Genomic DNA, 51,346 nt, shown 5'->3' with positions numbered 1-51,346 from the left:
TGCTGGTAAATTACGTTTAACTCGGCATTGATTATACCACCTAACTTATTGTTAATCAAGATGATATATCGTTTTTTTGTGATGCTTTTCTTAACTTAATGACATTGGGTTGCAAACCTGAACCCGCAAATGTAGTTTCCAGTGCCATTACGTTCCCAAACATGAATTTGGAAACGAGTTGGCTTAGGTCGTTTAATAGATTACGCTGAATAGTTACTATTGCAGCATTCATAACCATTTTATTCTTTGTCGTACCAATGTTTTTATATAGGATTGCAAAGATGAGAAAAAAGCCTACCGAAAATAAAACAGACGCCGAACTCCGCAGAAAAGCATTAGAAAAACTCAAACCTGATACAATACCCGTCGGGAACCTTTCGGAAGCGGAAGTCCGTAAACTTGCCCATGAATTACAGATATATCAGATCGAGCTTGAAATGCAGGCGGAAGAACTTCGCAAATCCCAAACCCTGCTCGAAGAATCCAGGCAAAAGTACTTAAACCTGTACGACTTCGCCCCTGTGGGATATTTTACCCTTAATGAAAAAGGATTTATCCAGGAGATAAACTTTGCAGGGGCTTCCATGCTTGGTGCAGAGCGGCATTTGCTGATAAACAAACCTCTCTCAAAATACATCGCAAGGGAGGACGCTGATCTCTTTTACCTGCATCGGAAAAGAGCGTCTGAAACGGGAAACAAAGAGATCTGTGAACTGAGGATGCTTAAAGGAGACCAACCGTTTTATGCGCAGCTCGAAAGCCGTGCTATTCCGGATTCCAAAAACAACATTAACCAGTATCTTATTGTCATAACCGACATTTCCGCGCGTGTACAGGCGCAGATAAAGCTGAAAGAAATAAATGAGACACTTGAGCAACAAATAACTGAACGTACAAAAGAACTCTTGCAGTCAAAGAAATTAGAATCAATAGGCATTATGACAACAGGCATAGCGCACGGGTTTAACAATATCCTTGCAATCATAGACGGAAAGATACAGATGTTGATGCGGGAAAATAAAGGCAGAGAAAAATTACTTGATGAATTACGTTTCATTCGCAAATCTGTCAAGAATGGGGCTGAAATTGTAATTAATATGAATAAATTTGCCCGGGCGAGGGAAGATAGTGACAGGTTCGTAGCAATTGATTTACGGCAAGAGATAAAAAGCACGATTAATCATACGCGTCCAATATGGAAGGAGTGTGCAGAAAGAAAAGGAATCGCCTATACCATAAATTTGGATGGCGTTAAACACGTTTCATGCATTAAGGGCAATCCTTTGGAATTGCAGGAAGTAATGATTAACATCATCAATAACGCCTTTGAAGCCATGCCGGGGGGAGGAACGCTTTCATTTTCTACAAGGGAAGAAAACGGAAGCGTCGTTTTGGAGATTTCTGATACGGGCACTGGCATGGACGAAGAAACGCAGACAAAAATCTTTGACCCCTTTTTTACCACTAAGGAACGTGACACCGGATTGGGAATGAGTATTGTTTATGGGACTGTCAAGCGGCACGGGGGCAAAATAATTGTGCAAAGTCAAAGGGGAAGAGGCAGTACCTTTATCCTAAGTTTTCCCGCCGTGAAGGAGTCGCCTGGTATTACGAAGAGTGATCATGAACCGGGCAAAGCGTTGCCAGGGAAAAAGGGCGGGGGAAACCGCATACTTATCGTAGATAATGAGGCAACTCTTGGAAAAGTATTGAGCAGATTCCTTACGGGAGAAGGCTATAAGGTTGTTTTTGTTGATAATGGCGCCGGGGCGTTGGACCTTCTAAAAAAGGATGAATTTGATCTCGTGTTATGCGACCTGGGCATGCCAAGTATATCAGGGTGGGATATTATGAATGTAATAGCTGGTATGACTAAGAAACCAAAGATCGGCATAATAACAGGATTCCTGAACACTTCGGATACCTTTCCGGGCAAGGATACGAAATCGGATTTTGTTATAAACAAGCCCTTCGAATTAGATGATGTGTTGCGCTCAATTAATGATTCATTAAGAGATTGATATTGCAATCCTTGTATACAAGAATGGATGCGCCAATGCTATGGATTTTAGTTTGACAACGGATATGGCAAACCATAAAAAGCCGACATTATCTGTAATATGCTAGACTATAAATAAAATTAATATAGGAGGTGACCATGTCTAAACAGGAAAAACGGATACTTGCGGATGCTTTAGAATTACCGCCTGTGGAACGTGCAGAGCTTGTTGAACAACTTTTGTCTAGCTTTGAATTTCCTTCCCGGGAAAAAGTTGATGCTTTATGGGCAAAAGAGGCCGAAAGCCGTATTGATGCATTTGAGCGCAGAGAAATAGGTACTATTCCCGCAAAGGAAGTATTTGAAAAAATAGAAAAAACAATGGAAATGTAACATTCTGTAACACTTTAGCTTTTTGAAAAATTCCAATAATCGCAGTGTAGGGGCGAAGCATTTGCCGTAAATTGTCATAAATGCCTTCAAACCCAAAGGGGGCAAATGCTTCGCCCCTACTTTTTCAAAAAACTAAGGTGTTACTACGTTTTGGATTTGTTTTGAATTTTATGCCTTGTTAATTCGGATTTGTTTCGTATTTCGTACTTCGAATTTCGTATTTTTTATTTCTTGGTCTCAGACGTTTGTACAACGGAAAATCCACAATGGGGGAAATACCAGTGCGAGTTTTTTTAACAGGCGTGGGTTGTGTAGGCAAGACGACGACCGGCAGGGCTTTGGCAGATCTTCTGTGTGTGAAGTTTTTTGATGTGGACGATGAAATCGAGACCTTCTTTGAGATAAGTATCGAGCGACTACAGGCAAGATTCCTTGGAAATATTCGACAATAGGGTACGATGAAAAGCCTTTGTTGGATTTCGCAGACCAACCCAACGTAACTGCCCCTCCGGGACGAAAGGCGTTAGTACCTTATCGGTAATTTTTTCGCATTTTTTGACAAAATCGGGAATGCTCCCGTTGGCGGTAGAAATTATTATAAAAACCCCAACTTACCGAGAAGTTACGTTTCTTTTACTTTTTTTCAGGAGGATATTAAAATGTCAGAACTTGCATTAAAAAAGTGCGTACCCTGTCAGGGAGGGGTGCCGCCTTTAAAGGGCAGTGCACTTAAGGAATTGCAGAAACACCTGCGTGGATGGGACGTTATTGAAGAGCATCATTTATACAAGATTTTTAAATTTCCTGATTTCAAAACTGCGCTTACCTTTACAAACAAAGTGGGGGAAATTGCTGAAGAAGAGGGGCATCATCCACAAATATGCCTGACGTGGGGAAAGGTGGAAATCAAGATTTATACACATAAGATACAAGGACTTACCGAGAGCGATTTTATCCTTGCCGCGAAGATAGATACCATAAAATAACCTTGAGTCAACCATTGCTCCAACCAATCCAATACCTTAACGGCATAGGGCCTAAACGAAGCAAAATTATCAGGCGATTAGGCATAAAAACGGTCCATGATTTACTCTATTACTTCCCCCGCGACTACAATGATTTTTCTAAAATACAGAAGATTGCTGAAGCTAAGACAGGCGACAGCATTACCATCCAAGTCACTATTAACGGCATACAAAACAGGGTTGCCCGAATGGGGAAGACCATTCTTGAAGTCTTTGTGAGCGATGAAACAGGCGCAATAGCGGCCACCTGGTTTAATCAACCGTTTCTTGTAAATAAATTTCGCATTGGAGATCGCCTGTTCCTGCACGGGAAGGTTAATTCGTTTAAATATCTCCAATTGCTCAGCCCGGAATATGAGATCATTCGCGATGGGCAGGCGGGCGTGAATGAATGGGGCATTATTCCCGTTTACCCTCTTACCGAACATATAAGCCAGTCCCAATTACGAAAAATTATCCACTCTGCAATACAAGAATATGTGGATTTGCTTGAGGACTCCTTGCCTCCGCCCCTCATAAAAAAATACAATTTTCTTCCCGTAGCGGATGCCATAAGACATATTCATTCCCCCCCTTCAATGGAGCTTTTAAACCGCGCCAAAAACCGGCTGGTTTATGAGGAAATGTTTTCCCTTGAGATGGCAATGGCGCTCAGGCGTTACCGTATTAAAGGGGAGCCTGGAATCCCCTTTAAAGCAGGGGCGAATGTGGACGCCCACATTCGGAATATTATCCCCTTTACCCTCACGAAAGCGCAGGAAAGGGTAATTTATGAAATCAGGGAAGATATGAAAAGTGACAAACCCATGAACAGATTGCTTCAGGGGGATGTTGGTTCCGGCAAAACGGTTGTTGCTTTATATGCAGCCTTGATTGCGGTAGCAAACGGATATCAGGTGGCCTTTATGGCGCCCACGGAACTACTGGCGCAACAGCATTTTCGCACGCTGCAAAAATTCTTATCAGGATCGCAGGTCAGGGTCTGTTTATTAACCGGCAGCGGCAATGCAGCACATAAAAAAAATGTCATTGCCCAGGTAAGCGATGGCGGGATAGATTTAATTGTCGGGACGCATGCAATCATAGAAGAATCCGTCTCGTTTAAAAAACTGGGGCTGGCGGTGATCGATGAGCAGCACAAATTTGGCGTTCTGCAGCGCCTCAAACTACGGAAAAAGGGCGCAAGCCCTGACGTGCTTATTATGACGGCGACGCCAATCCCCCGCACGTTGTCGCTAACCCTGTTTGGCGACATGGATATTTCAATGCTGGACGAAATGCCTCCGGGACGTATTCCGGTAAAGACATTTTGGGTTTCAGAAAATAAGGAAAAAGCCGCTTACGATTTCATCCGGGGTGAAATATCAAAAGGAAAGCAGGTATTTGTCGTCTATCCGCTTGTGGAACACTCGGAAAAACTGGATTTAAAATCAGCCATCGCTGAAGCAGAGCGGCTGCGGAACGAAATATTTCCCGAATGCAAAGTAGGACTGCTTCACGGCAAGATGAAACCCGCGGAAAAAGAGCAGGCAATGGCCGATTTCAAAGAAAGGCGGTATGATATTTTAGTTTCCACAATAATTATTGAGGTGGGCATTGACGTCCCCAATGCCACTATAATGGTAATTGAACATGCGGAACGGTTCGGCCTGGCGCAATTGCACCAATTGCGCGGAAGAATAGGGAGAGGCGGGAAACAATCATACTGCCTGCTTTTTGGTACGCCAAAAACAGCCCTGTCGCGTGACCGGCTCAGAACAATGGTAAATACGTCTGACGGGTTTAAAATAGCGGAAATGGATTTCAGGCTGAGAGGCCCCGGAGAGTTTTTTGGCACGCGGCAGCACGGTTTGCCGGAATTAAAGATAAGCAATATCTTTCATGACTTCTCCCTGCTACAAAAGGCCCGGAAAGATGCGTTTGAAATTGTTTGCCGCGACCCTTCTCTTTCTGCGGAAGAACATCAAAAAATAAAGACGAAGGTCGTGGAAATGTTTAAAGACCGGTTAGATTATTTACTATAGTACCTTGGCGGCAGTCGGGGCAGTCTACAGTCTACAGTCGGCAGATTGAGGATTGCGGACTGCTGACTGAGGACTGAGGACTGAGGACTGAGGATTGAGGATTGATAACTGAGGACTGTTCTCGCTGACCTCTGACCTCTGACCTCTGACCTCTGACTTCCGGCCTCCGACCTCAGACCTCAGACCGTCAAATCCATTCCCTTCGACAACGCAGGGTAAAATTATAATTGCCATACGTATCAATATTTATTATCTTCTAGCAGATATGAAAAAGTATATTTATATTGGCATTCCATGCGTATTGGTAATCATAGTAACCGTAATTTACCTGCTTAAAAAAGAAGAAACCGTCAGGTTTGAGACGGCTAAAATTGTTAAGGGCGATATTCAAAAATATGTGGTTGCCACAGGCACAATAAATCCTGTAAGAACAGTGATCATCGGCAGCCAGGTCTCAGGCCTTATTTCGAAGCTGTACGCAGATTTTAATTCCGAGGTGAAAACGGGCCAGACCGTGGCGCAGATAGACCCGACGCCCTTCGAACATCAGGTCAGGAAGGCGGAAGCCGCCCTTGCAACCGCGCTTGCAAAACTAAAAAGATCGAATGCCGTTTTAAGAAATAGCCAGAGGAAATATCATCGCGCGAAAAAATTATACTCAAAACAGGTCATTTCCATTGATGAATTTGATGAGTCCCGAACCTCTTACGAGACAAGCCTTGCGGACGCTGAACTTGCGAAGGCTGAAATAATGCAGGCGGAGGCGTCTCTTGCAATAGCAAAAACCGATCTGGGGTACACGGTAATTATTTCTCCTCTTGACGGCATAGTGATTTCAAGGGAAGTGGACGTTGGCCAGACGGTGGCCTCCAGTTTTCAGACGCCCACATTATTTACCATAGCCAAAGACCTCGTCAGTATGCAGGTGAATACAAGCGTTGATGAGGCGGATATCGGCATGGTTGAGGTGGAGCAACGTGCAAAATTTAATGTTGACGCCTTTCCTGAAGACGTTTTTGATGGCAAGGTAACAGAAATTCGTATGTCGCCTATTATTTTTCAAAATGTCGTAACCTACGATACCATTGTCAGCATAGACAACTCTTCCCTAAAACTCAAGCCGGGAATGACTGCAAATACTTCCATTTTAGTGGCAGAAGCAAAAAACGTATTAAGCATTCCAAATGCCGCGTTACGTTTCACTCCGTCAAAAACCATAAGGGATAAAATCGGTAAACCGGAAGGAAGCGAAAGCGAATATGATGGGAAAAATTATTCACCTATCTGGATACTGAAACACGGAAAACCGGCAATGGTCATGGTAAAAACCGGAATAAGCGATTACGATTTTACGGAGATTGTTGAGGGGGAAGTAAAAGAGGGAGATGAAGTTATCATTGCGGAAATAACCGGTAAATCCGCCGCGAAAAGCCCCCAACAGATTCCCTGGACCAGGGTGGGAGGAGGCCGGCGCTAGGCCTTATCGGTAATTTCTTTGCATTTTTTATTTCATTATTGTTTGGTTCTGGCTATGCCAGCTTATGATATATGCAGGAAATAATACAATTAGATTCCATTTATAAAATATACGAAATGGGGGAGATTGCCTTTACTGCTTTAAACAACGTTTCTCTCTCCATTAAAAAGGGAGAGTTTGTTTCCATTATGGGGGCTTCTGGTTCGGGAAAATCCACATTGATGAATATACTCGGATGTCTGGACATCCCTACGAAGGGAAGATACTTTTTTGAGGGGGTAGATGTTTCACGTTTTTCAAAGAATGAACTGGCGGAGATCCGGAACAAAAAACTCGGTTTTGTATTTCAGAATTTCAACCTTCTTGGAAGAACAACTGTATTGGAGAACATAGAACTCCCGCTTATTTACGCGAAAAAACTAACGAAAAGCTCCGAACATAAAATCTATGAAACAATCCGGATACTGGGTCTTGAAGGACTCCATAAAAATTATCCCAGCCAGCTTTCCGGCGGCCAGCAGCAACGCGTAGCGATTGCAAGGGCAATTATCAACAACCCTTCTCTGCTTCTCGCGGATGAGCCTACCGGCAATCTTGATAGCGCTACCAGCAAAGAGGTAATGAACGTCCTTTGCAAACTGAACCGTGAAATGAATCTTACCATTGTGCTCGTAACACATGAAGAAGATATCGCAGGACACACACACAGAATAATAATGCTGAAAGACGGCAGGGTATTGAGAGATTCAGAGACGCACTCTTCCTCGTCCGTTTCTTCCATGTCCTCTATGTAACTAAGGATGTATAAGCCCTTATAATACATAAAAATTGTAACACTTTGGTTTTTAAAAAAAACGTATTACCGATAAGCTCCGTCGGAGGAGCAACCTGTTTGTAGATAGGATACCATAACAGATCGTAGAGACAGGTTTGAAACCTGTCTCTACAATTAGGAGCGGCCTGTCTTCCCGTCAATCATATACAGGCCGCTCCTATGGAGCTATTTACCTGTTGAATTTTATTGCGCTACAAACAGATCGCCCCTAAGGGGGCTACATTGTTTTTTATGTCCCCTTGTATTTTTCAAATAACTAAGGTATTAAGAATTATTTTATTAAAAACAACCTCCTTTTTCCTCCTTTATTAAGGGGGACTTTTGCGGCCGTTTGCTTAACTTAATGACATTGGGTTGCAAACCTGAACCCGCGAATGTAGTTTCCAGCGCCATTACGTTCCCAAACATGAACATGAATTTGGAAACGAGTTGTGCTTCGGTAGTTTAATAGATTACGCTGAATAGTTACTAAAAAACACGAAATTCTAAGTACGAAATACGAAATGCTAAATGCTAAATTTCAATCCTCCCCCTTGCACTCCCAGCGTGGGACATTCTTCCCTTTGGAGGGGGTAAGGGGGAGGATTTTGAAATTTAGCATTTCGTACTTCACCATTAAATATTTTGCCAAAAAATGCAAAGAAATTACTGATAAGGTACTAATTTGCTGCCCCTCTCTTGCAAATGCTCCGATTATGTCCGTTCTTCAATGCGGATTCCTTCTGCGTTCACAGTGACGGACAATTACCATTTTACAAATATCATAAAGTTCTTTTGAGTGATACAGCGCTTTCTGGTAGAATTACTTACAAGAATTAACGGTATAAAAAATAGTAATAGTTCACGTGGCGTGGAGAACAGCCCCCTAAAATAAACAAGCACGAAGCACGAAACAAATTCTAATGACAAAATGATTTGAAATTCTAAACAAGCGCAGCTTTTGTATTTCGTGCGTTGTATCAAACCGGCTGAACTGAGAGACGTAACAAAAATGGCGTCTGACCATAAATCTTTATCTGTTTATAGCGTGTTCTTTTGAATAATAAATCATAGGAGTGTACATGTTCAAAGACTTAAAAAAAATGAAGTTTAAAATGCCGAAAAAGTTTTCTATTTGGCACATTATTATTGCTTTTGGGTTTCTCATACTTATCCAAATGTATTTAATGAACCCTGGGGTAAGGAATATCTCGTACAGCGAATTTAAGAAATTAGTGCGCGAAGATATGATACTGGAATGTCATATATCACATACTGCTATTCAAGGCAAATTAAAAGAATATGAACGCGGCACTAACAAATACGCAATCTTTATTACGGCACGGATAGATGATCCTGAACTGGTAAGCGAATTAGAAAAAATGGGGGTGAAATACGAAGGACAGTACGAAAGCCCCTGGTTGAAAACATTTTTCTTTTCATGGATAGTCCCCTTATTAATACTGTTTTTGATCTGGCGCTTTGTATTTAAAAGATTCGGGCCTGCCAGCAGCATTATGACTTTCGGGAAGAGCAGGGGGCGCCTTTACGTCCAGGAAGACTTAAATGTTACATTTGACGACGTAGCAGGCATAGATGAGGCAAAAGAGGAATTGCAGGAAATTATAGAATTCCTGAAAACCCCTGAAAAATTTCGTGCCATAGGCGGCAAGATACCAAAAGGGGTGTTGCTTGTCGGCGCTCCGGGAACAGGAAAGACCCTGTTGGCAAAAGCCGTGGCAGGGGAAGCGGGCGTGCCTTTCTTCAACATGAGCGGCTCTGAATTCGTTGAAATGTTTGTTGGCGTAGGCGCCGCAAGGGTGAGAGATTTGTTTAATCAGGCAGACCAAAAAGCGCCGTGCATTATCTTTATTGACGAACTTGACGCCCTTGGCAAGGCCAGGGGGCAAAGCCCCATGGGGGGGCATGACGAGCGCGAGCAAACATTAAATCAGTTGCTGGTGGAAATGGATGGTTTTGATTCCAATAAAGGTGTAATTATCATGGGGGCGACAAATCGCCCTGAAACGCTGGATACAGCCCTTTTAAGGCCAGGCAGATTTGACCGGCAAGTTGTAGTTGACAGGCCGGATTTGCACGGACGCGAAGCAATACTCAATGTGCATTCTGCAGACGTAAAGATGGAAAAAGACGTGGACTTACACTCTGTTGCCGCAATGACGCCTGGATTTGTCGGGGCAGACCTGGCAAACCTTATCAACGAAGCCGCATTGCTTGCCGCAAGAAGAAACAAGAAAGCTGCAGGCATGCCTGAATTTGAAGAGGCAATTGACCGGATTATGACAGGGCTCGAAAAGAAGAAGCGCCTTATGAACCTGAAAGAGAAGGAAATCGTTGCTTACCATGAATCCGGCCATGCCCTTGTAGCGTGCTCGGTTCCAAACGCGGACCCTGTCCGGAAAATATCTATGATTCCAAGGGGTATAGGCGCCCTTGGTTATACCTTGCAGAAACCTACGGAAGACCGCTATTTGATGACAAGGGCAGAACTTCTCGACAGAATAGCAATATTGCTCGGAGGCAGATCAGCGGAAAAGATTATTTTTAATGAAATATCAACCGGCGCCCAGAATGACCTGAAAAAAGCGACAGAAATCGCCCGAATGATGATTAAGGAATACGGCATGAGCGAAAAAATGGGACTGGTTGCTTTTGATCAAGGCGACAGGCAATCGCTTTACGGTCTCTCCTTTGAAAAAGAATACAGCGAAGAAACAGCGCGGGAAATAGATTTAGAAATAAAAAGAATCATGGACGAATCGTTCCAGCGGGTAGAAACAATACTGCTTGAAAAAAAGATGATTTTGCAGAGAATGGCAGAAAAACTCATCGAAGAAGAGGTCATAGAAGGAGATGACCTGAAAAAATTCCTGGAAGAACTCAATAAAACCACAGGAGAAAATACTCCAACGGAAAAAGAATAATCATACGCCCCTGCCCCCAGTACGAGGTACGATTTACGATTTACCATTTTTAAATCGTACTTCGTACCTCGTAAATCGTACATCTTATTTCGTACATCTAAAAACGGTAGAGTTTTATAAAACATGCATCTTATGCCTAACGACAATTTACTTCCCTATCTTCCCGATCCCGGGAAATTTCCAGCGGACAAAATCATAGGGATTACGTCCACCATTCCCATAGAGATCGTCTTTGCCGCAGGATATGTACCTATCGATCTTAACAATATATTCATTTGCGATATTGCGCCAAATAAAATGATTGAGGATGCGGAGCTGGCTGGTTTGCCCAGAAACACATGCGCATGGATCAAAGGCATGTATTCCGCTGTGAAAAAATACTCAATTCGAAAGATTATCAGCGTGATTCAGGGTGATTGCAGCAATAATCAGGCGCTTATGGAGGTTTTTTTGTCGGAGGGCATAAAAACCATTCCTTTCGCTTACCCCCACAGCAAAGCGGATACATCCTTTCTGCGTGATCAAATGGAGTCGCTTGCCGCAAACCTGGGAGTTTCTTACGGGAGAGCGGAAGAAACAAAGAAGCGTCTGGATTCGGTTAGAAGCATAATCCATGAAATTGACCGGCTTACGTGGATGGAGAATCTTGTCACAGGCGATGAAAACCACCTGTGGACAGTATCAACGAGCGACTTCATGGGAGATTTTGAGACATTTGGCGAACTTGCAGGGAAATTCCTTAAATCGGTATCCGGACGGGAGCCAATCAAACATGTAATAAGGCTCGGAGTTGTCGGGATACCTCCCATTTGTGAAGATTTGTACCCCTTTCTTTCCTCCCTTGGCGCACAGGTAGTATTTAACGAAATTCAGCGTCAGTTCAGTATGCCATACCAGTCAGATACTCTTGTGGAGCAGTACAGCCGCTATACCTATCCATACGATATTTTTTCGCGTTTAGAGGATATTCAAGAGGCGGTAAAACAGAGGAGAATCCATGGCGTCATTCATTATGTGCAAAGTTTTTGCCACCGGCATATTCAGGACAAGATCATTAGGAAAAATATACGACTGCCGATCCTTACCCTCGATTGTGACCGTCCCGGCCCATTGGATGGGTCGATGAGAACCCGTATTGAGGCGTTTATTGAAATGATAAAAAGTTGTAGCACTCTTTAGCCGGAGGGACGATTTCCGATTTACGAAGTACGATTTAAAAGGGAGCCTTCCCGATTTTTTGTAAATATAGTCAAAAAAATAAGGTTTTCGGAAGATGAATAATAAAATTTATTGCAAGGGTAGTACAGGCATTCCTGCCTGTATTCCGCACAGGCAGGAATGCCTGTGCCACCCATCTATTGATACCTGGATTGTATATTAAATTTTAGAAAAATAGATACTTCCAGGCGGGTTCAGGTTTGTAACCTGAACCTATGAGTTTATGCGTACAATGGGGTCATGTACTTAACTGTGGCAAAAACCCTGTTTGGTATCTGGGATTTATTTGTCATTTTCCTGCTAATAGAAGGCTGGATTGGAAGCATAAAACGTTTGGTTCAGGTTACAAACCTGAACCCGCGCAGGCAAGATGCCTGTGCCACCATTACGTTCCCGAACAGCAGTTTGTGGGGGGAGTATTTCCAGTTCTTTGCAAATATTCGCACCTGACTGCCGTCTGGCAGGTATTGTATCACAAGGATTTTGCTTGATTAACCCTGACATGGTTTGGAATCCTGTCAGGGTTGTTTCTTCCTAACCACGTTAACAGTTACAAAAAACCGGGAATGCTCCCTCTAAAATCCCAAATCCCAAATCGTACTTCGTACGTACGTATTTCTTACAACGTAAAGAGCCGCATAATATCATTGCGTGTGGCGTAGATAACCAGTGAAATAATCATGGCGAAACCAATATACTGGGCAATCGATAGCGTTTTCTGGCTGACCGGAGAACCCTTGATTTTTTCAATTAACAGGAATAATAAATGTCCGCCATCCAGCACTGGCACCGGTAAAATATTCAAAAGCGCAAGTTGAAGGCTTAAAATCCCTAAAAAATATACCAATTTCCCCATGCCGACTTTTGCGGATTCATATGACGCCTGGGCAATAAGGATAAATCCACCGACGTTTTTGGTTGAAAGTCTTTGGGAAAAGAACCCCCTTAGCGTAAGATACAGTCTTTGTACATTTATAACTGCTTTTTTTACGCCTACTACGCATGACCCAAGCAGCCCATATTGTTTAAGTTCTGTTTTTTCTCTGAATTTCACACCAATGCTTCCTGCCGCTGTTTCACCATTTTTTTGAGGCGCTATGGCAGATGTTAATTTTTCAGTTCCCCGCATCCACCCAATGGTGATGGGTTTTCCCTGTCCCGATACTACCGCCTGAAGGAGTTCGCTCCAGTGATGCAGTTCTTTTTCATTCAGGGAAATAATTTTATCGCCGGGTTGCAATCCTATCTTTTCCGCAGGAAATCCCGGAACAACGGAATCGATTGTCAGTCCATAAAATGGGGTAATGCTTTTTAAAAATTCTTCTTTTGCGCCAGCATCTTCTAACGGTACAGAAACTAATATAATTTTGTTGTTTCTCTTTACGGTCAGGATGCATGTTTTATCTTCGTATTCCATGAATGCGTTCTTAAAACCGGTAAAGCCTATAATCGGAATGGAATTAACCTCAATTATTTCATCACCCTTCATCAATCCTGCTTTACTGGCAATACTGTTATATTTCACGCCGTCTATAATGGAAGAAGCGCCGGACAAGCCAAGCATCCACCGTGATATTTTAGATGGAGTTGCTTTTACCTCTATTTCTTCGCCGTTTCGTGACAGGGTAAGGGTTATTTCTTTGCCTGCGCTCTGTGATTCTACTTCACGAAATTCCGATTCAGAGATTATCCGTTTGCCGTTTACTGCCACAATGAGGTCTTTTACCTGTATTCCGGCATCCCTTGCAGGCGACTCATTATTTTCAAAGGCAAATATTTTATCAATCTCCAGGCTGGTCGCGGGCATGATTCCGATGCGCTGAAGGCCATGCTCCTGGTCATACATCGGTATTACCTCTGTATGGAAAACATCGTTACCCCTCTTCACCTTAATGGGAATGCCGGTAGTGGTGTTGCTCAACGCGACGACAGTAAAAATGTCTTCGAAGTCAGGGTCATCAATGCCCCCGATTTCTGTAATTTTATCGCCTCTCTGTATCCCTGCCTGCCAGGCGGGCTGGCCGGGAATAACATCTCCTACTTCGGAAGTAATAAAAGGCACCCCTATCTGAAATGCGACAATAAAGGCAACGAATGCCAAAAGAGCGTTTAACGCAACGCCGGCGACTAATACCGATGCACGTTGTCCTATACTTTTGGAGGAAAATTCATAGGAAGCGCCGGTTTTCTCCTCGTCAGGGTTTTCTCCTGCCAATTTTACGTATCCGCCAAGCGGGAAAAGGGACAACCGATACTCGGTTTCACCCCATTGTTTTTTCAATATGGCAGGGCCAAATCCCAGCGAGAAGGCAAGGACACGGGCGCCAATTTTTTTTGCCATGAGAAAATGTCCCAGCTCATGGATAAAAATAAGCAGTCCGATGCCTGCAATAACGAGAAGTACGTTTGTTGAAACATTTAAGTAAGGCATTTTTTAATCTCCTGTCTTGCCCATGCGTCTGCCGCCAGAATCTCTTCCAGGCAAGGGTCTTTGATAAAATGGTGATAATTTATAACCTTTTCCACAAAGGAGGCTATTTCGGTGAAGCGAATTTTCTTTTCAAGAAAGGCCTGCACGGCGACTTCATTTGCGGCGTTTAGCGTAGCGCCAATAGTGCCGCCCTCTCTGACCGCAAGATAGCCGAGCTTTAATGCGGGAAATTTTTCCCTATCCGGCTTTTTAAAGGTAAGATTTTCTATGCGCGGCAAGTCCAGCGGTTCAGCATTAAGATTCGCCCTTTCAGGGAACGTTAAGGCGTATTGAATCGGGACCTTCATATCCGGCATGCCCATTTGGGCAATGACGGAGCCGTCACAAAATTCCACCATAGAATGTATAATCGATTGCGGATGTACTACCACATCAATTTGGTCAGCCCCCAGATTAAACAGCCACTTTGCTTCAATAATTTCAAGGGCCTTGTTCATTAACGTCGCAGAATCGATGGTGATTTTCTGTCCCATGCGCCATGTCGGATGCTTAAGCGCCTGAGCAGGCGTTACATCTGCAAGTGTATCGGCTGGAAAATCATAAAAAGGGCCGCCCGAAGCGGTAATGATAATACGCCTGATTTCGTTTTGCCTGCCGGACTGGAGGGCTTGGAATATTGCGCTGTGTTCACTATCCACCGGCAGTATCTGATTCTTTTTTGCCAACGGAATGACAATATTCCCTGCCATAACAAGGGCTTCTTTGTTGGCAAGGGCAAGGATTTTCCCCGCTTGTACGGTTGCTATAGCGGCGGATAATCCGATTGCGCCAACTACCGCTGAAACCACGATATCCGCTTCGCTCTTTAAAACAATTTCTTTGAGGCAATTGATTCCGCTGATTACTTCTATCTGCCTGTCCGAAAGGCATTGTTTCAGTTTTCCGGCTAATTGGGGGTCGCTCAACGCTACGTGCGATGGATTAAACTCTTCCGCCTGCCGGGCAAGGAATTCCCACTGCGAATGGCTGGAAAGCCCGGTTACCCTGAAGGAGTCTTTTAAGTTGCGCACAACGTGTAGGGCATTTTTTCCGATAGAACCTGTAGAACCAAGGATAGCAACGTTTTTCATCATTATTTCATAAGGGAAATTTCTTCCAAAAGCTCATCCACCATCCGATCTTCCGGTATTTTCCTTACCTTTTCTCCCTTTTTGAAAAGAAACCCAAATCCCTTGCCTCCGGCAATACCGATATCGACCTCCCTAGCCTCTCCAGGCCCATTTACGATACACCCCATAATGGCTATCTGAAGATGTTTTTTATCGTTTGGCAGGCGGTGTCTTACCTGTTCAACAATTTTAACAAGGTCGATTTCGCACCTGCCGCACGTTGGACAGGAAATAAGATCCGCACGCCGCCGTTTGTAAAGCCCGAGCGCTTCGAGGATGTCAAAGCCTGCCTCTACTTCAAGTTCCGATGCGCCGGTATAGGAAACCCGTAACGTATCGCCAATGCCCTCTGAAAGTAATCCGCCGATACCGATTGCGGATTTAATGGTTGCCAGACTTGGAGGGCCGGCAGCGGTAACGCCCAAATGTAATGGATAATCGCATTGTGTTGCAATTGAACGGTATGCTTCCAGGGTTGAAGGCACGTCAGACGCCTTTAATGACAATACAATATCCTTGAAACCAAGCGATTCAAAGTGCTCGCAATACTGCAAAACGGTTTTGACCATTAAAGCCGTCAGCTCCTCATGTATCCCTACGTCCCGTATTGAACCGGAATTAACGCCTATGCGGATAGGGATACCCTTATCCTTTGCGGCTTTTATTATTTCTTCCAGTTTTTTCCGGTCTTTCATATTGCCGGGGTTGATGCGTATCTTGTCAACTCCCTGTGAAATGGCTTCAAGGGCAAGGTGATGTCCAAAGTGTATATCTGCAACAAGGGGTATGTTTATCTGCCGTTTAATAGCGCCAAGACATTTTGCAGTAACAATTGTGGGAACGGCTACCCGTACGATATTGCAACCGGCAGCTTCCAGCTCTTTAATCTGTTTAACGGTCGCATCAATATCCTCCGTGTGGGTCTTCGTCATTGTTTGCACGGAAATCGGGCTGTTTCCCCCCATCAATACTCCGCCAACATTGACTGTTCGCGTATTGCGTCTTTTAATCATAAATATAGTGAATCTAAGAAAATAAAAATAAACAATGATATGGTCTCAACGTTACAGAAAAAGTTCACAAAATTTTTTGGAATGCAGGATATTTGAAAAACCGGGGACAATGAAGGTAACGTGTCAATTTTGTAAGTTTCAGTAAATACGTGACTTAATATAAAGCAAAGAAGAAATTATAGTAGGTATATGCCGATTTTGTCAAATATTAAATTATACTTCAAGAGGTCTTTTTTCATAAGAAACCCGATAAGAGGGATACTGAAAAGCCTAGCGACTTTGTTGGCACTGGTCGGGCGGAGGGCACAAATCGTTTCCAAATTCATGTTTGGGAATGTAATGGCACTGGAAACTACATTCGCGGGTTGCAAACCTGAACCCGCCGGAAAAACTAAAGTGTTACAAGTAAAATGTTTTTGTCCTTGTATTTCGGAATTTGTTTCGTATTTCGAATTTTAATCTTCTTTGCATGGATGCCCATTATGCCGCATCCACACGTATTTGACACTCATGCATACGCCAAGAGGTTAAAAGCTGTTGGCTTTACAAAAGAACAGGGAAAGTCCTCCCTTGAGGGTTGTAGAAAGTCCTCCCTCTGGGGGGATTTAGGGGGGTTCTTAATTATAATGTAGGCAGTAATATATAATAATATAATGTAAGCTTGAGGCGCGGCCAGTCCGCAGTCTTCAGTCCACAGTCCACAGTCCTCAATCGGCAATCTGCAATTTGCCGACTTCTGACCTCTGACCTCTGATTTTTTAATTTGTGCAATCATAATCTGTGAAATCGGTGAAATCTGTGGTTTCGTCTGTAATATTTCATACGTATCAGTCCCAGCCTTCCAACGTTAACCCGTTAAAACGCTGTGTGTTACTCTTTTGTAAAGTTTGTGAAAATTTGATTTTTTAGTTGACTGTCATCTGATTGCGTGCTATATTCTGCGACACCGGGCTTTAGCTATGCAGGGTATACTGATAGGATTTACGATGTACGAAGTACGATTTAAAAATCATAAATTAATAAAAAAGAAACCACAGATTACACAGACTAAAAAAATCGTAAATCGTAAATCGTAAATGCCTTGTCTTGTCTAATAGTTGAATACACAATCGTGCGTTATTATTTAGGAAAGGAGGGTGAATATAAGGAAGAAAGTAGTTGGTTTTTCTGCCAAGGCCTGCGCTATCGCGGCAAGGTAACGCGCAGAGAAACGCACGTGCAGTTTTCCCATCTCTTATCATAATTCGCATTCCTGAAAAGGAGGTGGTGTGATTTCAGAAGGGGGTCGTTCCACATTGGGAGTTAAAAAAATATCATGAAGTAATGTAGGGGCAGTCATTGTGGCTGCAAATGTATGGGCGGTATTTTATTAGAAGCATATTCATGTTGGTCTTAGTAAAAGGAGATGTGTAGGATATGAAAAGACCTGGATTAAATGTAAAAGGCAATTTTTTAAGCATGGCAGGCGTTTTGTTTTTGATGCTGGCCCTTGTTATGGGCGTAGCGTCAAGCGCAAAAGCCGCCACGGGGAGTTTTGACCGTGATCACTATTTGCCGCAATTGGGCACCAGTGATTATGACCGTGCGTGGATCATGGTAGAGGATTCCACGGCTACGGGGACTACTATTAGTGTTACCATTCAGGCTTTAACCTCTGGCGAATCGGCTACGTATACGCTGGTTGGGGGGTCGAGCACGGCATTTACCACGCATAACGGGCAAGCGACTCTGCCTCACGCCACTGCAATAGGTTCTTCTACCGGTTATGTTGAAGATTTCTCCGGAAATCATAATTATCCGGCGTTGGCCAGCGGCTTTGGGGCATTAAAGTTGATAACCGGAGGTTTGGGATCTTCTGAGCCTGGTAATGCTGCAAATGGTACAAATGGTGTTTTGAAGGTGAATAGCAGCGATACGCTGGCTCTTGTTTATAGCGGGGCAACCTTGGATACGGCAAGCGTAAGTATAGTCGGGGCGAATGACTCAACCATCGGGATTACTACGGCTTCGCCTTGGGGTACTTCTCTGGGGACTGGAGAGGACATAGCAGATGCATCTGCCAATGTTAAAATAACAATCGTGGATCCAAATGTTAATTTAAACCCGAACCTGAAAGAGGTGATTGGATTGCAGGATGGGTTTACTTCAGGTCTTACTGGTACTGGGAGTTCGCGTGTTAGAGTACAGGTTATTGATCAGGATAGTGCGACTGGCGATGCCTTATCTGGAGCTACTGCAAGCAGCATAATATTAGTTGAGACGGGCAAGAATACTGGCTCATTTGTAGCGACCGGTAAGGTTTACGGCTCATCTTCAGTTTCGGCAAGGGGGAATTTGCAGATTGGTACAGCTACTACCAGCGAGTATACTGGCGCCGATATTACATTATCGGATACTGTCCGCAGTGCATCTGTAACATTTAAGATTATCGAAGTTACTAAATCGGGAACGTTGGCGCTTGTTGAAAATGGGACCAGCACTACTTACGGTACATGGACGCTTCAGTATGGGAGCAGTACATGGTCGGACGTGGGGTACGGGTCTACGACGTATAGTGCCTCTAGGGTAGTTGCAGGTACTGGCAGTTCCAATTTGGTATCGATATACGGCGATGCAGCAACAGCTGTTTCTAACGCTGCAGCTTCGACATATGTAAAGTTGATTGATGGGAGCGATTATTGTCTGGTTTCAATATCAGCATTTAATGGTGATACTGGCGGCACATCGACAACCGCGCGTATTGGTGAAGGCGGTGCAGGTTCTACGTCTGTTAATTTAGATACCTTTTTCATTGCAGGTGCCAGGAGTGGTGATTCGGTTAAGGTTTCCTATTTAGATGCTCTGACATCAGATACGGGAACGTCTGGTACTGTTACCAGTTCGACGGCTTTTGGCGCTACCGGGGAAACCGGATCGGTGGCGGTTGATAAGACCTCTGTTGATATTAACGATTTCTTTGCGATTACTGTTGTGGATGGGAATCTGAATACGAGCTCTACATCCAGAGGGTCGGTTGCATTTGGCGAATGGGATGGGACGACCACCAGCTCGCGCGGCGACAGGCTGAAGGTGGCTAATTATTCAAGCAGCAGTAACAATCATATAATCAGTTTGCAACATCAGGACGGTTCGAAGGTAGGTACTCAGTCGGTAAGGATTTCAACCACAGATGGTTCTTTGATATGGGTTGTTCCTAATTCTTTGAGTCATGCTGATTATGGATTTAAGAATCCGCTGGAAGCAGGATCATCATCTTTTAAGCTTGGTACGCAGGCGACAAGCGCCTTACCGCTTATAGCCCTTACTAAGGGCAATTCGGCGAGCGCTCAAAGCACGCTCTCGGGTGGGGCAACTGTCAACTCTTTTGTTGCTACTGCGGATGCTGTTTCTGGTACTGTAGAGATTTCTCCCGATGGAACACACTGGATTGCCGTTCCAATCACTGAGACGGGTATAAATTCCAGCACGTTTGTTGGCACTATAGGGTTTGATTTTGTGGCTGCCAGGGTTACTACCAATAGTAGCACGGCAAACAGCACATCAATTTTTAGTGATTATACAGGAACATCTTCGATTACATTTGCATCTCCGATGGATGCCACAGCTCTTGCCCGTACCATTGGGACTGGTTCTGTAGTGAGGATATCAGATGGTATTTACAAAGAGTTCCGTGAAGTTACAGGAGTGGCTGGTGCAACGTTGTCTGTGACTAAAATGCAAAACACCGGTTTCTACACACCATGGAAGACGTGGGTACAGGTGGTAGGTAATGATATGGATCCAAACCGTGCAGATACGGTTTCGGGAACACAATTGTTCCGGGTTGGCGGCTATTTTGGAGCAACGTACCGTGCGCGGTATAACGATGCGCTGAATTCCAGTGGTGAATATGCCTCTGGTGATACTCTCGCGGTAACTGCCGATAATGTAACTTTTACCACGTATACAGCAGACCTTTCAGTATCGCCGTCTGGTACTGCAGGCCTAACTCAGTCAATTGTTGTTACATTGGTTGATGGTGATCTTAATACGAGCACTTCTGTTGCGCAGTCAACATACACATCAGGTGATGCAACGTTGCCGGTTGGTTTAAACGAAGTGGGGCTTGGTTTCCCTTCAGGTACATCCACAGGTAACACTTCAGCGGCCAGCTCTGATCTGGCTAAGAAGAACGGTGGTGCGGCAAAGGTTGTCTTTGCAAGTAACGCGTCCAACGTAACGAGTACGGATATCAGTAACGCTACCACTTCCAATACAACCCATTTCCGGCTCAATGAGACTGCTGTAAATTCAGGTACGTTTGTAGGTACGTTCTCCCTTACATCGAGTGGCATTACTGACCAAACAACACCGCAATTAAAGGTGGCAGCCGGCGATACAGTGACTATTTTCTACAACGATTCGCCGAGCGCTTCCAACGAGAACAACCTGCAGAATCTTACCACGGTAAGTATCGCTACCGCAGCAGGAGAAGGGGTTCTTTCTCTGAGTAAAAATGAGGCATTTTTGAGTGGTGATTCGATTGTAGTTACTCTGGATGATATAGATTTGAATACAAATTCTGCTACAACTCAGAGTGCAGATGTTTTCGTAACATCTTCATCCGGCGCGGGAAGTATTACCGTTTCTCTCGCAGAGACAACGGCATCTTCCGGACAGTTTAAAGGAACTTTCAAGACGGGTAATGCGACCGACAGTACCACAACCCCAAAGACTATAAGGGCTGTGGCAGATGGTACGCTGACGGTTACCTACCAGGAAGAATCTCCGGCACGTGATGTTACTGCACAGGTAAGTACGAAGAATTTTGGTGCAGTGATTGATATTACCGATGATACTGTTGCCTTAGAAGGCAATGCAGTCGTTTCACTTTATGATCCGGAGTCGAATACATCCATTGATACCGCGAACATCGTGGGTACTCTACGGGTGACATCCACTACAGACTCAACAGGTGTAATCCTTCAGTTGACAGAAACGGGTAATGATACCGGTTCGTTCCTGGGTACAATCCTGGTAAGTTCCAGCAGCTCTCTGCAGAATAGCCGTATACAGGCAGCAACTGGAGATACGATAACGGCAACGTTCACCGATAGTCCGAATGCGTCTGGCGGTACTTCTGTTGTAACCGATACGGCCACGGTTGGTGAGGTTGCAACACCTTTGCCTTCTCCGACGCCTGGGATAACTCCAACGCCTGGAATAACTCCGACACCTGGAATAACGCCTGAAGTGTCACCATCGCCAACTGTGACTCCGCCTGGAACCGGTTCGGTAGCAGGGTTTGTAACGGATGCGGATACAGGGGAGGTAATAGAAGGTGCGCTGGTACGTAATCAGAGTGGGGTATACACTGCTACGACAGATGCGGATGGGTTCTACTCGATTGACAATGTTGAAGCTGGAAATCGTACCTTTACCGCTTCCGCTCTCGGTTACACTACCTCAGCCCCTGCTTCTATAGTAGTAACCGCAGGCGAGACTACAAACCTCGACTTCGCATTGGTTGTTTCTGGTACGGGAACACCTGTGCCAACTGTGACGCCTCCGGTAACTGCGACATTGGTAGTTGCGGTTACGGATGAAGATGAAGATGGCAATCCAGTAGCATTAGCAGGAGCTACGGTGACTGTTGATGGACAATCCGGAGTTACTGATGCTAGTGGTGGAGCTACCTTTACCCTTGAAGCCGGTGATTACACGGTTTCTGTAAGTGCAACTGACTATCTCACGTCGGTTACAACGGTAACAGTGACGCCTCCGGTAACGATCCACGAAGTAACCTTAGAAAAGAAAGTATGTCCGGAACCAGACGCGGCAGTTGCTTCAAACGCTACTGTAACACCGGATAGTCTGAGTCTTGCAAAAGGTGTAAGCGAGGACGTTATTGTGCTGGTGACAGATGATGAGGAATGCCCTGCACAAGGCGTGAAGGTAAAGAGGAAGCTTTCTTCGGCTAACAAGAAGAAGATTAAGGTAACGCCTGCCAGCACAACAACAGATACAAGTGGCCAGGCAACGTTTACCATCAAGGCAAAGAAGAACAAAGGAAATGCTAACGTGAAGTTTGGCGTAAAAGGCGTGAAAGTGACACCTAAAGTAAAAGTCTCTCTCACAAAGTAAAAAAAACGCCTATGTTAGTTAAGTAGTTAAGTAGTTAAGTAGTTTAAAAGGGGTGTTATGTCGAAAGATATAACACCCCTTTTTTTTTAATCTCAATGTTCAATTCTAAATACACGGAAGCTTGCAATGATAAGCTCTTAACCACGGAACACACGGAACACACGGAAGTTTGTAATGACAAGCTTTTGTCAATGCGAGGGCCCTGGCTTGTCATTGCGAGGGCTTTTTCCGAAGCAATCTCTTTCATAACACCAGTTTTTAATGCTCGTTTTTAAAAAGCATAACGGCCCTTCGGAGTGAGAGATAAAGCCAGAGTGAAAATCTCACTTTCACTTTATCTCTCACTCCGAAGGGCTGTTTAACAGTGTCCAAATGCAGTTTTTAGGTTGTATTAACTATGCAGGGATGTATAATTGTGGGCAACTCAGAAATCCAGTAATTATTCAGCATAATTTCTTTATGGTATCGTTGCTGGTTGTATTACCGTTGGTATAGCGGTAGCAAGGTTTTTGTGGTAGGAAACTTCCCTGACCGGCAGGAAATATTTATAGATTAATCACAAATGGAAAGACATTTTGACCAACAATTAGGGGTTCTCCGGAAGAATCTTATACAGATGGCCGCTGTCGTTGAGATGGCTATTTCAAATGCCGTTAAGTCTTTAAAAGAAAGAGACAGCGACCTGGCGCACTCTGTGATAACGCACGATGAGCAGGTGGATGATTTAGAACTGGAGATAGATAAGCAGTGCGTTGACCTGCTGGCTTTGCAGCAGCCAATGGCAGTTGACCTCCGGTTTATTACCTCAGCGATGAAGATTACCAATAATCTTGAGAGGATGGGCGATCTTGCGGTAAACATAGCGGAGCGGGTTGTTCCGCTGAATCAGGAGCCGCAGTTGAAACCCCTCATAGACATCCCAATGATGGCAACTATTGCGCAAACTATGGTGAAAGACAGCATTGATGCGTTTGTGAATAAAGATACCTCCCTTGCGCAGTCGGTGTACCAGCGCGATTCCACGGTTGACGCCCTCAATGACCAGATATTTCGCGAATTACTGACGTATATGATGGAAGACCCTGGGAATATTACACGGGCAGTGCACCTGATGTTTATTTCGCGGCATCTGGAAAGGATCGCCGACCATGCCACCAATATAGCGGAAGAAGTGGTGTATATCGTAAAGGCAAAGGTCGTTAAACACCGGAAGCATGGGTTAAGTGCGTTATGAGGGGTTTTCAGGTTTCACGGTTGAAAACATTTGAACCGCGAATGGGCGCTAATATTGAGGAATGATTTGTGGAAATAAAATTCTCACGGCACGCTAAAAGAAGGGCAAGATTATATAAAATATCAGAGTCAACAATTATAAAGATTTTAGAAGGTAAAGAATTATCTCAAGGAAGGCATGAGATTATAGAAAGTGCAGAAGGATTTAAGTATCCACTGAAAATTACAATTGTCGTAGAGAAGAGTATAATAACAGTAATAACAAACTATCCTTTGAAGAATGGGAGGAAAAAATGAAAGTGTATTACGACAATGAAGCAGATGCTTTGTATTTGAGGCTGGGGGATGAAACGCCGGATGGGGTTATAGAAATTTCAGAAGGAGTTAATGTGGATACAACTTCGGAGGGAAAAATTGTGGGTATAGAAATGCTGGATGCTTCTAAAAAAATAGATTTAAGGACAGTGCTCTCTTACTCACTTGAATTTGACGAAGATTTAATAACACTAAAGACGTAACAACAAGGCAAAGGGGAACCACAGATTACGCAGACTAAAAAAATCGTCACAAGTTTACAATTGACCAAAGACCAAAAGGAGGAGTATGTTACTACCTCAGGCAGGCTTGCAATCTGAACCCGCCATGAATGAGTTGGGGCTAAAAAACATAGGTGTTTGATAATTTTAGAAAATAATTATTCGCATTTATCGGTCAAATCTGTATTCCGATTGTTTCTTGTGAGAGCGATAGAATGAAGAGGGAAGATATTATAAGTTTTATTTCTGAACACAAAGCTGAATTTGAACAAAGGTTTGGCGTTAAAAAGATAGGTCTCTTTGGCAGTTACGCAAGAGACGAGGGCAGGGAGGGGAGCGATATTGATATTGTGGTTGAACTTAAAAAGCCAGACCTGTTTTGTCTGATAGGCATCAAGCAGGCTGTCGAGGAATCTCTTGGCAGCAGGGTTGATATTGTTCGTCTCCGGGATAAAATGAACAAGACATTGAGGCGCAGGATAGAACGAGATGTCGTCTATGTTTGATAAGGAACTTGATCCCGCAGATTTGTAAGGACACGCCATGGCGTGTCCCTACAAATTGTTGCTCATTTGCCTCTATTTTTTTACATTGAACATTGAACATTAATTTTCAAAAAGGTGCGAACGGGGCTTTTCGCGGTGTTTTTTCAAAAATCTAAAGTGTTACAAGCCGTTGGGTTTCGTTACCCGACACAACCTCAAGGACTACGGGACTGTAGCCATAAACCATGAGCCATGGACATCCACTACTATAACCATGTCTAAATCAAATGTATTCTCTCTGCTGCTTGTCGTTATTGCCTTCTGCGTATTTCTCAATGCCATTCCCAATGGTTTTGTCTATGACGATATCGGCGTTATCGAAGAGAATTATTTCATAAAATCATTCAGGAACCTTCCAAAAATATTCAGCAAAGAGTATTTCACCCTTTCCCATGAGCTAAGTTATCGCCCGGTTGTTACCCTGAGTTATTTTCTGGATTATGCGGTCTGGGGACTCAATCCCTTCGGCTATCACCTGTCCAACGTCGCAATACATGCGTTCAACGTCCTTCTCTTCTGTATATTGCTGAATTATCTGGTGAAGTCGCGGTCGATTGCATTCTTTTCCGCATTAATATTTTCGATTCATCCATGCGGAACCGAAGCGGTAAACGCTATTAGTTACCGGGAAGATTTATTTGTTGCCGGCTTCTCTTTCCTGTCGTGCATATTCCTTATAAAATCACTAAAAATCTGTTCAAAAGATAAACCATTGCCGGCAGACGACAGCTTCTATTTGAAAAAGGGTTTTTTTTTAATAATCGGACTGCTCTTTTATCTGCTTGCCTTGTTTTCCAAGGAAAGCGCAATAGTACTGCCGGTATTTATTGTTTTGTACTGGTTGCTCTGCGGAATACCATATCTGAAAAGGTATTATGTAAAAATACTTTTGGGATACGCGCTCGTGACGTTTTTTTTCATTTTTGTGCGTTTCTTCCTGTTGAAAAACCCAAGGCTTGTTTCGGTTGCGTATTACGAAAAGAGTTTTTGGATAAGCGGTATGACGATGGTCAAGGTGGTGGCATATTATGTAAAACAAATGTTTTTACCCATACATTTGAATGCCGATTATAAAGCAATTCCAGTACGCATGCCATCAGACCTGTCATTTCTCATAAGCGTTTTTCTTCTTGTGGTGGTGGGGGTGGTAATTTTCAAAATAATAAAACACTCCCGCTTACAGGGACTGTTTGCGCTGTGTTTTTTTGTTGCCTTATTGCCCGTGATGAATATTATTCCCATTGGGCATATTATGGCGGAGAGATATTTATATCTTCCGGTTGCAGGGTTTTGCGGAGTGACAGGCTGCGTTACAGGCCGCTGGTTTTCCCGTAACATCCCGGTAGTAATTGTCCTTGCAGCAGTAGTGGTTATTTCGTTTACCATAAGAACCGTGCTAAGGAACAATGACTGGCTGGACGAATACACCTTTTGGACAAAGATTGCGAAAGAGCAGCCGGGCAATCATGATGCGCATAACAATCTTGGGGTATTTTATTACAAACAGGGCGACCTTGACCGTGCAATCGGGGAGTTGGAGAAGGCTGTTCTCCTGAAGAATGATTATCCGGAGGGACACAATAGTCTGGGCACCATGTATATTGATAAAGGGCTTACCGACAAGGCGATTTCCGAGTTTTCTCTGGCTATACACTATGATCCGGCGTCTTCCTATGCCTACTATAATATGGGGAATGCCTATTTTGACAAAAATGCATTGGATGAGTGCATTGTTTTTTTTAACAAGGCGATTCAGCTCAACATGCATAAGCCGCAGGTATTTAACAATCTTGGCAGCGCTTATCTGAAAAAGGGGAATCTTGACGCCGCTATTGCGCAGTACCGGAAGGCACTGTCCATTTACCCTGATTATGCCGAAGCGCATAGTAATCTGGGCTTCATTTATACAGAGACAAATCGTTTTGAAGAGGCGCTGAACGAATTAAAAAAAGCCTTGAGGTTGAATCCTGACCACGCCAATGCGCACAATAATCTGGGGGCATTGTATTGCCGGCAAGGGTTATGGGATTTGGCGGAGAGGGAATTTTTGAGTTCGATCAGGGCAAACCCCCGGAATATTGGAGCACGTAAGAATCTGGGGATCATTTATTTTCAACGTGGGAAAATGCAGGAGGCAAGGGAACAGATCCTGCATGTCCTGAAGGATGATATCAACCATGTAAATGAGCCGGGATTTTTTTCCATCGCAGAGCAGTTAGGGCTTATTAAGAAGTAAATCGTAAATATAAAATCTAAAATCTTACCTCGTGTATTTCCTCTTGGATGCCAAGCCTTTTTATGATTGTTTCGAGTGATTCTTTTCCCTGCGTGGCCAATATTTCCAGGGCGCCTTTTTGTGCCGTAGTACGAAGATTTCCTTCTAACAGTCTTTTTACTTTTCCGGCAACAATCTTTGCGGGGTCGATTAAATGAAGGCAGGGCCTTAGCAGCGTAAAATATTCATTTAAAAAAGGAAGGTGTGTGCTTGAAAGGGTAATGGCGTCGACCATGTTATCCGTCTCATTCAACAGTGAAAGCTCTTCGGATATGATCTGGCGGCTTTTCTCCTTATTTGACAAAAAATCCCCCGTTTCCACAAGCTCTACCATCCGGGAGGCATTCCATTTTATGATTTTTACCGATGCCGGCATCTTAAGCGAATGTATGTACTCGTCCAGTTCAGAACTCATTACCGTGTTTTGCGTTGCCAAAATGGCGATGTGCCCTGTTTTGGAAACACTTACGGCCTCATTGACCGGAGGAAATACGCCGATAACGTCAACCGCCCCTTTTTTCAATTCATGAAGCACCTGAATGGAAGGCGTATTGGAGGCAAGCACAATAAGTTTTGGGGTGAAATTTTCCGAAAGATACTCAACGGTGTTTTGAATAATGCGTAACAATTCATCATGTGTTTTTTTCCCATAAGGAAAATGTTTTTTATCTGCGAGATAGATATAATTCTCGCTGGGCAAAGCATTTCTGATTTCCTTTATTATGGAAAGGCTTCCCACCCCTGAATCAAATATTGCTATTGGGTCGTCGATAGTCATAAGTCATAAATGGATATTTTTAAATAAACAGTCATTGGTCATTAGTCATTGGTAAAATGCTGACTGCTGACTGCTGACTGCCGATTGTAGAGAATCGGGGCAATTAAATATTTTGCCAAAAAATGCAAAGAAATTACTGATAATGTACTATTGAAGTATACCTTCATGAAAACGGTTGTGCAAAAAAAAATTTAAATCAGCACAAACCAGAACATATGGCGTATTTCAGCCATTTATTTTGTCTGAAAAGGTATTTGCAAAGGCATAATATGTTGAATAATAAATACTTGCGATAGTGTTTGTTTTGTTGGCACTGAAAATGCGCTAGATAATAAGTTCAGAAAATTGTATTAATTGATATGCTTAAAAAATAAGTTGCGAATAATAGAAGGCTGGATTGAAAGTATAAAATGTTTGGTTCAGGTTACAAGTGAACCTGCGAAGTAGGGACATGGCATGCCATGTCCCTACGGCATAATTATAAAGACGCACGGCCGTGCGTCTATGCAACGGTTGCCAATTTCATTTGTTTTTTATATCTTAGTGCAGAAAGGGGAGGAGAATCTGAATGAAGATGTCCGTGACGGCAAAGATAATCGTATTGTTTGTATTGGCGGGAGTCATACCCTTAATAGCCATAGGGGTATTAAGCTATATAAATTCCAGCCGTGCATTGGAACGGCAGGCGTTTAACCAGTTGCAGGGGGTGCGCGAGATCAAGAAGGCGCAGGTACAGCAGTTTTTCCGTGAGCGGGAAGGCGATATGGGCGTGCTTGTTGATATGGTAGGCACTCTGAGAAAAGAGGCCTTTGATAAACTTGTTGCAATTCGTGAGGTAAAAAAAGCCGAGGTAGAAAGGTATTTTCAGACGATAAGTGATCAGGTCGTGTCTTTTTCGGAAGATAAAATGATCGTTGATGCTATGCGCCAGTTTAAAGAGCATTTCCGGCATGTTCGCACTGAAAATACGTTGAGCAGTGAAACCTTTGCGGATATGAAGAATAAACTGCTTTCATATTACACCGGAGAATTTGCCTCGCAATATAAAGACATTAACCATGGAAAATCGCCTAATGTGAATAGCTATTTTTCGATGTTGGGTGACGATTCCATAGCGCTGCAATATTTTTATATTCACGATAATAAACATCCCCTCGGTTCAAAACACCAGCTCGACCTGGCAAGTGACCAGTCTCAATACAGTAAATTGCACCAGAAGATACATCCCCTGTTGAGAAACTATCTGGAGAGGTTTGGGTATTACGATATATTCCTTGCAGATGCAGAGACGGGCACTATCGTCTATTCGGTTTTCAAGGAGTTGGACTACGGTACTTCGCTTATTGACGGCCCTTATGCCCAAACAAACTTTGGAGAGGCGTTTCGAAGGGCAAATGCAGCGGCAAACAATGATGCGGTGGTACTGGTGGACTATGCTTCGTATACCCCCTCATACGAGGCGCCGGCGAGTTTCATAGCTTCCCCCATATTTGATGGCGACAAAAAAATAGGCGTGGCTATGTTTCAGATGCCTATAGACCGGTTGAATGCCATCATGAGCGAACGGTCTGGGCTGGGAGAAACGGGCGAAACATACCTTGTCGGGCCTGATAAACTCATGAGGTCGGATTCCTATCTCGATCCGGAAAATCATACCGTAATAGCGTCATTCAGAGACCCCGCGAAAGGCAAGGTGGATACCGATGCATTAAGGGCGGCAATAGCGGGCAAAAAGGGATTTGACGTCATAAAGGACTACAACGGCAATCCCGTTCTTTCCGCCTATACACCGGTAAAGGTGGGGGATTTGACCTGGGCGCTGATTGCGGAGATAGACGTGGCGGAGGCATTCTGTCCCGTGGATAGTGACGGCAAGTATTTTTTTGCCAAGTATATAGAGAAATACGGCTATTATGACCTCTTCCTTATGAACCCTGACGGATACGTTTATTATACGGTATGCAAAGAACCTGACTACCAGACCAACATGGTTAGCGGGAAATACAGCAGTTCCAATCTGGGGAAAATTACACGCAAGGCGCTGGAGACAAAGCAGTTCTGCCTTGCCGACTTTGAGCCATATGCACCGAGCAACGGTGAACCTGCCGCCTTCATTGCCAGCCCGGTAGTAAACAACGGAAATGTGGAGACAATCGTTGCGCTCCAGTTATCGCTTGACTCGATAAATGCGGTCATGAAACAGAGGGAAGGCATGGGTGAGACGGGAGAGACGTACCTTGTGGGCGCTGATAAGCTTATGAGATCGGATTCTTACCTTGACCCTGCAAACCATTCGGTAAAGGCGTCTTTTGCAAATCCTTCAAAGGGAAAGGTGGATACCGAGGCGAGCAGGGACGCCCTGGCGGGGAATACCGCTTCTAAAATCATCATCGACTACAACGGGAACCCTGTACTTTCTTCATACACGCCGTTAAAGGTGGGAGACATCAACTGGGCGCTGCTTGCGGAGATAGACAAAGCGGAGGCGTTTGCAGCGGTAAACAGGTTAGGCATGTGGATGATCATCATCGGCGCATTGTCGGGCGGGTTTGTGGCTGGCCTTGGATACCTTGTAGTCAAATTAACGAACAGGATATCGAACCTCTTCAAAAACCTTCTTACGGATTTGACGGGAAATGCGAACCAGTTGGCATCGGCGTCCGAGCAGATATCCGCATCCAGCCAGAACCTTTCCGAAGCTACTTCAGAGCAGGCGGCGTCCATAGAGGAGACGTCATCGACGATGGAAGAAATGGCGTCAATGACGAAGCAGAATGCGGACAATGCAAAGGAGGCGTCGTCCCTGGCGAAGCAGTGCAATGATTCGGTGGAAAAGGGGAACAGGGCGGTAGTGGGAACTGTGGAGAACGGGAACAGGGCGGTGATACAGATGGCAGGGGCGATGAATGAGATATCGGAGAGCAGCGGGAAGATAGCGGACATCATAAAGATCATAGAGGGCATAGCGTTCCAGACGAACCTGCTTGCGTTAAATGCAGCGGTAGAGGCGGCGAGGGCTGGCGAGCACGGTAGGGGGTTTGCGGTGGTAGCCGAAGAGGTGAGGAATCTGGCTCAAAAGAGTTCTGCTGCGGCAAAGGATATAACGACATTGATAACGGACAGTGTGAAGAAGGCGGAGACGGGTAAGGAGCTGGTGGACAAGACGAAGGGTGTATTGTCGAGTGCGGTACAGCAGGTGAAGGATGTATTTTCCGGGGTAGTGGAACAGGTGCAGAGGGTAGTGCAGTTGGTGAATGAGATATCTACGGCATCGGAGGAGCAGGCAAACGGGATAGATCAGATAGGGAAGACGGTGCAGCAGATGGATCAGGTGACGCAGCAGAATGCGGCGAATGCGGAGCAGACCGCCGCGGCTAGCGAGGAGTTAACGGCGCAGGCGCAGGCATTGAATGATATGGTGGATAAGGTGGCGAGAGAGGTGAATACAGGTGGCGGTGAAACCGGAGAGGAAAGAATGCCCGTTTCCGGACAGCCGTCAGGAAAAAGGCAAGCAATACCTGCAGAGAGGACATCGGCAGCGGGAAAGAAAAAACCCGCGTTGAGAGGAGATGGCAGTAAAATGGCGCAGGCAAAGACAGCGCCAAGGGATATAATTCCTATGGAGGACGGGGATTTTAGCGATTTTTAAGAGTGGTTTTCTAGGTTTTACTCTCGTTCCCAAGCTCCGGCTTTGAATCAAACCCTGACAGGGTAGTGCCCGCTCGATATATAAAAAGATTGGAACCTGCCCGCATTCCCCCTCGTTCCTACGCTCCCGCGTGGGAATGCGGATATGACGCTCTGCGTCACATAAAAGTAAAGGCCATTGAATAAAGAGAAACTCACGGCGGGTTCAGGTTTGCAACCTGAACCTATGAGTTTATGCACATAATGGTGTCATGTATTGCAGTAAAATTCCAATGCCCAAATCCCAAAATCCCTGTTTGGAATCTGGAATTTATTTGTCATTTTTTCTGCTAATAGAAGGCTGGATTGAAAGTATAAAACGTTTGGTTCAGGTTACAAACCTGAACCCGCATGAGAATTTAAATTCTAAATTTACTTGTGAAAGAGCGTTTTTTGATTGCGCAGACAAAGACTGCGCCGGGGGAAAATAATTCTTATGGAAGGCAGGAGAAAGATACTTATCATGGGTGCTGCGGGGAGGGATTTTCATAACTTCAACGTCTGTTTTCGCGACAATCATGCATATGAGGTAGTCGCCTTCACTGCTACACAAATCCCTAATATTGAAGGGCGGCAATATCCCCCTTCACTGTCCGGGAAGCTCTATCCGAACGGCATCCCCATTGAATCCGAACAAAAATTGTCCTTTCTGATAAAATCGCATGCCATAGATGAAGTCGTCTTTTCTTACAGCGACGTTTCGCATGAATATGTCATGCACAAGGCGTGTATGGTAAATGCCGCGGGAGCCGCCTTTACCCTCCTTGCCCCACAAAAGACGATGTTGAAGGGCAACAAGCCTGTTATTGCAATATGCGCGGTGAGGACGGGGTGCGGTAAAAGCCCGGTTTCCCGAAAAGTTTGTGAGATTGTTAAGGGGCTGGGAAAGAAGCCTGTGGTAATAAGACATCCCATGCCTTACGGCGAACTTTTTAAACAGCGTTTACAGCGGTTTACCACGTATGATGATTTCAGGAAGTATGACTGTACCATAGAAGAAATTGAAGAATATGAACCCCATGTGGAACAAAACACGGTCGTTTATGCAGGTGTTGACTACAAGGATATCCTGGATGCGGCAGAAAAAGAGGCAGACGTTATTGTATGGGACGGAGGCAACAATGATACCCCTTTTTACCTTCCGGATTTGTACATCACCGTTGCAGACCCCCACAGGCCAGGCCATGAACTTTCTTACTATCCGGGTGAAACAAACCTCCTCCTTGCGGAGGTTATTATTATCAGCAAGGAGGACACCGCAAAACCGGAAAATATACACATGGTAAGGGAAAATATACAAAAATCGAATCCGGACGCAACGGTTATTAACGCCGCAATGCCGGTGACGGTTGAAGATGCCGGACTGATAAAAGGTAAACGTGTGCTGGTGATTGAAGACGGTCCCACCCTTACGCATGGAGGCATGTCCTTTGGCGCAGGAGTACTCGCTGCCCGGCAATATGGCGCTTTGGAAATTATTGATCCAATGCCCTATGCCGTAGGGTCGATTCGCGAAACATATGGGAAATATCCCCACATGGAAAACCTGCTGCCTGCTATGGGATACGGGCGGAAACAGGTTGAGGAATTAAGCGCATCCATCAACCGCACGCCGTGCGATACCGTACTTATTGGAACCCCCATAGATCTGAGAAAAATAATCCGGATCGATAAGCCTGCCGAACGCGTACGTTACGACATGCAGGAAACAGGCGAACCGCAACTCGAAAAGATTATCAGGGCAAAACTCCGCAACTTCTCTATAAGTTGAGGTAAACAACCCCCTATACAGTCGGCAATCGGCAATCTACAGTCGGCAAATTGCGGATTGCCGACTGCCGACTGCCGACTGCCGATTGTAGATTGTAGATTGTAGATTGTAGATTGTAGACTGTAGACTGTAGACTGTAGACCGTGGACTGTGAAAGGTAGAAATTATTATAAAAACCACAACTTTTTGAGAAATTACAAAACTCCAATGAACTGCAAAAACACTATGGTAATTGCGCTGGGCGGAAACGCCCTCATCAGGAAAGGCCAGAGGGGAACCGTAGAGGAACAATTCGAAAACACACGGAAAAGTATGGAAGGAGTCCTTTACTGTTTACACAGGGGGTATAACATAGTAATCACCCATGGAAACGGCCCGCAAGTGGGTAATCTGCTGCTTATGGCCGAGGCCTGCCGTGACCGGACGCCGGAGCTTTCGCTTGGAATGTGCGTTGCCGATACTGAAGGGGCAATCGGATACATGATCCAGCAATCATTGACAAATGCGTTGCGAAGGGAAAACAGAGATACCTGTGTGGTAACGGTTCTGACGCAGGTCGTCGTGGATAAACATGACCGGGCATTTTCGCGTCCGACAAAACCCATTGGCCCTTTTTTCAGGAAAGAAGAGGCTGAACGGTTTCAAAAAGAAAAAGGATGGGATATTGCGGAGGACAGCAACAGAGGGTATCGCCGGGTAGTGGCTTCGCCCAATCCTCTGAAGATTATAGAGATTCAGGCGATCAGATGCCTTTTAGGGGCGGGCAATATCGTTATTGCCGCCGGTGGGGGAGGTATTCCTGTTATAATAAAGGAAAACGGAGACCTTGAAGGGGTGGACGTTGTCATAGACAAAGACCTTGCTTCAAGCGTTCTGGCAAGAGATATTAATGCCAATGTCTTGGTTATGCTTACCGGGGAGGAAAACGTTTTCCTCAATTACAAAAAACCAAACGAACGGCCTCTTTACAACATAACGGCAGATGAAGCGCAGCGCTATCTGGACGAAGGGCATTTCCCGCCTGGAAGCATGGGTCCAAAAATCCAGGCAGCCATACATTTCCTTGGGTGGGGAGGATCATTTGCCCTTATCACTTCGCTTGACAAGGTGAGTGAGGCATTTGAAGGCCGCTCCGGAACGAGGATTACAAAGGAAGCCATCTGAACCCTTACGCAGTAAATCCTCCTGCGGGTAAATAAGCCTGAAAGACGAAAGACGAAAGACGAAAGGGAAACCACAGATTACACAGATTACACAGATTACACAGATTACACAGATTACACAGAATGCTCTTGTTCCCAACGCCGGGGCTTGGGGACGAGCATTTTTACCTTTTTAAAAATAAATGCTTTTGGTTATATATAGCAACAAAAAATCCTTACATATTCTATCAATCGTCATTCTTTCCACCGTTTCAATTCTCACGTATTTAAATTGTCTGCCAAACCAGTTTGTTTACGATGACAATGCTACCATTATAGATAACCATTTTATTGAAGACTGGCGGAATCTTTCCGCCTTATTTACCCACGATTATTTTGCCCGCTCCGGAGAGCTGACATACAGGCCGGTAGTGACTCTTTCTTATTTTGCGGACTATTCACTCTGGCAATCCAGCCCAACGGGTTATCACATCACAAACGTAGTATCACACACAATAAATTCGTTGCTGGTGTATTTTCTTATATACTGTTTATCAGGCAGATGCTTTTTCCCCGCCAAATACCCCGATTCTCAGTATATAGAGGGCAGTGCATCATACATCAATCATGCTTTTTTAGCTGCCCTGTTGTTCATAATGCACCCCATTGTAAACGAAACGGTTAACGCAATAAGTTATAGAGAAGACCTGCTTGCAACCAATTTTGCACTGCTCTCCTTTTTGCTTTTTCTGTTCTCTGACAAAAAAACGCCTTCTCTCGCATACCTTGCAAAAACAAAAGACCTTCGCCGTAAGTTCTTTTCTGAAACGGAGTCAATGCCTGCAATAAAACATGGTATTCCTGTCTATATTGCGGCAATGGCAGCCTATTTCCTGGCATTGCTTTCCAAAGAATCTGCCATTGTGCTGCCGGGTTTAATCTTTTCCTTTTGCCTCCTTTTCAAAGAACGCACGGAAAACATCTCCTCTCCATCCCTGAAAAAAGAACGAGGCGCTTTCCCTATCAACCGCTGCTATGCAGTCCCCCCTGAAGATGCTCAAAACAACTTCTCAAAACCCGTGTATTGGCAAAACAGGGTGTGCCTTTTCTTCAGGACGTTTGCGAAAATAGCCATATCGCCTTATTTTATAGGCTATATAGGGATCAGCATTATGTATCTCATACTCAGATTTATCGTATTTCGTAATATCCATGAGAATATCGAATATCCCGGTAATAGTTTCCTGACGGCCTTGTTTACTTCAACAAAAGTAACAGGCAGATATATTTCCAATATCTTTATACCTTTTAACCTTAATGTGGACTACCATGTTTTACCCATTAAATCGCCTCTGTCGATTGCCTTTATTGTGCCATTTTTATTTTTAACCGCTCTTATTGTTATCATCATCCGTTTAAAAAGAAAACGCATATTTCGAACTTTCAAACCGCAGCAATGTGATAAAAATAACGTAACATTTCGTCAGGAAAGATTTTATTTCATATTGTTTGGGCTATTGTGGTTTTTAATTTCTCTCCTTCCTGTCATAAATATTATTCCGTTAAACAACCTTATGGCAGACCGCTATCTTTATTTGCCATTCATAGGATGCTGTATAGTTTTTTCAACGGCAATTACACATCAAAAAAAAGCGATTAAATACGCTTTCATCATTCCGGTTTTAATAGTTTGTGCGATCATCGCAATCACCAGGAACAGACATTGGGAAAATGAATTTACCCTGTGGCACAATTCCGCTCAAAATCCACTCTGCAGCTTTACCACCTATAATAATCTTGGCACGCAGTATAATAAAAAAGACGACCCGGATACCGCCCTTGCGTATTACAACAAAGCAATAGAAAAATCACAGGAAATCGGATTTACCCGTTATGCGACGGTGCACTACAATATGGGGAATGCTTACAAAAAAAAGAATCAGTTGCCCCAGGCAATTTCTTCTTACAAAAAAGCGCTCCACATAAAACAGGATTACAAACAAGCGCATAACAACCTTGGGAAGATTTATTTTGAGATGGAACAATATGACGATGCGTTTGATGAATACAATACGGCTTTGGCAATCGACCCCGGTTTTTCCGATGCACATAATAATTTAGGCGTATTGTATAATAAAAGAGGCATGGCGGAAAATGCGATTGCCGCGTACAAAAGGGCGCTTGCCGCAGACCCATTAAACAGTGACGTATATTACAATCTTGGCAATGTTTATGAATCAAAAAACCAATTCGAACTTGCCGTGGAGGCATATCAATCCGCACTGGCGATTGACCCGGCGCTGGCATACGCCCACAACAATCTTGGTGCTCTTTATGACAAAAAAGGCACCCTGGATAAAGCGATAGAAGAATATCGCCAGGCAATAAAATATAACCCATTGTATCCTTATGCCCACAACAACCTTGGCGCCTCCCTCGCAAAAAAAGGCGACATGGATAATGCGTTGGCAGAGTTTCAGGAGGCAGTTCATTTGCTTCCAGATAATCCCGATTTTCGTTTTAACCTTGGGTATGTATTTCTCAGGATGGGAAATAATGCCCTCGCATTACAAGCATTTGAAGAAACCATTCGTATGAAACCTTCTCACACAGAAGCGCTTTTCCATGCAGGAGTTATACATTACGAACAAGGCAATAAAGATAGGGCGGAAACGTTGTTGAAAGAAGCAATTGCGATTAGCCCGGGGCACTTAAAAATAAAAAAATACCTGGAAATGATTGAAAACATGTAGGAATACGAAGTTTGAAGTACGATTTACGATTTACGATTTGGGATTTTAAATCGTACTTCGTAAATCGTATTCTGGTTTAAACCTCCAGATATTTTCCTATTTTACGGTATCTGTTGTATCTGTCTTCTATAAGTTTGTCGGTAGGGATAGTTTTTAACTGATTCAGATATTTAAGCAAAAACGATTTCATTGTCGAGGCTGTCTTGTCGGGGTCTTTATGGGCAGCGCCGGATGGTTCGGGTATGATTTCATCTGCAATGCCCAAATCAAATAAATCTTTGGCAGTTAAGTGTAATTTTTTAGCTGCTTCCGGCGCCATTTCTCCGTTTTTCCATAATATTGCGGCGCATCCCTCGGGGGAAATAACGGAATAGTAGGCATATTCGAGAATTGCAAATATATCGCCAATTCCGATTCCTAATGCCCCTCCGCTGCCGCCTTCGCCGATAACGATATTTATTATTGGCGTTCTCAACTGGCACATCTCATAAATACTCTCTGCAATAGCATGTGCCTGCCCCCTTTCTTCCGCCCCAATATCGGGATTTGCCCCTGGAGTATCTATTAAAGTAATAACAGGTAATTTAAACTTTTCCGCAAGTTTCATCTTTTGCAATGCCTTACGGTATCCTTCAGGATTTGGCATGCCAAAGTTACACGCAATACGTTCCTTTGTGCTTTTCCCCTTTCGGTGTCCTACGATTAACACCTTTTCCTCATCAATCTTGCCAAAACCGCAAACCATTGCCTTATCATCGCCAAATCGTTTATCCCCATGGAGTTCAACAAAGTCTTCCACGATAAAATTTATATAGTCTGTTGACAGCGGGCGCAAGGGATGCCGCGCAATTTTAACGATATCATAAGGGGTTAATTTAGCAAAAATTTCCTTTTGTATCTGTTCCTGCTCTTCCCTTAAATAGCGTAATTCATCGCCATGCTCTGATTCGCCTTTTAAAGAGGCATTTTCCAAATCTTCTATACGATGTCCAAGCTCCAGAATCATATTCTCTAGTTCCGGTATTGATCTTTCACAGAAAGCTGTTTTTTTCATAATATTTACACCAAATAAAAAAATAATGAAAGGTTTCCCTGATTTAGTTTGAAAGTATTTAAGAGTCCTATTTTCAGCAAATCAAACTATAATTTATATCATTTTTCTCTGGTGAAGCAAGTTTTATGAATGCCCTTACGGCGGGGAAGGTATTTCTTTGGAAGTGAATTTGCCGCAAAATGCGAAATATGAATTACGATGGACGATGGACGAGAGACGAGAGATGAGAGACGAGAGACGATTTAAAATCCCAAATCCCAAATCCCAAATCGTAAATCGTAAATTAATAAAAAAGGAAACCACAGATTACACAGATTACATTGATTACACTGATTAAAAAAATCGTAAATCGTAGTTATTCCCGCAATTGGCCACTTCCAAAAACCACAAATTTATAGGAGGTAAGTTCGGCAAGTCCCATTGGCCCTCTGGCGTGGAGTTTATCCGTGCTAATGCCAATTTCAGCCCCCATGCCAAACTCATAGCCATCGGTAAAACGGGTAGAGGCGTTGACGTATACCGCTGCGGCGTCTACCTCGCCGGTAAATTGCAGGGCATTGCTGTAATTGGCAGTGATGATTGCTTCTGAATGGCCTGAGCCGTATTTTGTTATATGAGAGATAGCGTCATCTATTGAATCCACTACTTTTATGTTTAACACCATGTCCAGGTATTCATTATAATAATCTTCGTCCGTTGCCTGTTTTATCGTATCTAAAAGGGTACATGTTTTTTTGCAACCCAGCAATTGCACGCCGGAATCAATGAATTTTTTCGCAATTTTTGGCAAAAAAACGGGAGCGATATTTTCATGCACCAGCATTGTCTCCATTGCATTACAAGTTGCAGGCCGCTGAACCTTGGCATTGAAACAAACATCTTCGGCAATTTTCAGATCGGCAAACTCATCCACGTAGGTATGGCAAACACCTTTATAGTGTTTTATAACAGGGATGGTAGATTTTTCAACGACGGTGCGGATGAGCGCTTCTCCGCCACGAGGAATGACGACGTCAACATATTTGTCAGACGTAAGTAAATAATCAATCGCTTCCCTCTCTGTAATTTCGACAAGCTGTATGCCGTTTTTATCAAGCCCTGCTTTTTCCAAAGCGGCCGTAAGTATTTTATACAGCGCAATATTGGAATGAATCGCCTCTTTCCCACCTCTTAATATAACGGCATTTCCCGCTTTCAGACACAATGCCGCTGCATCGGCGGTCACATTAGGCCGTGATTCATAGATAATTACAATTACGCCGATTGGTGTGCGTATTTTTTTAATCTGCAAACCATTTGGCCGTGTATGGCCATGAATAATTTCTCCCACCGGATCGGCAAGATGAATGATTTGCCTTACACCGTCAGCCATTGCTTTGATACGTTTATCGGTCAGGGATAGGCGGTCAATCATCGCTTCTGAGAGACCGGCTTGTTTTGCGGCGAGCACATCTTTTTTATTTTCAGTTAGAATGAAATCCGCAGAGGAATTTATGCCTTCCGCAATATAATCAAGTGCGGTATTTTTTAACGCTGTGCTTGCCGTAGCAATACGCCGCGAAGCGCTTTTCGCATCTCTAACGATTTGATTTATATAATTTTCTATATTCATAATGGTAGGTAATCAGATAATATGCGGCAGTAACAAGAATTATCATGGCAGGAAACTGCCATGGAAAAGACCCGTCGAAGAGGAATGATTTCCACCGGTTTGATGCAGTTGCGGCAACGGGTTCTTTCACGGGAACGCTTTTTATATTAAAACGATGCTTATCATAAGAAACCTCTCCGGGTGCAAAATACCCTAATTGTTCACGTGCTTCTTTTTCAATACGGAGAGGGTCTTTCTGTAGAGAGGAATGCTCGCTCTCTAGCCTGTCGTTTTCCAATCGTAATTGTACCACCTGCCCCTCAAGAATCCTTTTTGTTTCTAACATACGAAATCTTTCCTGACGGGCATGCGTAATTAGGTAGGAGAAGAGTATAACGACAAATGAGGTGACAAGGGTAATCAGGATATATTTGCCGAAATAAAAGGGTTTTTCCTCTCTTTTCTCACAAAAAATATTTCCCTGAAAATGATTGCTATGCTCTAAACCAGTTTTTGCAGTCTGCATAATTTACCTCCATATATTGCGTTATCCGAGAGGTCTTCTTCTATACGTAAAAGTTGATTGTATTTGCATATACGATCCGTCCTGCTTAGTGAACCGGTTTTTATTTGGCCGGCATTGGTAGCTACTGCTATGTCAGCGATAGTGGAATCTTCTGTTTCGCCTGACCGATGAGAAATAACGACTGAGTAGCCGTTCGTCTTTGCCAGTTCAATTGCATTTAACGTTTCTGTTAAGGTGCCAATTTGATTGACCTTGATTAAAATGGAATTGGCTACGCCCTTTTCGATTCCCTTTGCCAGGATTTCCGTATTTGTAACGAATATGTCATCTCCTACGATTTGAACCTTTTTCCCCAGTTGATTTGTAAGTTTAGCCCAACCATCCCAATCTTCCTCCGCCAAACCATCCTCAATGCTGCAAATAGGATATTTATTCAAAAGTTCAGCGTAAAGAGCGATGATTTCATCGCTTGTTTTTTTCTTGCACCCCTCTGCGCGCAATATGTATTTTCCTTCCTTATAAAATTCACTGGCAGCAGGGTCTAATGCCAGATAAACATCTTTTCCTGCAATATACCCGGCGTCTTTAATCGCCTGAAGAATCAGGTCAATTGCCTCTTCATTCGTTTTCAAATTCGGAGCGAAACCGCCTTCGTCTCCAACATTAGTATTGTATCCCTTTGATTTTAAAACAGAGCGAAGGGTATGAAATATTTCTGTACCGGTGCGCAAGGCGACCGCAAAGCTGTCCGCATTTACCGGCACAATCATAAACTCCTGTATATCAAGATTATTGTCGGCATGTTTGCCGCCATTCAGGATATTCATCATGGGGACGGGTAAAACCTTTGCATTCGTACCGCCAATATACCGGTATAGGGGAACCCCCAATGCATTAGCAGCCGCCTTTGCCGTTGCAAGCGAAACGCCTAAAATAGCATTTGCTCCGAGTTTCTCTTTGTTTTTGGTGCCATCTAATCGTATTAAGAGGTTGTCAATCTCTACTTGGCGGGTTGCATCCATTCCTTCGAGTTTGTGAGAAATAATTTCATTTACGTTTTTAACCGCAGTCTGAACCCCTTTGCCCATAAATCGTGAAGGTTTATCAGTATCTCTCAGTTCCAAAGCCTCCCTTTTTCCTGTTGAAGCTCCGGAAGGCACGGCGGCACGGCCCATAATTCCATTCTTAAAAATCACATCAACTTCTACGGTAGGATTTCCCCTTGAATCCAAAATCTCTCTTGCTTTAATACTATAAATAATGGTCAATTGACATCTCCTGTTTTATATGTATATCATTGATAGAATGTAAGTTATGAACTTAAAAAAACGCGGATTCCTCTATAGCACATTTTTTAGCCGATGTCAATTATATTCTGTTAGACGGCTGTTATCATCATTTTATACAAGTATTATCCGGGAAAAATACTTTGATAAAAAGCTAAATTAGTGATTTTTTTTGCCGATATCAAAATTGGTGTTGCACAACAATAAACGTATAAGGTTCGGAGAGAATAAAGTTTTGAATTACGATACAATGAAGATATAATTTTCAATGGCGGCAAAATTGAACTAAAAATGATAGTAAACGCGCTTTTTATTTGTTCTGTGCAGTACGAAATTTAAATCTGCAAACTTAAAAAAAACATTTTTGAATACTAAGGAAGGTACTATGGATAGAATAACGAGTGACCCCTCCATGCAGAAAATTATTGGCTTGAAGCGTTACGAAGCAAATAAGCCGGTAAAAAACAGTGCGAAAGAAGGTAATTCAGGCCCGGAAAAACAAGATGCCGTCAGCATTTCTCAGGAATCCAGGATTTTTAGCGAAAAAGTTGAAAATCTGAAAGCAACCGTTAAAAACGAAGTATCGGATGCAAGGTCTGCAAAATTAGAGGAAGTACAAGAAAAACTGGAAACAGGGTTTTATGAAAAAGATGAAATAGCAGAAGAAGTGGCGGATAAAATAATAGCTGCATTCAAAACCAAGGCATAAAAAACTTTTTGCCAAATACAAAAACTGCGGTACTCATCTCCCGACACTCTTCCGAATCCGTTTTAAACATATTTTTACTTTCTCGTAAATCCCGCCGTGGTAATAAGAGCCTGCTAATTTGTATTAACTACAAATGATCGGGCTTTTTTAATTTATCTTAAAATAAACTCAATACCGGTAATCCCTTTAATAAAAAGACGCCCTTAAAAATGTTAAAAAAAACATATGCATTATTAATATGCACTATTGCTTTTTTTGCCTTTTCAACGCAAACCTTACTTGCGCAGGAGCAAAAATATAAGATTGTTATCTTTCCCTTTGTGTATAACCTTGCATCAGAGGGTCAAATTGCAGGGGTGGAACGTATTGTACAAAGCGAGTTAATCCGGTCTGGTCTTTTTAGCGTAATAGACCAGAAACGTACTTACCATTATGTGAGAAAAACTGTTTTGCATAATTTCTACAAGATTGACGATGTGGAAAAAGGTTCAAACTTTAGCAATAAAGATATTATTGACCTTTTTTTTAGTTTTGAGTGGGAAAAAGTAGTAAAAATGACAAAGCAATTAAATGCAGATTTCGGGATAAAAGGCAGTCTTTCCCAATTTGGCGAAGGATACCGGGCAGATATCGAAGTGATAAATGCAAAGGAAATAGAAATAGTAAGACTGCAGGAGATGAAGGATAAAACGGTGGGTGCATTGGTGGGGGAATGCGTGTCAGAGGAGAAAATTCCGGAAATGTTTGAAAAACTTGCACAACAAATCATAGGGCTTTGCCTCGCAGGCAAAGCACAGGAAACTGCCGAAAGTATTATCAAAAGTTACTATCAGGGAAAATACACCTATCAGGAAACGGAAAACAAATTACTGGCACTTATTTCTGATATGCCGGAAGAGTTTATTCTGCAGTATACGTTATTTTCCCATTATCTGGAGAATCCTGAAAAAATCGACCGTTTAATAAAAACGGGAGAAAAGGCAATACATTTATTTGATTCAGGCAATGAAGAACATATAAGGTACATGTCCTTTTTAGGGTTAGACCTCTTTCTCGAACTTGCCAATGCCTATGTTAGTACGGGGGATTTTTCAAAAGCAATAACTGTCTACAATCATGCAGTAACAGTATATCATATGAACCATGCTAAATATTTCAAACAGTTGGGAGTGTTGTATCTACTGGAGGACAAAGAAGAGGCATCAATGAATGCTTTTAAAAAAGCGCTGAATATCGACCCGGCGGATTTTGAATCCAATTTTGCCATAGCTGCCCTCTATGAAGCAAAAAAGAATACGGCACAGGCCCTCGAACAATACCGGAATTGTATTAAATATGCGACAAACCCAACCGACAGATCGAAAGTATTAGAGGCAATCAAAAAACTGGAGGCGAAAGAACCATTGCGTTAATCCCGACATATCTTCAATGCGTTCCCCCTTGTTTAAAACAGATGTAGGGTGGATTAAGGTGAGACCTTTTCGTGACGAATCCACCAAGGAGAACTATTCCCAAAGGTTCATCAAAAAATCCTTCATAACCTCTACCTGTTCTTCGGGTGTTCCGGGAATATATTCCTGAAATTCTCCTTCTCTGAAAAATTTCGGCATTTTTGTTCCAGGCTGAATCGATTGCGGGTCTAAAAGCCACTTCTTAATCCACTCCGGCTTGAGCCGTGTCTTTGCGAGCATTAGGTCAGGCGCCCAGTCTGCGGGCTCCCCTTCCGGCATTTTACTGCCGCTGATATGGCATTGGAGGCAATGAACATTTTCAGATTCGAATAGTTTTTTCGCAGCCTCGAGATAGCCGGGAAATGCCTTTTCTTTTTTTTCAATATATCCCTTTTTTGTTTCTTCGATATACTCATAAGGGTATTGTTCTCCATCTTTTGCGGCAAGAAATATAGCCAGCTTTGTTGCCTCTTCGTCAGACATGTCAAACGATGGCATTTTTACATCAAGCCAGGGCCTGAGATCAAAGGGTTCTTTTAAAAATGCAAATGCCCACTCGCATTGTACCTTCTTCCCTTCGCCGTATAACAAAGGCGGAGTAAAGACCCGTGCCTCTTCAGGCATGATGCCTTTTTCGTCCACATGATATTCTATAATCAAATTTGCCAGTTCAATTTCCGCCGTTTTCTCCTGTCTTGCTATGTCCTCTTCTGCTATAAATACCACCTCTCCGGCTTTGTATCCGTGACTTTCGTTGTCTTCCATTAACTGAAAATAAACACCCTCGTCCTCCTGTATTTTTATCATCCCGGAAAGCTCTGCGCCGTCGCTAAGATATATTTTGTCCAGATCAAACTGATGGCACCCGGAGCAATTATATTTTCCTATTCTTTCCCAGCCTTCAGCGATTACCTTCTGCTCTGCGGATAATTGCGCAACGTATTTTTCCGGCAATGTTTCTTCCTTTAATCCGGTAAGCAATACGACCAATGCCTCTCTTTGTTCCGGTGACAGCCCGAAATCTGGCATTTTCAGGCGATCATCCTGCTTTTTATACTTTCCTTCATCAAACTGTCTTGGATTTTGCAGCTTTGCCTGCAGCCATGCCCTTCTTGCCTCGCCGATGTTTTCCGTATAATGTTTCAGCCCGGCCTCGCCAAGTATCTTTTTTTCCAAAAGCCCGAAATCGAATAATTGTATGTGTTTCGCCCCGATATCGGACAATTCAGCGCCAATTTTACCAAGCCCTTCCATGCCCTTAATTTCATGGCAGCCAAAACAGCCGTATCTTTTGATCAATGCTTCACCCGTGTGTGCCATGTTTTTATCGGTTAACCATTCCACCTCCGCATTTTGCGGTTTACTGCCTGGCAATTTTGTTTTATTTATTAAATATCCGGCTATGAGGCGGGCGTTTACTTCCTCTAATCTGAAATGCGGCATCCTTGTAAGCGGTTCTTTTTCTTTTGGATGAAGTATCCATTCTACCAGATACGCACTGCGCATCTTTTCCCCTGTCCTTGCCAGGTTGGGGGCAAATGTTCTTTCCGCCCCTTCTTCGTAACTATGGCATGCCAGGCATCCTGTGTGTTCAAAAAGGAAATCGCCACGTTCGTACTCTTCTTCATCAAGCCGGAGTATTTCATCGCCGGTAATATTGATTTCATCTGCATGCTGCCATAAATATGCCGCTATCGCGCGGGATTCTTCTTCCGACAGCCGAAAATCCGGCATTCGGGTAGTTGGCCGGAATGCCCTTGGGTCTTTTATCCAGTCCGTTAACCATTCCGGCTGTACTTTGTTTTTGATATTACGCAGGTTTGGGCCTATAATGCCGTTAAATTTTCCGAACCCTTTTGTTTCATGGCAGCCATAACAACCAAGGTCTTCAAATAGCCTTTTTCCTTCCCAAAGCACATCTGCCCCTTTTACTTCTCTTCCTGCGCTATGGCATTTTAGACACGATGCTTGTGCCATTTTGCCACGATATATTGGAGTAAGCCAGTATTCAACCTCTCCGTGCGCTTTTTTCACCCCCGATGTTGCGCTTGATTGTCCTTCATGGCATAAAACGCAGCCAAATTTCTCCGGAGGATGATTTCCCAGGTATAATTGTCTGTCGGGATGGCTTGTATATGGCTGTTCTTCTGAAACACTTTCAGATTTATCTATGCCGGAGTGGCAGGACATGCATCGATCAACTATATTCATATCTTCCAGATAGGTTTGGTATACCTGGAGGCCGGGCCGTGCTGTTTTGAGTCTCTTTAGTCTGTTTTTGCCATACTCTACCCCCGCAGTGTATGAATCTAATTCATTTGTATACGTTATAATATCTTTTTTTAATTCTCCCTGCCTTGCCCTGATTAATGCAAGCCGGTTTTCAGCCACCTTCAGTTTCAGGGCACGTTCTTCATTTTCTTTTTCCAGCGCCGATATTTCTTTTTTCAATTGTTCATTCTGTGTTTTCCCATAAAGGTACTCTTTCTCAGTGGTTTCATTTCTTGCCACCACTGACAGAAATTTCAATGACTCGACTTCCTGTTCTGCGCGCTTTTCTTCAGTTAACAGGTTTTTATACTCCTCCTGTACTGTAGGAGCAACGAAGGCGTCCTGTGCATGTTTCAGGTTTTCCTTTGCCTCCGTATATTTTTTTTGTACTTCGGGACTCTCAAAAGTGGCGACTGACTTTGTGTATTCTTCCCCTGCTTTTTCATATTCCAATTGATGAAATTTCTTTTGATATTTTTTCCATGGCCGTCTGTCAACCACCTCATTCACTACTGCCCACAAGGCAACTGCGGCAAGGATAAAGCTTACGACTGCAAACGCCGCCGAATAGGATTTTTCCTCTTCTCTCTTTTCTTTTTTTCGTACTTTTCCGGTTTCCATAATCACACGTAAATAATAGAAAATTATATGTTAAACCAGGGGGCCACCCAGATATATTTTATGTGAAACACCAATCGCAGGCATACTTTTATCGGAAGCGCCATCATGCAGAGAAAGAGGAAGGCAACGATTGTATATCGAATGAACCCGATCTTCTCTATAGCCAATCCTTTTCTGCGTTTTAAAAACCGGTAGGGGAGGGATATCCCCAAATAAAAATAACCAAACAACACTAAGCCGCCAAGCATAAAACCAGGCAAAGAATTTGATTTGATCCCTATAAGGCTGGTCAGATCATAATTTGTTTCCGCAACAACACGATGTGGGTCCCACTCCTGCCATGGCCAAAACCACAACCAGCCGGGCCCCCGCATAAACACCCCGACGATGATCAGCAGTATCCATAAGACGTGAAACCCAAAACAAAAGGTCAGCATCGCAAATTTTCTTTCCTTAAAGGTATAATAACCATTCCCCTTTGGATTATTATCAACATAGGGAATAACCATTAACCCGGCAATTATCAGCATCGGGAAAATAACGCCGGCAATCCATGGGTCAAAATAAACAAGCATTTCCTGCAATCCCAGAAAATACCAGGGCGCCTTTGCAGGGTTTGGAGTCATGGTAGGGTCTGAAATTTCTTCAAGGGGTGCGTCAAACAGGATAGACCAAACGACGAGTATGATTGTGCAAATAATAGCCGCCAGGAACTCTTTTCTTATTAAGTATGGCCATGTTGCTATTTCGTCTTCCGATATATCAATATCTTTTTCCCTGGCAAACGTCTTGCCTTTTATAAAGGCAAGGGCGCGATACCGGTCTTTCTTTTCTTTATTTTCCTCGCTATTACTCATATCTGTTTCGCAAAAAGGTCTTCAATCTGTTTTTGCCGCTGTTACATTTTTTAAATAAAAATATTACCCCTCTGAATAGGCGAAGCGTTCCATGGTAATTGCCGCCGCAGGGCAGCGTTTAACGCACAATCCGCACCGGATACACTTTTCTTCATCTATTATCATTGCGGCATCCCATTCTTCAGGGATGTCCTCTTCATTGCGTAAAGCGTCGGGCAAAGAAATATTTTCACGCGAAACCATCGATATGCAATTGTAAGGGCAAACATCGATGCAACCGCCGCATAATATGCATTTCTCATCGATAAATATATTATAATGACAAAGCAGGCAACGATTTGCCTCTTTCTGGGTATTCTCTTTGGAAAATCCCAGTTCTGATTCGGCGTCTAAACAGCCTCTTTTGTCCAGGGGAAGTGATTCCTGCTTTTGTCTGGGAGCTACTTCATAGTCGGGGACTCTTTTTGAAGGGCTTTGGTGTTTATAATAAAATTGATAACCTTCCTTTTTCTGTCCGGTCAAAAAAGTATGTATCGAACCAGCCGCCTTTCTTCCGTCAGCAATCACCTCAATCACATTCCGGGGTCCCGTCACGCAGTCTCCGCCTGCAAATACCCCTTTCCGTGACGTCATGCCTGTTTCATCAATTAAAGGCATCCCCCATTTGTTGACCTTTACGCCCAGTCGTTCTGAAAGGAAGGCAATATCCGGCGCCTGCCCGATGGCGGGGATAACCAAATCCACAGGTATGGTAAAATTGCTTCCTTCTATAACCTCCGGCCTGCGGCGTCCGGATTCATCGGGTTTGCCAGGTTTATTTCTTACACATTCTATATGTGTAACTTTTCCGTCTTTTCCAATCAGCGCGATAGGAGAAGTCAGGCAAAGCATTTCTATGCCCTCTTCTTCCGCCATTTGAACCTCCAGTTCGCCTGCCGGCATTTCTTCCCTGGTTCTCCGATACACAATCGATGCCTTTCCGGCGCCCAGCCTTAGGGATGTACGCGCGCAATCGATAGCTGTGAAGCCGCCCCCGATCACCACCACGCTTTTCGGAACGCTTTTTATTGTGCCAAGATTGGTTTCTTTCATAAAGGCAACGCCATGTATTACCCCTTCCAGGTCTTCGCCTTGGATGTCCATGCGGGATGATTTATGTGCGCCGGCGGCAATGTACACGACGTCAAATGTCTGTAAGAGTTCCTCAAACTTTTCCGGCGTGTTTACCGGTGTGTTTATAAGAATTTCAACGCCAAACCCCTTTATCCAGTGTAGCGTATCCTCTATTATGCTGCGCGGCAGACGATAGGGGGGGATTCCTACACTGAGCATGCCCCCTGCAACCGGCAGCGCTTCATATATAATAACATCGTGTCCCTTTACCGCTAAATCATGGGCTGCCGCAAGGCCGCATGGACCTGAACCAATAATTGCGATGCGTTTGCCGGTTCTTTTAACGGCAATTTTTTTTTGAGGAAATGGATGAAGGGCAAAATCGGCGGCGCTTCTTTTAAGAGTGCATATGGCAATGGGGCTGTCAATTGCCCCTCTCCTGCACGCGGTTTCGCAAGGATGGGTGCAAACCCTTCCGAGAATATGGGGAAAGAGATTTGCCATAAAATTAAGGTTTAATGATGCATCGAAATTCTCCTCGGCAATACGTTCTATATAATTCATTGCGGGAGTGTTGACGGGACATGCGTACTGGCAATTGATATTTTGCCGAAACCAATGGTCATCTGTCTTGAAAAGCGTGTATTCCATAGATCACTGTTCTCCCTTCCGGCGTTCCTCTTGTTTCAGCCTTCGATCGTTTCTGAATGCCTGCTGAAAGGTAATAAAGGAGAAGAAACACAGCAAAAAGATCAATGCCACAATGGGAATGTTATCCGGTTTAGTTATAATAGCCCATATATTTTCCATAATTTAAAATCGATAAATAACACTATCAAAGCGGCCCTGATATGCCTCCGTCTTTGCGAATTCGCCAGAAATGAACCATCATAAATACGCTGATAATTAATGGAAGTCCTATGCAATGCCATACATACGCCCTTAATAACGCATTGCCACCAACCAGCGAACCGCCCAGAAGGGCAAAACGTATATCATTGTGGGCGGTCATGCCCAATTGTTCCCCGAAAGGTCCTTCATGACCAAGCAATGGAGTGGAACGCGCCATGTTTGTCCCGACCGTAACAGCCCAGAAACCCAATTGATCCCAGGTAAGCAAATAACCGGTAAAGCTCAGGAGAAGGGTAACCACCAGCAGAACAACGCCGACGCACCAATTAAATTCTCTTGGCGGTTTATACGAACCCGTTGCAAAAACGCGAAACATATGCAGCCATACCGTGATTATCATTAAATGCGCTGCCCATCGATGCAGATTCCTCAGCAATGCCCCAAACGGCACCTGATATTCAAGGTCTTTTATGTCCCAATACGCATCATGTACCGTAGGCCTGTAATAAAACATCAATAGTATGCCGGTAACCGTAAGCGTTAAAAACAGGAAGAAGCTAATACCCCCCATACACCAGGTGAACTTAAATTGCGGGGCGTGCCGTTTTACCTTTGCGGGATGCAAATGGAGAAAAACATTGGAAATGACCTTTAACGTCCTGTTTTTAGGCGTGTCTGAAAAACCATGCCGGAAAACAGACTCCCATACTTTTGACCGAAACACGGTGTTGCTGATTGCACCAAAGAATCCTTCTTCTTTTAAAAGCCTTTTGTATTTTCTGAAAAATGTATCTTTCTGCGGATTTTCCATAGATTATACCTTTAAAAATGCCCCGGGTTTGTCCCATTCACCCCGTTCACCCCTGTATCGGGAGCTTTCATCGACAATGATCTGTCCGTCATCGCCCAATGCCACTTTAAATCGCTCCAGTGGCCTCGGCGCTGGGCCTTCAATGTTAATTCCATCAGGGGTAAAACCGCTGCCATGACATGGACATTTGAATTTCCCCTCGGAGGCAAGCCAGTTCGGGGTGCAGCCCAAGTGTGTACACTTTGCCTCAACGACATACAATGTATTATCTTCCTTGACTATCCAAATCCTGAATTGTTTTTTAAATTTTTCGCTTACGCCTGAAGCATATTGGGAGGGGAAACCGATTGAATAACGCGTGGGAGGTTCGAAGATAGTTCTGGGGAAAAAAAATCTGATAATTGAGCCGGTGATTGTTGCAACAAATATACCGATAAAACCCCAGCCGGTAAAGTAGAGCAATTTTCTGCGATTTACAGGAATTTCAGCATTTTTAACTGCTTCCAACATATTTCACCGTAATTATTTTAAAATACACGTAATGTAGTGTTTATTTAAAAGATTGAAATTCCTGGAAGATTAAATTGAGAATCCGAAAGGAATTGTCAATATACTATCATTTCCGTCGGCAGCATTGTTGTATAATGAATAATATATTAGAAATTATGAAAGTCAACTGAATTTCCAAATAAGGTCAAATGGTTGAAACTATATGACTAATCAACCCCCGGCGGGTTCAGGTTTGCAACCCAATGTCATTAAGTTAAGAAAAGCATCGCAAAAAAACGATATATCATCTTGATTAACAATAAGTTAGGTGGTATAATCAATGCCGAGTTAAACGTAATTTACC

Annotated in this window: 37 protein-coding genes; 23 read left to right on the top strand and 14 right to left on the bottom strand. The window is 43.6% G+C overall.

Annotation, left to right across the window (positions count from 1 at the left end; all coding sequences use genetic code 11):
- Positions 1-281: 281 nt before the first annotated feature.
- The 10 genes from ABJL82_RS11410 (at position 282) to ABJL82_RS11365 (ending at position 12,345) form a co-directional block, all read left to right on the top strand.
- On the top strand, positions 282-2,021 hold the full coding sequence (locus ABJL82_RS11410; protein ID WP_347274820.1) for an ATP-binding protein: 1,740 nt from the start codon (positions 282-284) through the stop codon (positions 2,019-2,021).
- A 137-nt stretch (positions 2,022-2,158) separates the two neighbouring features.
- A complete protein-coding gene (locus ABJL82_RS11405) occupies positions 2,159-2,392 on the top strand; it encodes an addiction module protein (protein ID WP_347274819.1) in 234 nt (77 codons plus the stop codon).
- A gap of 266 nt (positions 2,393-2,658) precedes the next feature.
- Positions 2,659-2,844 (top strand): shikimate kinase, encoded by a 186-nt coding sequence (locus tag ABJL82_RS11400; RefSeq protein ID WP_347274818.1) that lies wholly within the window; start codon positions 2,659-2,661, stop codon positions 2,842-2,844.
- 207 nt (positions 2,845-3,051) lie between these two features.
- On the top strand, positions 3,052-3,378 hold the full coding sequence (locus tag ABJL82_RS11395; protein ID WP_347274817.1) for a 4a-hydroxytetrahydrobiopterin dehydratase: 327 nt from the start codon (positions 3,052-3,054) through the stop codon (positions 3,376-3,378).
- 14 nt (positions 3,379-3,392) lie between these two features.
- Complete coding sequence (gene recG, locus ABJL82_RS11390; protein ID WP_347274816.1) at positions 3,393-5,441, top strand: ATP-dependent DNA helicase RecG; 2,049 nt, start codon at positions 3,393-3,395, stop codon at positions 5,439-5,441.
- 265 nt (positions 5,442-5,706) lie between these two features.
- The gene (locus tag ABJL82_RS11385; RefSeq protein ID WP_347274815.1) at positions 5,707-6,918 is read left to right on the top strand and encodes an efflux RND transporter periplasmic adaptor subunit; all 1,212 of its coding nucleotides are present in this window, start codon (positions 5,707-5,709) and stop codon (positions 6,916-6,918) included.
- Positions 6,919-6,989: 71 nt separating this feature from the next.
- Positions 6,990-7,712, top strand: a complete 723-nt coding sequence (locus ABJL82_RS11380) for an ABC transporter ATP-binding protein (protein WP_347274814.1) — start codon at positions 6,990-6,992, stop codon at positions 7,710-7,712.
- A gap of 1,102 nt (positions 7,713-8,814) precedes the next feature.
- The gene (gene ftsH, locus ABJL82_RS11375; RefSeq protein ID WP_347274813.1) at positions 8,815-10,677 is read left to right on the top strand and encodes an ATP-dependent zinc metalloprotease FtsH; all 1,863 of its coding nucleotides are present in this window, start codon (positions 8,815-8,817) and stop codon (positions 10,675-10,677) included.
- A 132-nt stretch (positions 10,678-10,809) separates the two neighbouring features.
- On the top strand, positions 10,810-11,856 hold the full coding sequence (locus tag ABJL82_RS11370) for a 2-hydroxyacyl-CoA dehydratase family protein (RefSeq protein ID WP_347274812.1): 1,047 nt from the start codon (positions 10,810-10,812) through the stop codon (positions 11,854-11,856).
- Between the two features lie 291 nt (positions 11,857-12,147).
- On the top strand, positions 12,148-12,345 hold the full coding sequence (locus tag ABJL82_RS11365; protein WP_347274811.1) for a hypothetical protein: 198 nt from the start codon (positions 12,148-12,150) through the stop codon (positions 12,343-12,345).
- 169 nt (positions 12,346-12,514) lie between these two features.
- Here ABJL82_RS11365 and rseP read toward each other — a convergent pair whose 3' ends face one another.
- The 3 genes from rseP to ispG are packed head-to-tail and all read right to left on the bottom strand — an operon-like array spanning position 12,515 to position 16,508.
- Complete coding sequence (rseP, locus tag ABJL82_RS11360) at positions 12,515-14,326, bottom strand: RIP metalloprotease RseP (RefSeq protein ID WP_347274810.1); 1,812 nt, start codon at positions 14,324-14,326, stop codon at positions 12,515-12,517.
- Entirely contained in the window at positions 14,314-15,459 is a 1,146-nt protein-coding gene (locus tag ABJL82_RS11355; RefSeq protein ID WP_347274809.1) for a 1-deoxy-D-xylulose-5-phosphate reductoisomerase, read from the bottom strand. Before ABJL82_RS11355 ends, rseP begins: the two co-directional genes overlap by 13 nt.
- Positions 15,459-16,508 (bottom strand): flavodoxin-dependent (E)-4-hydroxy-3-methylbut-2-enyl-diphosphate synthase, encoded by a 1,050-nt coding sequence (gene ispG / locus ABJL82_RS11350; RefSeq protein ID WP_347274808.1) that lies wholly within the window; start codon positions 16,506-16,508, stop codon positions 15,459-15,461. The genes ABJL82_RS11355 and ispG overlap by 1 nt, the downstream gene beginning before the upstream one ends.
- Positions 16,509-17,924: 1,416 nt before the next feature.
- On the opposite strand from ispG, the gene ABJL82_RS11345 reads away from it, so the two are divergent.
- The 6 genes from ABJL82_RS11345 (at position 17,925) to ABJL82_RS11320 (ending at position 27,181) form a co-directional block, all read left to right on the top strand.
- Complete coding sequence (locus ABJL82_RS11345) at positions 17,925-22,631, top strand: carboxypeptidase regulatory-like domain-containing protein (protein WP_347274807.1); 4,707 nt, start codon at positions 17,925-17,927, stop codon at positions 22,629-22,631.
- A 562-nt stretch (positions 22,632-23,193) separates the two neighbouring features.
- On the top strand, positions 23,194-23,865 hold the full coding sequence (gene phoU, locus ABJL82_RS11340) for a phosphate signaling complex protein PhoU (RefSeq protein ID WP_347274806.1): 672 nt from the start codon (positions 23,194-23,196) through the stop codon (positions 23,863-23,865).
- Positions 23,866-23,933: 68 nt separating this feature from the next.
- Positions 23,934-24,161, top strand: a complete 228-nt coding sequence (locus tag ABJL82_RS11335; RefSeq protein WP_099324566.1) for a hypothetical protein — start codon at positions 23,934-23,936, stop codon at positions 24,159-24,161.
- Positions 24,158-24,382: a DUF2283 domain-containing protein gene (locus tag ABJL82_RS11330; RefSeq protein WP_099324565.1), complete on the top strand. Its 225-nt coding sequence runs from the start codon at positions 24,158-24,160 to the stop codon at positions 24,380-24,382. The genes ABJL82_RS11335 and ABJL82_RS11330 overlap by 4 nt, the downstream gene beginning before the upstream one ends.
- A 233-nt stretch (positions 24,383-24,615) precedes the next feature.
- Positions 24,616-24,906, top strand: coding sequence for a nucleotidyltransferase domain-containing protein (locus ABJL82_RS11325; protein ID WP_347274805.1), 291 nt, complete (start codon positions 24,616-24,618; stop codon positions 24,904-24,906).
- A 253-nt stretch (positions 24,907-25,159) separates the two neighbouring features.
- Positions 25,160-27,181, top strand: a complete 2,022-nt coding sequence (locus ABJL82_RS11320) for a tetratricopeptide repeat protein (protein WP_347274804.1) — start codon at positions 25,160-25,162, stop codon at positions 27,179-27,181.
- A 16-nt stretch (positions 27,182-27,197) separates the two neighbouring features.
- On the opposite strand, the gene murI is transcribed toward ABJL82_RS11320, so the two are convergent.
- Positions 27,198-27,998: a glutamate racemase gene (gene murI / locus ABJL82_RS11315; protein WP_347274803.1), complete on the bottom strand. Its 801-nt coding sequence runs from the start codon at positions 27,996-27,998 to the stop codon at positions 27,198-27,200.
- Between the two features lie 568 nt (positions 27,999-28,566).
- On the opposite strand from murI, the gene ABJL82_RS11310 reads away from it, so the two are divergent.
- From ABJL82_RS11310 to ABJL82_RS11295, 4 genes are all read left to right on the top strand, one after another.
- Positions 28,567-31,647: a methyl-accepting chemotaxis protein gene (locus ABJL82_RS11310; protein ID WP_347274802.1), complete on the top strand. Its 3,081-nt coding sequence runs from the start codon at positions 28,567-28,569 to the stop codon at positions 31,645-31,647.
- 468 nt (positions 31,648-32,115) lie between these two features.
- Positions 32,116-33,456 (top strand): cyclic 2,3-diphosphoglycerate synthase, encoded by a 1,341-nt coding sequence (locus ABJL82_RS11305; protein ID WP_347274821.1) that lies wholly within the window; start codon positions 32,116-32,118, stop codon positions 33,454-33,456.
- A 207-nt stretch (positions 33,457-33,663) separates the two neighbouring features.
- The gene (gene arcC / locus ABJL82_RS11300) at positions 33,664-34,620 is read left to right on the top strand and encodes a carbamate kinase (RefSeq protein WP_347274801.1); all 957 of its coding nucleotides are present in this window, start codon (positions 33,664-33,666) and stop codon (positions 34,618-34,620) included.
- A gap of 187 nt (positions 34,621-34,807) precedes the next feature.
- A complete protein-coding gene (locus tag ABJL82_RS11295; protein WP_347274800.1) occupies positions 34,808-37,351 on the top strand; it encodes a tetratricopeptide repeat protein in 2,544 nt (847 codons plus the stop codon).
- 76 nt (positions 37,352-37,427) lie between these two features.
- Here the strand turns inward: ABJL82_RS11295 and ABJL82_RS11290 are convergent, their stop codons facing one another.
- Positions 37,428-38,405, bottom strand: coding sequence for an acetyl-CoA carboxylase carboxyltransferase subunit alpha (locus ABJL82_RS11290; RefSeq protein WP_347274799.1), 978 nt, complete (start codon positions 38,403-38,405; stop codon positions 37,428-37,430).
- 157 nt (positions 38,406-38,562) lie between these two features.
- Between ABJL82_RS11290 and ABJL82_RS11285 the strand changes: the two genes are divergently transcribed.
- On the top strand, positions 38,563-38,742 hold the full coding sequence (locus ABJL82_RS11285; RefSeq protein WP_347274798.1) for a hypothetical protein: 180 nt from the start codon (positions 38,563-38,565) through the stop codon (positions 38,740-38,742).
- Positions 38,743-38,760: 18 nt separating this feature from the next.
- Here ABJL82_RS11285 and ABJL82_RS11280 read toward each other — a convergent pair whose 3' ends face one another.
- From ABJL82_RS11280 to eno, 3 genes are read right to left on the bottom strand one after another with little or no spacing between them, the layout of a single operon-like run.
- On the bottom strand, positions 38,761-40,017 hold the full coding sequence (locus tag ABJL82_RS11280) for a glutamate-5-semialdehyde dehydrogenase (protein ID WP_347274797.1): 1,257 nt from the start codon (positions 40,015-40,017) through the stop codon (positions 38,761-38,763).
- Positions 39,983-40,522: a septum formation initiator family protein gene (locus tag ABJL82_RS11275; protein WP_347274796.1), complete on the bottom strand. Its 540-nt coding sequence runs from the start codon at positions 40,520-40,522 to the stop codon at positions 39,983-39,985. The genes ABJL82_RS11280 and ABJL82_RS11275 overlap by 35 nt, the downstream gene beginning before the upstream one ends.
- Positions 40,498-41,790, bottom strand: a complete 1,293-nt coding sequence (gene eno / locus ABJL82_RS11270) for a phosphopyruvate hydratase (RefSeq protein ID WP_347274795.1) — start codon at positions 41,788-41,790, stop codon at positions 40,498-40,500. Before eno ends, ABJL82_RS11275 begins: the two co-directional genes overlap by 25 nt.
- A gap of 403 nt (positions 41,791-42,193) precedes the next feature.
- Between eno and ABJL82_RS11265 the strand changes: the two genes are divergently transcribed.
- Positions 42,194-42,517 carry a flagellar biosynthesis anti-sigma factor FlgM gene (locus tag ABJL82_RS11265; protein ID WP_347274794.1) on the top strand — a complete coding sequence of 108 codons (324 nt, stop codon included), beginning with the start codon at positions 42,194-42,196 and terminating at the stop codon, positions 42,515-42,517.
- A 209-nt stretch (positions 42,518-42,726) separates the two neighbouring features.
- Complete coding sequence (locus ABJL82_RS11260; RefSeq protein WP_347274793.1) at positions 42,727-43,929, top strand: hypothetical protein; 1,203 nt, start codon at positions 42,727-42,729, stop codon at positions 43,927-43,929.
- A 93-nt stretch (positions 43,930-44,022) separates the two neighbouring features.
- Here the strand turns inward: ABJL82_RS11260 and ABJL82_RS11255 are convergent, their stop codons facing one another.
- The 6 genes from ABJL82_RS11255 to ABJL82_RS11230 form a co-directional block, all read right to left on the bottom strand.
- Complete coding sequence (locus ABJL82_RS11255) at positions 44,023-46,860, bottom strand: c-type cytochrome (protein ID WP_347274792.1); 2,838 nt, start codon at positions 46,858-46,860, stop codon at positions 44,023-44,025.
- A 23-nt stretch (positions 46,861-46,883) separates the two neighbouring features.
- Positions 46,884-47,717 (bottom strand): cytochrome C, encoded by an 834-nt coding sequence (locus ABJL82_RS11250; protein ID WP_347274791.1) that lies wholly within the window; start codon positions 47,715-47,717, stop codon positions 46,884-46,886.
- A gap of 63 nt (positions 47,718-47,780) precedes the next feature.
- The gene (locus ABJL82_RS11245) at positions 47,781-49,481 is read right to left on the bottom strand and encodes an FAD-dependent oxidoreductase (protein WP_347274790.1); all 1,701 of its coding nucleotides are present in this window, start codon (positions 49,479-49,481) and stop codon (positions 47,781-47,783) included.
- Between the two features lie 3 nt (positions 49,482-49,484).
- Positions 49,485-49,640 (bottom strand): hypothetical protein, encoded by a 156-nt coding sequence (locus tag ABJL82_RS11240; protein WP_347274789.1) that lies wholly within the window; start codon positions 49,638-49,640, stop codon positions 49,485-49,487.
- Positions 49,641-49,665: 25 nt separating this feature from the next.
- Positions 49,666-50,493 carry a cytochrome b N-terminal domain-containing protein gene (locus tag ABJL82_RS11235; RefSeq protein ID WP_347274788.1) on the bottom strand — a complete coding sequence of 276 codons (828 nt, stop codon included), beginning with the start codon at positions 50,491-50,493 and terminating at the stop codon, positions 49,666-49,668.
- Positions 50,494-50,496: 3 nt separating this feature from the next.
- On the bottom strand, positions 50,497-51,003 hold the full coding sequence (locus ABJL82_RS11230) for a Rieske 2Fe-2S domain-containing protein (protein WP_347274787.1): 507 nt from the start codon (positions 51,001-51,003) through the stop codon (positions 50,497-50,499).
- Positions 51,004-51,346: the final 343 nt, after the last annotated feature.

The sequence above is a fragment of the Candidatus Kuenenia sp. genome (genome assembly GCF_039794105.1).
Lineage (GTDB): Bacteria > Planctomycetota > Brocadiia > Brocadiales > Brocadiaceae > Kuenenia.
The sequence above is the reverse complement of the archived record's forward strand: the minus strand, read 5'-3'. Positions and strand labels throughout refer to the sequence as shown.

What these genes read in the sequence shown, in the direction of transcription:
- ABJL82_RS11410 (WP_347274820.1), top strand. Translation starts at nt 282, where the DNA reads ATGAGAAAAAAGCCTACCGAAAATAAAACAGACGCCGAACTCCGCAGA.
- ABJL82_RS11405 (WP_347274819.1), top strand. Translation starts at nt 2,159, where the DNA reads ATGTCTAAACAGGAAAAACGGATACTTGCGGATGCTTTAGAATTACCG.
- ABJL82_RS11400 (WP_347274818.1), top strand. Translation starts at nt 2,659, where the DNA reads ATGGGGGAAATACCAGTGCGAGTTTTTTTAACAGGCGTGGGTTGTGTA.
- ABJL82_RS11395 (WP_347274817.1), top strand. Translation starts at nt 3,052, where the DNA reads ATGTCAGAACTTGCATTAAAAAAGTGCGTACCCTGTCAGGGAGGGGTG.
- ABJL82_RS11385 (WP_347274815.1), top strand. Translation starts at nt 5,707, where the DNA reads ATGAAAAAGTATATTTATATTGGCATTCCATGCGTATTGGTAATCATA.
- ABJL82_RS11380 (WP_347274814.1), top strand. Translation starts at nt 6,990, where the DNA reads ATGCAGGAAATAATACAATTAGATTCCATTTATAAAATATACGAAATG.
- ftsH (WP_347274813.1), top strand. Translation starts at nt 8,815, where the DNA reads ATGTTCAAAGACTTAAAAAAAATGAAGTTTAAAATGCCGAAAAAGTTT.
- ABJL82_RS11370 (WP_347274812.1), top strand. Translation starts at nt 10,810, where the DNA reads ATGCCTAACGACAATTTACTTCCCTATCTTCCCGATCCCGGGAAATTT.
- rseP (WP_347274810.1), bottom strand. Translation starts at nt 14,326, where the DNA reads ATGCCTTACTTAAATGTTTCAACAAACGTACTTCTCGTTATTGCAGGC.
- ABJL82_RS11355 (WP_347274809.1), bottom strand. Translation starts at nt 15,459, where the DNA reads ATGATGAAAAACGTTGCTATCCTTGGTTCTACAGGTTCTATCGGAAAA.
- ispG (WP_347274808.1), bottom strand. Translation starts at nt 16,508, where the DNA reads ATGATTAAAAGACGCAATACGCGAACAGTCAATGTTGGCGGAGTATTG.
- ABJL82_RS11345 (WP_347274807.1), top strand. Translation starts at nt 17,925, where the DNA reads ATGAAAAGACCTGGATTAAATGTAAAAGGCAATTTTTTAAGCATGGCA.
- phoU (WP_347274806.1), top strand. Translation starts at nt 23,194, where the DNA reads ATGGAAAGACATTTTGACCAACAATTAGGGGTTCTCCGGAAGAATCTT.
- ABJL82_RS11330 (WP_099324565.1), top strand. Translation starts at nt 24,158, where the DNA reads ATGAAAGTGTATTACGACAATGAAGCAGATGCTTTGTATTTGAGGCTG.
- ABJL82_RS11325 (WP_347274805.1), top strand. Translation starts at nt 24,616, where the DNA reads ATGAAGAGGGAAGATATTATAAGTTTTATTTCTGAACACAAAGCTGAA.
- ABJL82_RS11320 (WP_347274804.1), top strand. Translation starts at nt 25,160, where the DNA reads ATGTCTAAATCAAATGTATTCTCTCTGCTGCTTGTCGTTATTGCCTTC.
- murI (WP_347274803.1), bottom strand. Translation starts at nt 27,998, where the DNA reads ATGACTATCGACGACCCAATAGCAATATTTGATTCAGGGGTGGGAAGC.
- ABJL82_RS11310 (WP_347274802.1), top strand. Translation starts at nt 28,567, where the DNA reads ATGAAGATGTCCGTGACGGCAAAGATAATCGTATTGTTTGTATTGGCG.
- arcC (WP_347274801.1), top strand. Translation starts at nt 33,664, where the DNA reads ATGAACTGCAAAAACACTATGGTAATTGCGCTGGGCGGAAACGCCCTC.
- ABJL82_RS11290 (WP_347274799.1), bottom strand. Translation starts at nt 38,405, where the DNA reads ATGAAAAAAACAGCTTTCTGTGAAAGATCAATACCGGAACTAGAGAAT.
- ABJL82_RS11280 (WP_347274797.1), bottom strand. Translation starts at nt 40,017, where the DNA reads ATGAATATAGAAAATTATATAAATCAAATCGTTAGAGATGCGAAAAGC.
- ABJL82_RS11275 (WP_347274796.1), bottom strand. Translation starts at nt 40,522, where the DNA reads ATGCAGACTGCAAAAACTGGTTTAGAGCATAGCAATCATTTTCAGGGA.
- ABJL82_RS11265 (WP_347274794.1), top strand. Translation starts at nt 42,194, where the DNA reads ATGGATAGAATAACGAGTGACCCCTCCATGCAGAAAATTATTGGCTTG.
- ABJL82_RS11260 (WP_347274793.1), top strand. Translation starts at nt 42,727, where the DNA reads ATGTTAAAAAAAACATATGCATTATTAATATGCACTATTGCTTTTTTT.
- ABJL82_RS11255 (WP_347274792.1), bottom strand. Translation starts at nt 46,860, where the DNA reads ATGGAAACCGGAAAAGTACGAAAAAAAGAAAAGAGAGAAGAGGAAAAA.
- ABJL82_RS11250 (WP_347274791.1), bottom strand. Translation starts at nt 47,717, where the DNA reads ATGAGTAATAGCGAGGAAAATAAAGAAAAGAAAGACCGGTATCGCGCC.
- ABJL82_RS11245 (WP_347274790.1), bottom strand. Translation starts at nt 49,481, where the DNA reads ATGGAATACACGCTTTTCAAGACAGATGACCATTGGTTTCGGCAAAAT.
- ABJL82_RS11240 (WP_347274789.1), bottom strand. Translation starts at nt 49,640, where the DNA reads ATGGAAAATATATGGGCTATTATAACTAAACCGGATAACATTCCCATT.
- ABJL82_RS11235 (WP_347274788.1), bottom strand. Translation starts at nt 50,493, where the DNA reads ATGGAAAATCCGCAGAAAGATACATTTTTCAGAAAATACAAAAGGCTT.
- ABJL82_RS11230 (WP_347274787.1), bottom strand. Translation starts at nt 51,003, where the DNA reads ATGTTGGAAGCAGTTAAAAATGCTGAAATTCCTGTAAATCGCAGAAAA.